Source organism: Bradyrhizobium valentinum (assembly GCF_001440405.1).
In the GTDB taxonomy this organism is placed as follows: Bacteria; Pseudomonadota; Alphaproteobacteria; order Rhizobiales; family Xanthobacteraceae; genus Bradyrhizobium; species Bradyrhizobium valentinum.
In genome coordinates, this window is record NZ_LLXX01000101.1 from 1 (window position 1) to 55,419 (window position 55,419).

Consider the following 55,419-nt stretch of genomic DNA (forward strand, 5'->3'; position numbering starts at 1 on the left):
CTCGGCGCGCCATACGGCCCCGCGGGACCTGGAATACAAAGAGACGGTTGGACTCAACAGCCCGGCGCAGCAACGAACACTAAGAGCCGAAACCTCAATCTCACGCCCTCCCAAAGAAATTCGATGCCGCCGCCAAATGTGGTTCCGCGGGACGCGCGCGGCTACCGTAGATAGGCTGATCTGTAGATAGTTCACCTTCATCCAGATGCCGCGAACAACCCTTCACTCCGAGAGATGTTCGCGTTTCATAACATTCAGAAGGTTTGCGAAGCGCGCGGCCAGATGCTGGGCTTTCGTTTTCGGAGTGAAACGGCCCCAGCAGGGGCTGATGGCTGGGCCGTCATTCCAATGCGCCAGGCAGGACTTGCAGATTGGCGCCAGCATCCAACGCGCCTAGCGACCTCCTGTTCCTATTCGCGCTTGCTCGAACAGTGGCCGGACATCGGTGCCGCGGTGGCCGCAAAGCTGACAGGTAAATTTACGCTCCAGGTCGGATAACCGAACGTCATCGCCCCAGCGATCAGCGTCGATCACTTCCGAATGCGCGCATTTGTAGTCGCCGCAGTAGACGATCAGCCGGCGAGGGCCGCCCGACATCGCATTTCCCCGAGCGTGATTTTTGCTGGCGCTGCATGGGAGCAATTTTACCAAGAATCCCCTCCGCGAGCGCCATTAGAAAACGGGCTTGGGGGCGATACAGCCGGGAGCCTCAGCTAGACGCTTATCGGGACTGCTAGGTCCCAAAGCAACGCCAGCCAGGTCAGACCGCCGACGAAAATGATGACCCAGTTATCGTTGCCGCGGCAAAACAACGCTCTACCCAATCCATAGCAATGCCCCTTGTGCCTCAGGGAAATCGTGACTCCTGATCGGATTTGCCGTCCGTCCGGTGGCCGACAGACGATGCGAGTTTTTCCCCGGTACGATTGATTGCGTTCCGAGACGGGACGCTCAAGGAGAGGGAGCGGTCCCGGGCGCACACCAGCTCCGCACCGGGGCCGTTCTTTGAGGCTCGAACTGAGCGACTAACCAGTCCCCATGCGTCCGCGGAAGAGGCCGCAACGATCAAGTCAAAATAGACCGGCGAAGCCGCCGCCTGCCTGATCCTGATCCAACGAAGCGGAGGGATTAATGCAAAAGGCGCCAATGAATTGGGAAATTGTGTTCTGGCTTCTATGCGGAGCCGGTGTGGTGTTGGCTATATGGCAATACGGCAGGATGGTCAGCAGCTACACAGATTGAAAATCCGCGCCTGGCGCGTGTCGTCCACTCACCGCGCGCCGAGCCGCTGCTTTCAGGGGCTGCCCACCCGGTCATTGGAAGAAGGGCTGGTGCTGAAACTGGGCCATAGGAACGGACTCCGGAGCAAGTCCTGCTGACATTCCCACTATGCCGCCGCCGGGGGCCTCGTCGCCGAATGGCCGGAACCATGATCATGTGGCGTTTTAGTTACGTCGCGAGCTGAACCTTTCTTGCTATGACGCGTCTTCTGAGCATGGATCAAGATCGGGAAAAACAAGCGATCGAGACCAAGCTAGCGCGCCTTCGGGAGTTAGCTCACGAGTTCACGTCTGGCCCGACTGACGAACACATCCGGGAGTTAGAAGTCGAGTCGAACTGGTTGCGCGCCTGAAGTCACTGGATTCCAATCCTCCATGGTAGGCTGATCGGCTTCCTAGCCGTACCCGAGCCGGCGATGGCCGGGAAGTGGCTCGCTGGCTTCTGACTACTCTCCAAGGCCCCGCTGGTTCATGCTGGCGGGGCTTTGCTTTCTCCAATATTGGGGATGATCGCTTTACGTCTGGCGCTCTTGGCGGCGCTGTCGTCGATGATCAGTTTCAAAGCTGAAGTTTCGTCGGCACAGGCAGCGATGCTTTTCCGATCGGCGTACACCATCCACTGATGGCCGATCTCTTTGACTGTATATTCTGTCATTGCGGGCCCATCCACTGTGAGACCCCAGCCAAACAGCGCTACTACGCCACACTGGCGTTACTGTTTTCTTAAAGTTCAGGCTGGACGGATCTCCCGCCGGTTCACGCTGGCGGGCCTGCCCATTGTCGGCGGCCGGACAGACGACGGGCCGATGGAAGCCTATTCTGAAACTTCCCCGGCAACGCTCCCAAGCCCCCCGCCGGGGGTCTCTGTGTCGGCGGCCCCGGTGCGTTGCGTATTGCCGGAGCCGCTAACCGGTCGGTTCAAAGCGGTATGCACATCATGGATTGCCGACTCCATCGGTGATATGGGCCGCAAGGGGGTGATGGCTGGGATGTTGCCGGGCACACGTTCCGAACGCGCAAAGCTTGCTGCCATCCATCGCGGACACAAGCCCCTTCAGACGTGCTGCTGCACCCGACTCCACATCCGCCCGCGGCCAAAGCTGGTTCGGCAAGAGCAAAAGCTGCAAAGAAGGCCCCAAAGCAAGCAAAGCGGATCATCATGGCGGCTCCTCGATGTCTTAAGTGCACGGATCAAATTGGCGCCGTGAATACCATGCTCTGGCGGGCCGCTTGCAAAACGGCCCCAGCCAGGTTTCTAGCGCAAGCCGGGGCCGCCACTTTCTCCCGGTTCGTCTCCACAGATCCCCCGGGAGCGATGGAATCGACTCTCGGCAAGGCTGCAGGTTCCTGAGGACAGGCCCGGCCCAGGGCTGGCGGGCCTCCGCGCTATGCTCACTATTGGGCAGACGCTGCCACCTTTTCCCGCTTCTATCGGTACGCCAGATGGGTACCCACTACTCCGTCTGGCAATTTGAAATGGGAATACTTTAGATGGCCTCGGCGCACCGCCGCGCGCTGGGGCCATTTTTATTCTGGATCGTTCACCTCGTACTCAAACGCCACGCCCTCCGGGTGGTTTTCCTCAAACCATTTTCCGCGGCGTCCTCGCTGGCAAAGACTTTGAGGTGATCGGGGTCGCCCGCGTCATGAATATGCTCGAACACTTGACGAAGGCCGCCCATATCGAACCACTGCCCGCAGCCGGGCATTTCCTGTGATGATCAACTTCGGTCTTGGCGATGCCGTCAGCGGCCTTACCCGGTTTCGTCATCCACGGCGCCTATAACCTCGTATTCAAACACGACGCCTTCAGGATCGTTCACCAGAAACCACTCATCGGCAAGGTCCGAGTTTGCAAACACCTTGAGATGGTCACGGTCTCCGACCTGCTTGCTGGTATCAACCTAAATCCAGACCGTTTTCATTGGTCTCTCTTTAGCTTCCGGCGCCCCCAATGATGCTTTTTCCCTGGCTCGGTAAACTCGCGGACATGGCCGCGGTTCAACGCCCGCATGACGCCGATCCGGGCCAACATCGTGGGGCCGTCGTTCTCTGCAACGAGGATTAGCGCCTCAATTGCAGCCTGCCATTCCGGCGCGGAGTGTTCGGCCCTCGACAGCTTCGTGATGTGGTCGGCGGCGTCCCTCAAAGTCACGAGGGATCGTCCACGCGGAAGCGGAATAGGATCGTCAAACGGGGTGGACCAGGGCAGTAAAATACTCAGGCAATAGGTTTCTGGCGTGCCAATGAGGACACCAAGTCCGAAATGGCACCAGCGCGGGGCTATGGGCGCCGGGGTCGCCATTTCAACCGCCGACACTCGGGCATGAGCCATTCGGCGGCAACTACCAAGTTATTCCCGTGAGTGAAGGTCCACCGTATTCTTACGGAGAGAATGTTCCGCATGCAGTGCAGACACTGGTGAGCATCAGAGTTTTAATGTTCTCGATTCAGCACGGCGGCAATACTCATTTCAGCAGGGGCGAAATACGCATTTCGGCGCGGTGAAAATACTCCCGAACTGCCCGGCACGTTTGCCGGGCTTTTCGTTTCGGAGTGAAACGGCCCCAGCGGGGGATGGCTGGGGCCGGCATTCCAATGCACCAGACGGCGGCGCCTGGCACTTAGTTTGAATGCGCTCAACCGTGAACCGTTCCAATCCTCGCTTGCTCGAACAGTGGGCGGACATCAGCGCCCGCCGGTTTGCCCGGTCGCATGCAAAGCGTGGGGTCCGGATGCGCCGCGCCTTGCGGCGCGTCAACGGCTACCTGAAAGCCATGATCGAGGCCATCGCCGACTCGAAGGTGCGCCGGATGCGGCACGATCTGGAGCTTCGCGGCATTCGTTTCGATCCGCCCGGCAATAACTGGGTGGTGCGTCACTCAGCTTCGATGGAGCGCCCTTCCATAGGTCATGCCGTCGGGCGGGCCGGCTGACGGGGGAGACGGCGGGCTGGCTGGCGCCGGTCACCGCCGCAAAGGCCCGCTTGAGACGATCATCGTCAAGCCGGGCCAGATGTTGTTGCAAGACCGCGGGGGCGCGTTCGTTCGGTTGCAGGATCGCTGCGCAAAGCTCCACGCTGGTGCGGCGAAAGAATTCGAGCTCGGTGCTGCCTTCCTGCCGCGGATAGAGCCTGTCGATTTCGCGGGCGATCCGGAGCACAGCCAGCCGGTCGGCATTGTCCAACGTCATCGCATAGCGCAGGACTGCCAGATGCCAGGCACGCAACGTGCCGGCAAACCACGCCATTCCATGAACCTCGAAACTCATCCGGGCCGTGCCTAGGATTGGACCACGGAATCTTCGTGAAGACGAGGTCCGTGCCAGCGCTCGACAGGACAGCCGATGTTCTCATCGCCGATCTCCGCGATCGCGCTTGCGACTTCCGATTTCGCATCGTCGGGCAGTTCGACGATGGGCAGGCGGGTGGCCGGGGAAATGAAGCCAAGCAGGAAAAGTGCGTATTTCAGGGCCGCCGGGCTTTCCTTCGTCAGGGCGGCCGTCAGCGGCACCAGCCGGTCGTGGAGGTATCGCGCGGTCTGCGGCCGCGCCAGCCGGCAATTTGAAAACACGGCCTGGCACAGTTCCGGCGCGACGTTCGAGACGATGGAAATGCAGCCGTCCCCGCCATTGGCGATGAAGGGCAGCGCCGTCGCGTCGTCTCCGGATAACAGCCGAAACCCGGCCGGTAGAAGCCGCCGCAAGCGCAATAGCCGCGGGATGTCGCCAGTTGCATCCTTCAACCCGATGAAGTGTCTCGAGTTGGCGAGCCGCAATAGCGTGTCGTCGGACAACTCGCGCAGGGTCCGGGATGGAACGTCGTGCAGGATGATCGGCAGCGCGGTCGAGATTGCAATCGCCCTGAAATGCGCCTGGATTCCCGCCTGCATCGGTTTGTTGTAGTAGGGCACCACCGAAAGCACCGCATCGGCGCCGGCTGCTTCGGCGCGCTGCGACAGCTCGATCGCCTGGCTGGTCGAATTGGATCCGGCGCCGGCGATGACGCGGACGCGGCCCCGCGCCACTTCGACGGCGGCGCGGATGATGCCTTCCTGTTCCGCGGGCGTCAGCGTCGAGGCTTCGCCGCTGGTTTCGCTGACCAGGATGGCGGTGACGCCGGCATCGATCTGGCGCTCGCAAAGCTTCGCAAGGGCTCCCAGATCCACGGCACCGTGTTCATCGAACGGTGTGGGAACATCGGGTATGTAGCCCGCCAGCCAGGTGGCGGGAGTTGAAACTGACGTCATGGGGATTTTACGCCGCCTTTTCCATCTGGCCAAAGCCGTGCCGGACGGCGGAAAGCACGAAGCCCTGCTGGCACCTGACACCGGCTTCGATCCGAAAGCCCATTTGCTCCAGTTTTCCCCGGATGCGCAGGCCGGCACCGATTTCCCGGGAATCGATCAGGACAGCGACGGTGGCGCTGGTGCCAAGGAATGGCGATAGTTCGACGAGAGCGGCTTCAATCGCCTGCAGGGAATTGTTTCCCGCTATCAGGCCGACCGGATGCTGTCCTTTCGGAATCCGGCAGGTCGCGGCGGTGGCTGCCCCCCGGGAGCCACGCCGCCGCAGCGCAAGATAGAATTCCATGCTGCCGCTGCCGGCAACGATGGCGCGATGCAGGCTTGTCAGGCGTGTGAGGCCAATCATGGTATCGACCACCTGCTCCCGGTTAGAAACGGAATAGGGCTGCAGCATCGTTCTCTTCCTTACAGTGATGTCCGTTCGGCTGGCTACGCGACGCGACCCGCGGGAATGGCGCCGGAGGACGCGGGCGCGCCGCCCATGTCGAGTTCGATGTCGCGCGCCAGTTCGATGATCGTTTCGGGATGATGACCGTTCTCGAACAGCGCGTATTTGAAGGCTTGCGCGCGGTTGACGAACAGGCCGCCATAAAGCCCGTTCTGTTCCTGGGCGACCCATTGGCCACGCTTATTCCTGCCGATAAACACGATTGCAGAGGGAGAGCTACACGATGGAGGTTCGACGAGCTTCACGTTGGTATTCCTTCCGGTGGTGAGCCGCGCGCAATCTCCGAAACCATGGCCGCATCCATCGCGATATTGTTGTTTTGCACGAACTTTGCGGATGGGTGTCGTTGGTCGGGAGACGGCTTGACTCATGTCGCCAATATCTTCCCGGCGGGATATGAATTCGAGAGCGGCGGGATGGCGTTCACATAGGAGCCGTATAGGATCTAGCGCCGGATGTTCCAAACCGGGACGGTTCAGATGAAACCGATAACCAGGCTGCACAAAGCTGAGTAGGCCATCATTTCATCCCATTGGTTGAGAACCGCGTCGAATGGCGGCTCGCGCCGCATCGCGCCGACGACGGCGCTGAGGATGGCGGCCATCCACAGCAATGCGACGAGGCTTCTGCGCTTCTGCCAAATCCGATGCTGCCGAACGCCGCGAAAGCCAGGAGAATGGCCATGCGCAGAAAAAAGCGAACCAGCACTGAATGCCATACTCGCACTCAAAGTATGGCCACGTCTCGGCGAGCATTTTCTGCTCCATCTTATCGACGTGAAGTAGTTTCATGGCTTTGTTTACGCTCCCCGATGTGTCTCTTTGCTCGCGGTGGCGATGACGTTATCGTCCTTTAACCTAGGCCCATTCTCGCGCCGAAAAGCAGTTGGCGTAACTCCAATCAATTTTCGAAACATACGGTTCAGTTGGGATACATCGCTAAACCCCACCGCGAGCGTCACGTCGGCAATCGACAGATCGCGCTTTGACAACATCTCTTTTGCGACGGTCGGACTCATGGTTCACGATCAATGAGGCTCGATATGGCGCTTGCTGCGAAATCACCGACAAAGCCGGACTTCAAGGTACCATCGCTTTGTGAGGCCTCGCCTGAATACGCCGCCTTGATAGCGCGCAGGGAAGGGTTGTTTGCTCAGAAGGCAACGACCGAAAAAGAAATCGCCGGGCTAATCAAGGCGCTGCGTACTGTGCCGCCCGCGGAGCGTCACTCAAAGGCGGTCGCGGAACTGGTCGGGGATCATATCTCGCAAAGTGAACCTCCGCGTCCTTCGCGAGAGCGGCTGAATGAACTTCAGCAACATCTTAATGCTATCGATAAAGCTACTCGCGTCGTCGACGTCCTAATCTCGCTCAGCGCGACATCGCCAACGCTGCCAACGAACTACACCCTCTTTCGTCGCATTGGTTCGATGAAAACCAATGGCTCGGCGCAATGGACATTGTTTGTTCAGAGCGGGGATGAATTCCTTTGGGCGGTCGCCGTGCAGGATTTGAGCACATCAGGCTCTGCTCTCTATGGGCCCACGTTATCAGTTCCTACAGGAGTGAGCGTCTGGGCGCTCCACAGCATCCTGATCAACAATGCAATCACTACCGACAGCGCCATCGTATATGCGCAGGTCGCGGAAAACGATCCAGGTGCTATCAACGCCTTCCAAAGAGCTGTGACGCAGCAAGTAACTGCCATATCTGTTAACGGCGGGTGGCTCCAGACAAGAACCGATACCAGCGCTACGATAAGAATTCGTGTCGGCCTGGCTGCCACAACCGTGATCGTGGGAACCAGGGGTTGGATCGATCGTCGCGGGCGTGACAACTAGCTGAGCCCCGCGCCCTGACTGGCAGCGGACGCGATGCGACGAATTAGTACGCGCGCCTGATCCAACAAAGCCGCCAAGCGGGGGCTCGATCGCCTGACGGCTTCGCCGGTGCGGGCCGGACAATTTGGGGGAAACTGTCCGGTGAGGATTATCGTAGGCAGTCTGATTGGCCTCGCAACTGAAGTCGCTCGTTAAGCTGAATGTTCGCGCTGCGGGTTAATTCTGGAACCGCGAGGCGCTCAAAATGGCGGTCAAAGCAAGAAAGCCGGATACCGGCCGCAAGCCGATCGGCCGGGCGTGACGCGAATCGCCGCTCGCTGAAATGGAAGCCGCCGGCAGGTGTTGGAAGTAGGGCGGCGGGAAGCGCTGCGTTACAACCCGTCGGGTCGATGTCTTTAGACATCGATCGCCGGTGTTTGCGGCAAATGATAAGGTGGGACTAAGCCGCTTCTGCCAGTGCCAACTCGTCGTCTTTGGCGCGCTTCTTGAGGCGGTCGCTGAGGTGGATTTCACCTTCTGCGATCGCGGAGTTTGCCTCTTTGAAAACGCCCGCGGTGATAGCGAGTTCTGCAGGTATCTTCTTGTTGATAGCCATCCAGGATGCGACTTCTGCCCAATCATAGAGGGGGGTGTCGGAGGTCACCCGGGCGACCGGAGCAGGGAAATCCTTACCGCGAGCGCCCTTCGCATAATTAGAGATTGCAGCGCGAGTCATTTCGGTTCGCGTCGCAATCTCTGTGAGGTTTACGAGAGGATCCGGCTCAATGCGGTCGACCTTTGCACCTGCGGCACAAACATTCTCGACCGCTGAAGCAATAGCCTCCTCGATTGAATCGGCCTCTCGGGCAAAGTCGATGATCGTATGGCCCTTCTGAAAAGCCACCAGAGCGTCATCACAACCCGCGTCATAAAATCGATCGCCGAAATCATCCGCAGTCGGGTCAACGCCGGATGCGATGATGCTGAATTCAAACGTTTTCATCCTTGACCTCCTTCTGCTTTATGAGGGCATCTGTCGACGGCCCTCATGATCTGCTTCGCATGGTTGCCGGCGTTGGCCGGCGTTCCATTCACCTGTTGAGCGCAACCATCCCGGTCGGCATGTGGACAAAACAATCGTCCCCAATGCCCCATCTTCCGGAAGGTCCACCCATCGGCCTCAGCGTACCTGACGGCGGCTTCAACCTCTTTCTTTGGGTGCGATGGCCTAGCCATCACGCATACAATGTATGTCACCGTTGACAGGTGTCAACAGAAATTTGAACTGATAGTTCCGACAGTAAATCATTCGTTAACAGCCTGTTTTTACTGGGAATTTCGGATGCGCTTCCCGGAATCAGCCTTTGCTGGCGTCGGTGCCCGATCCTCGACGATTAACGCGATTCCGCGCTCAATGTCGCGGTGATTGAACCACGACCCAATTCTAGTGATGGGAAGTGGGTCACGCTTTAGGCGCGCCCACGGCCCAGCCATCGGGCTACACCTTCGGCTGCCCTGTGGCGGGTGGCTTGTAGCCGCCCTCCAATTCCGGCTGAGCGTCAAACGGTGGGCAACATTGTTAAAACATCGGCTTTGCGGGCACACATTTTGCTGCCATCCATGCCAGCATCTTTACGCTTCCGCCGGCCGCGAGCCTCTTTCGTTCCTCGGGCTTCATAACGTTCATTGATAGGTTGCCGGAAATTCTGTCGATGGTGCCAAAAATGGAAGTTGTGCTGCTTTCGAATCCGAATGTGACCTGCGTATCGTTGATTTTGGTGATCGAGTAGGGATGGTAGAGAGGCGGCTTAAACGTTCCGGCATCAAAATCGATAATCGCGCTATCTCCGTCGATAGCCATTGAGTTGCTCTCAGGAAAACTAAGGCTGCCTTTGCATGCAAGTGTAATTGGGGCGGCCTCCGTGGGAGAAACCAAAGAGATCAAAATCCCTATTGCTGCTGCTGCTGCTGCTGGGGCTCTCATCGATCCCGAACCGTTCTAGGGCGTACACCTGTAGCGATAGGCGCGCGAGCCGGTCTCATCTGCCCACGACCACACCATCGAGCCGCTTGATCGATCCAGAACGATCGAGGTTGGAACTCCTAGTCTGATTGCCGCCATGCTCATTTTTGATCCAAGAAAATAGACTAGGATTTTATCGTCTGTCATTCCTTTGGCTGGACGATTGCGATAGCCAAAATAGACCTCGTTACTCGTTCCCATCGTCTGGGCAACACGCAGCTCGACAACTGGTAAATCAGTGTCGACGTGAAGCTGGTTCACATCCTTTTCGCGTTCCGGCCCGGGGCGCTCGCTTCCTTCGAATCGACATGCGAGAGTGAGTTTTTCCGCACCGGCGACCGACGATATGGTGATGGAAAGCACAAGCCCCAGAAGTGCAGCGGTCTTCATTCGTGCTCGCCTTTGGACGATCTTCAAGCTCCTGCGGGCCCCTGTGCGACCTGAACCACATGCCGCTCGTTCCCGACAGTGATTACTATCGTGTAGGTCTTCTGCCCGCCAGCTTGGTCCGTGGGTGGCGCAAGGTGCAGTTGGCCGCCGTACCACTCGCCGGGCATGAGGGTGTTGTCTTTGATGACAGCTTGCTCGAGCGCGGCCATGTTGCGCTGACCCGCCTCGATCGTCGTCGCTACCATCGCCTCGTTTTGCACAGCTGCGTTGTTCTGCGCAATCACGGCGGCGGTGGGGCTGTAGAACGTTCCGGTCCGGCCGCTGGGCGTCGTGTAGCTTCCGCGGCCCGCGTTTGCAGCGCTATATGAGTTCCCGGCGACGGCGAGGCCCGTCAGAATAGCCGCGGCTACCTGGCGGTTTTTCTCCTCCTGGAGCAGCATTTCATAGCTGACGACCTGCATGCTGTAGTCGGTGCCGGCGACGTGCTGGATCGCCTCGACTTGCGCGACCCGGAAATCTACGGGCTGGCGTCCAAGATTGTTGATGCCGACGACAAACACCGGCCGGCCGTTGGCCTGAAGCTGGCGAGCGGCCGGCTTGACCAGCACGAGTGAAGTCTTCTGCCGTGAAACGAGGGCGGGTTGCCCGTCGCGCATCAACGCCTGTTGCTGCGGATTTGAGGCCTTAAAAGAAACGGTTTCGCCGTTCGATACGCAGCCGCCCAGCGCAGCGCAAAGCGCCGCAATCGATAAAATACGCATTGATGAAATCTCCCCACTGCCACGCACATCCAAGCGCAACTACTAGGGGAGGGCAAGGTCAGATTCGCGCGACTCAAGAGCAATTCGCCCCGACTGTGGAAAGTCGGTGACAGCAGGCGCCACGGGCCTGCCGCGACAGCAGGGCCAAAATCGACCCAAGGCCGGTTGTTTTCTGGGGAGCGGTTGGAGATGATGGTTGGTCTTGAGGGAGCCGCCCAACTATGCCCGCCTATCTCGTTCGCCTGATCGACACTCGCGACCTTGTCGGATTCTATTTCGCTGCCGAGCCCGATGCTTTGGTCACGATTATCGATGAGTGCACAGAAGCTGCCGATTGCGAGTATGCCGAGCTGCCGGATGGTGGGATTAGTTGGGAAAGCCCGGCTATCTCGGTGCCAATCGGGATCGACAAAGAGGACCCGAATGATATCGAAGACACTCCCGAGGTGCCTTGGTCCGGCGCGTCGCTTTCTGAAAGCTGGTGGAGTGTGCTTTACGGCTACACCGATGATCAATGGACGCCGTTCTTTCCAGATCGCCCGATCGAACCCAGACCCCCGGCGCCACGACGACCGCTGGGCCCGGGGAGAGTTGTGAAGTTCAGGAGGCGGGGCCCCTAGGGAGGCCGAATGGTTCATCGGCTATGGCTAGCTCCCCTTGCCTTGAGGCCGAGGCTCTACAAGCCGCGGGCATTGGCTATGTCAGCGGCAGCACTCGTTGCACAATTGCGCCGAGGCAAACGAGCACCACGAGCAACTTGAGCAGATTTGCTAGTCGGCTGTCGGTGGCGAACTTGTCGATCGCCCAAAAGCAGATTGCGCCGACGACGACGATAATTAGAACCCCGATCAAAACTGAAATCATGTCGCCCTCGTTGTAGTGTTGAACGTCATTTCCTCTTCGCCTTCAGCCCCAGCTCTACAAGGCGGCTAGCAACTAGCTTCACTGCGGTCGATCGCGCCTAACATTTCGAAACTCCGAAGGACCTTTGATAAGGCGCCGCCGGCGTGTCGCCTTTTCCTCGTCGCTTGTGTTCGGCATCTGCTTGCCGATCACGTCGGTAGCCAATTCCACCGCACGTTCGGCGCCTTGCTTAGCGGTCGAAAGTACACGAGGTTTCTTGGACGAGGTGGATTTTGACAGACCGAGCTCGACCAGCCGGCGGATGGCTTCTGGGCGAGTAGCAATATCGTGCGCTTCCCGCCATTCGTCGATCGCGGACAGTTCAGGATCCTGCCAGCGCATACCGATCTGCGTGCCTCTGCCAGTGGTCGGCGGACGGCCGCGCTTCTTGTTCGGGGTACCCCTAATTGACTTGCTCATAAAAATGGGGTACCACAAAAGCAAGCCGAGGGGAAGTTGCAGCTTGCCCTCGGCTCTAACCCGAGCCAAAAAGGACAGCTATCCAAATGACCCAAGGCTGACCGCGTGCATAGCACGCCACCCATAAGCGCGCCCATAGGTCAGAGCGCCCCAGGCGCTTCACCATTGTGCCCAGCGTCCCTGATTCCAGCCAGCCGTCCAGACGCATTCCAGCCCGCCGGCGAGCGCACCGAACCGGATGCGCTTCCCACGGATTCGTTGACTGGGACTGGGTCAACTCTGAGCAGGAGGCTCCTCATGAACATGCTTGTTACGGCCGCTGGAGCGGTTGCCTCGTCCGTCGCACTTCCGTCGCCCTCACTGACGGCGTCACCATCCAAGAACCCGGATGCGATCGACGCCTCCGCACCAGCAGGAGAGCCTGAAGCCCGCGGCCTAAGTCTAGCCGAATTGCGCAGGGAGCCGTTGGTCCACGACTGGTCTTTTCCGGAATATCCGCCGGAGATCTTCGGAAAGCTACCGGAGGGATTCGTCCTCGAAGAACAGCAGATCGAAATGCTCTGCTTTTGGCATCGCAAGGCCCTTGAGGCGGTGGACCAGCTAGAGAACCCTTCGGACGAAGAGCTGAATGCCCGCTGCGGAATCAAGAACCGGATCTTTCAGGCCATCTTGTCGTCCCGCCCGTCATGACCCGGACAAGTAGCTGCTCAGCTTAGAGCGGTCGCCGCTGAAATCGAAAATCTCAGCACGCCGAGCCGACGCTATCGGCATTGCGCGAACTTGCAAGCGAACTATCGGAGCTGGACCACTTGAGCTTTGAAAGCGGTCAGCTCGGCCGATATCTCTCTGGGACCGCCGGTGAGGCCGAGCTTGCGACCGCCTTTGTGCTGCCCGAGCTTCGGCGTTTGGCGCAGGCTGTGAAAGACGGTCACGCCGCGATCCCGCATCGTCCTCACGACCCTGAACCAGCCGAGGCGATCGAGCAAGCGCCACTGATGACAGTCTTCATGTGGAAGTCCGCGAGATTTCGCGATCATGCAGGTGTGATAAGGATCGCGCGGCAGGCCACATGGGTTGAGCCAACCTTCGTCGCTGACGTCGAATACCGCGACATCACCTCGGAAGGTCTCCTGAGAGCTAGCTCGTTTAAGGGGCTGTTTCGGAAATAGGATTGAGAGAGGGGATTGGTGCGCAACCGAACGGATCGTCACTTGTGCGCAATTTCGTCTGCTTGAGCTGCCGTGTAAGATATTGCCATTGTGAGTAGGTGCACAGCCGCAGTCCCTAGCTGCTGCATCTCCTCATCAACCGTATAGGCGGTAGAGGCACGGCGGTATGCAATGGCTACCGTTGCGTACGCATCAGTGATCAATGCCGCTAATTGATCGTTGTCATCGATTGCTTGGGGCTCACGCACTCTAACGACCTTGAGGGCAGCTTCCGCGGCCGCTTCAGCGAGTTGCACATTTTCTAACGTCGGGTCAGAAACATCGGGCTGACACGCTGCAGCCGCTGCAGCGATCACTTCGTAATACTGTTGCTTTCGCGGGCCATCCGCAGACAGGTAACTTTTCAATAGGCGGCGGGCCCTTGCTTCAAGGTGCTTGCGATCCTCTCGGATCGTCTCTCGCTGCCTATCGGGCTTGAACCAACCAAACACCGTTGTCTCTTTGCACGGGTTTCGAGCCGTTCAGTAGACGATGACGCCGCTGCAAAGTTCCGCTACGGGCCACTCTCCATTTCAAAGTAGGCCACGAGAATTTCGGGAACAAGCGGCAATGTTCCGGAATTATGCTCTGCGTCTGGAGGAACTGGACACATGCAAGGCGGCCTCAGCGCGCTTTCCCGAGATGGCGCTGGGGCCGTTTTGACGCTCACGGTAAGCAGAAGAAATGAACAGGCCGCCAACTGACGCGGCCTTACTTCGTCTTGACCTTCTCAGAGACCGAGGTTCGGTCACCGCACTTGCATTAGAAATGTGGAAGGTTCGCCCGGTCGGCGGGTCCAGCATGCTCGAGGCGGAGCACAAAGATCAAAGGAAGCCCCGCCAAGAAGTTCAAGGGCGTGCGGCGTGAGAAGAAGGTCGGGAAAAAGAAGAAGGCACGAGCCGGCGGCCGGCGTTAAACCTGACGAACCGAAACGGCCCCGGCGGGGGGATGACCGAGGCCGCTGTCACGGGAATGTGCCGGGGGTGGACCGGCACGGGGAATAAATGCGCAAGTGCTAAGCTCGTTCCGCCTTCTTCCGACTCCAAATTCAACTGTTAGAGTCGGATACCAGACGGAACGCCGGATCCGTTTGCTGGCCTCGGCGTTCTCAGTGAACACAAAGGTCTAGGACTCCTAATTGAAGGACCCCTAATCGAGAGAGGTAGTCATGCAGCGCCGAGTCCGCTCCAAAGCTCACTCTTTTGAAGATCGAATCGCAGCCGAAAAAGCCAGAATAGAAGAGAAGCTGGCTGGCACTCCGCACGGGCCTGAGCATGAAGCGTCTGCTACGAAGGTCAGGCAATTAGACACAGCGAGCCGCATCGACGATTGGCTGCGGTCGCCTGGGCTGCAAGGTGAGAAAGGCGCACCCATGCACGCCTATCGAGCTTACATGATCGGCTGGAACGGCCATATAGTCCGTCGCGTGGACATTGAATGCGACGATGACGAAGCCGCCAAGCAGCGCGCCAAATTGCTCGTGGACGGTCACGACGTAGAACTATGGAACGGCGGGCGGAAGATCGCGGAGTTCAAGATGCCACAGTGAGGCGACTCCCGCCGTCGACTTTGCTCACGCGAACAACTCGGCACCTTTCGGCGTGAATGTTACGAAAGTGCCGGATTCGTGCATAAGCCAGCCGCGCTCGATCGCGAGTTTGACGCCTGCGCCGTACTCGGCAGGGCTGCCGCGATCACGGAAGAGAAACGGCTCGTTGATTTTTTTTCGATGTGGATGCGCCCTTGAATCGGCTCGACCGCAGGCGATTTCGACGATTCGGCGAGCGGCTTTTTCCGGGTCGGCATAGGGGCGAGCCGTGGCGTACTTCATGCGGCGGCCTTGTCTTCCTTGTCCACACCTCGCGCGACGATCCTGATCGCATCGTCGGGCAACGGCCGCTGCAGCGCCTTGGCCTCGTCCCATGGCGCCCGCATCCAAACGTCGCGCTCCTCGTCGCTCATCAGGATGACTGGCATAGCTTTGGGATGGATTGGTTCGACAACAGCGTTCGGTGACGTGGTGAGAAAGCCATAGACCAGATGCGGTCCGGGAATGGGCTTCGACCTAGTGCCGCGATCGCCCTTGAACTCGGTCCAAATGCCCGCAAAGCAGGTTAGCGGCCGATCATCATTGATCGCGAACCAGACGACGTCCTTCTTCTTGGTCTCCGGGTTCGGTTCCGGCGCATACTCAGCAAAGCTGTTGAACGGCACTAGGCAACGGCTTTCCGGCTTCAGCCAGCCTCGCCAGTGCGGTGACGAAGTATTGCGGATATTGGTCACTGGCGGCCCTCCTGTGCGGGGCGGTGGAGGCATGCCCCAGCGCATCATGACTAACTCGCGCTCGGTGCCCGCATTGCGAATGATCGGCGCCGGATAATCGGGAAACACGCCCGGCATCGGCGGCAGGTTGCCGACATAGCGGTTCATCACGCGGAAGAGCGCGCGGATGGCTTCTTGGTTTGTGGTGATGCTGTAGAGATTGCACATCGAAGCCTGCCGCGAAGGCTCGTTCTTGCGCTAATCTCTATTACTATGCAGGTCACTTAGCTTGCGCATGTAGTAGCCCTGCCTCTGGAGCGCGGAGCTGATCTCGTCGCTGACTTTGATGACCCTCTTTTTGCTTTTACGCCATTTTCCTAACGCCGCGATGGGCGGCATCGGATATCCCTTCTTCACAACGAGCAGATCACGTTTGGTGTTCAAATACACGTCCATCATATGCTTCTCTCCCAAAGCGACTGAACATACGTTTGTGAGCAAGAGCAATGGGCATCAAAAAACAACACCGAGCCAGTATTCTGCGCTCACGATTTACCACTGGCAAGTGCGCACGGCAGAGGCGCGCGGTTCAAAGACTATTCTAATACCTCGCACTCGAACACGACGCCTTCAGGATCGTCCTCGAACCACTTTTCTGCGGCATCAACATTGCCAATACTTTGACGTGATTTCGTCTCCGATCTGCTTGCTGATGTTGACGCAAACGAAAATAGTCATTGGTCCCTCTTCAGCTTGCGTCGGCTGCCGCCGAAGCTATCTGGTCAGGATCGCCAGCATGGCCTCACACGCCTTCTCGGCTTCGGCGTACGTCTTAAAGGGTGATCCGCCCACCCTGATCGCAGGCTTGTTAATATGGATAGGGCGCCATGAAGCTACAAAGCCGGGCTTGCCGTGAAATCCGGGCCCACCGCTACTCTCGTTGCTGATTACGAACGAAAAGCCGTGCTCGCTCGCGCTCCATATCTCCAGTTGCTCCGTCGCAGGACCTATGCGGCTGAACTGCAGGGCCATTTCACCCTCAATGGAGGTGGTAAGTTGGCCCTGACTCGACGCTTCTCCGCTTCCACGGTTCCAACCTTTCTCGCAGCTTTTTTCCCGGCGCTGCCGCGGCTGGCTTGACCAAGTGGGAGTGCCATGGAGACGATGTCATCTCTAGGGATCGTAGATTGCGCGTCCGGCGCCATACCGCTGTAATTGCCAGTCATGAGCACCAAGAAACGTGAGGTCATATGGAGCGGCCGGATCATGGGCGCGAAGATGCGCGCCGAAACGGCCCGCCAAAACGCAAGGAAGGCCACGCAAGAGGCGGATCGAGCCGAGGCAAGAAGCGTGGTCGGTCCGCATGGAAGGCTATGGCGGCCCGGCTCAGCCGTCCCCAACGATAGGTCAATGCCTGAACGGCGGTTACGGCTGGCTGGAGATCGAATGCTGCCGATGCAAAACACGGGCGAGCCTGCCGCTTGATGCTATCCGCAGGGCGCGCGATACGCCGATCTGGAAGCTAGAGCCGTCCTTCCGGTGCCGGTCCTGCGGCACGCGCCGTTACAAGCCACCTGTCCGCATGATCAAGTTGACTGAGCAGCGGGAGATTTCGCCCTATAAGTGGGTGCATCCTGATGAGGAACGATAGGGGTCAAATACGGACGGTGCCTAGATCACGGAAGTCATACGAGACTCCTCACTAGCTTCTCGATGTAGTCATTTACGGTATCGGCAAAGTCGCATTGAGAACTGGATGATCCGGCTGCGTCACGGTGAGCTTTCACTACCGACCGAACGCTTTCCAACGCATCCCTTTGAAGGGGCGCGGGCGTCACAGCCACCAGTTCGTTGATGGCATTCTCTGCCAGAGGGATACCGTTCGTCTTGGCCTCCGCGATTAGCGGCCGCAGAACGGAAGTGCATTTGTGTACGTTTTCCATCCGCCGAATATGCTCCCGGCCCGTCCCGTTTTCCAGCCCTCCAAGGCTGTCACCATCAAACTGACCCACTACCAGATCACTTCGGGCGATACCCCTTCGCACCCGTGTGCTTCGCACACCCGCCATAACGGGGCCGGTACGACGCCCGGCCCCGAAGCGAAGGCACCGGGACGGGTTCAACCGGCGCGGTTCTGATCCGCAAAAGAAAATGCCCCGCACTTGCGGGGCACTAGTCTCGCCTACTTCTTCATGGTGCCACCGGGCGATGCAGCGTCGCCCTTTTTTTCTGCCGCGCCCGCCGTGCCCGCGCCCTGCGTGCTCGCATCTTTTGCAGAGGGCATGGAGGTTCCGGTGGTTGCGCCGGTCCCGTCCTTCCGCATCGATCCGTCCTTGTCCATCTTGTCCTTAGCTGCAGTCGAACCTTCCTGAGTTGCCGATCCGCCGGTCTGGGCCGATGCACCGACGACGCCCAACGTCGAAACGGCGGCAATGCAAGTTGCAACGAGAAGAGCTTTAATCATTCTGAGCTCCTGCTAGGTTTCTCTCTCAATAGGAACGCACATGAGGGAACGGCGTTCCAAAAATCAAAAATTGGAATTACGCATATTTAAAAGCTAAACTGGTTGAAGCATCACGAACACGACACGATCCGCAAATCGAGATCGCTGACTTAGAATTGACGCAGAACCGGCGTTGACTTGTGGTGCCCTGCCGCACTGTCGTCGAGAACGCCATTTGAAAACGCCGCCACTCGATCCACGCATCGCTGACGTAGCGCCAGCCGGACCAGCCCTCACTGAATATGATGAGGAGCACATCATCACGTACATGCGCGTGCTTGATGCTGCTCAACAAGGCGCCGACTGGCGTGATGTCTCTCGGATCGTGCTGGGCATCGACCCAGACAACGAGGCCGACCGGGCGCGGATAGCGTTCGAAAGCCATCTCTCGCGTGCCAGATGGATGACCGAGCAAGGTTATCGCCATCTGTTGCGAGGTGGTGCCTGATCATCGCGGTGCCCCTCAAGTTTTCAGTGCGCTCTCGCTCCGTCGAACCATTCACTAACTAGAAACCATAGAAAATGATCTGAAGATCTTAACGAAACATTCGCCTGCCACGGCGCCGGCACGGGCCCCGACCTGCGACGGACAATTCAGAGGCCCAGCATTTTCTTCAATGTTGCCGATCCGATGTCGCCAATAATCTTGATTGCGACGTCATAGGTCGATTTCCCTACCTTCGACAGCATGGATTTGAGACGTTCCGCGGCGGCTGGGGTGGATGTCGTTTCATCCATTACGTTCTTAATAACTGCAGGCACTGTAGCCTTCTCGTCTTCACCCAGCGGCGCGTCCAGCAACAGCTTTATCAGCCTCTTCATCTCGGCCTCACGGTGAAGGCTCTGTTTCGTATCAGGCGGAGCGTCGTGAAACCTCATTACTGAGACAGCCAAGCGGAACAGCTCTGCGAATGCTTCGGGATCATGTGGCGGCGATTGCTTCACAGCTAAACATGCGCGTCGGAGAGCATCAATTTCGGCTCCGTAGGCAATGGGGTAATTTGGTGCAGAGTAGTAGTGCACAAATTTTCCTAGTTCGTCTGCGGCTCTTGTTGTCGCTTCAACAAAATCGAAGCATGCATCGCTAAGGGACATACTGTTGCCTCTGGGTCTGGCTCGGAAAACATACGCGAATAAAATTTGCTTGGCGGCTCTCGGCTTCGGAAATGGAATTCAGGTATCCAACATGTCCCAATCTTCACCGAGCACCCACCTAAGCGCTGACAGTTTGCCGTTGATCAGGCCCCAGTCAAAATCATCCCACGGCCCCAATTCTCCGGGGCCGTACTTAGTTTCCATCTTTCTAGCCGAGCGTTCGGCCCCTTCCCAAATGCTGCGATGTATTCGCAGTCCGAAGGGGTCCCTTCCGCGCTCCTCATGGTTCTCTATGAGCACCGCTTCGCCGCCCTGAAGTTTCTCGTTCCAGACCTGATGTCGATTGTACCAAACCTGATCAAGCAATTTGCTGACTGCTTCCGTTATTTCGATGAACCGGCGTGGAGGAAAATCCAACGTGTGTTCGACCATGATGTCTTGAAATTCGATAGGACGATAAGCGTTCAGCGCGTTCCCCAGCTTGGTGAAGTATCTCGACCTGCTCTTAGGAAAGAATTTAGCGATGTCCGGGTGCGGCTGCTGCTCGTTGACGCCGACGTTGCTGAAGTCCTTGATGTTGTGACTTACAAACGCATAGTGGCCAACTGCCCGCCGCTGAACCTCTCCATATGCTTCAATCAGGGTTGCATCGCCCATGCTGTTGCGCTGTCGATGAAATGGGGCCTTATTCTGCAACGCGCGTTCTGCCGCTGCGAGTTTCATGGAAGGCGTGATGCTCACGATCTCGGCTGAGCCAGAGATCAATCTCTCAATTCGTTCAACCGCCTTGGTTGCGGCATCACGATAGTTTACAGATTTCTGATCGATCTCTGTGAGCTGTCGGATAGCGACTTGTTTGTCGCCATCGTCGCCGTACCGGGCGAGCATTTCCTTGGCGCGCCGCAACGTACCTGCAATGCTTCGTCCGCTTTCCTCGATCACCCGCTCTTTGTTTCGGCTTAGTTCATCCACGACAATTTTCGGAACGACGAGGCTCACAAAATTCATGCGCACCAAGTCCTCTAGTGCGCTCAAAAGCGGCTCTTGGCTGTAGTCTTTCGCTAGATCCAGCCAAACGCAGGTGTCCACCACCAAAAAAACTGGCTTCCGCTGTCGTGCCATGTGTCCTCAGCCTGAGCAGATCGCGAGCATCTTTTGATAGAAAGAACATCGTTTGAGGCGAGGAAGTACCTCAAGTTGACGATTATCTGTGGATAGTCCGCTAGGTAAGCTGCGGCATTCATTCCGCCGCAAGGGCCACAAACGGACAACGATCAAGGGCATTCCGGTGCAGCGCTGAATTCACCGCTCACTATGATGCGTTGATGAAGGCAACGAGTGAAGATGCTGAGCCAATCGATCGTGACGCGCCGGGCTCCGTTGATGCCGTGATCAAGGCCTATCTCAGAGACGAGATGTTTACGGAGCATTTGGCCAAGGCGACGCAGGACATGCGCGCGGCGATCCTGAAGCGATTCCAGAACACCACAACACCGAACGGCCGCCGCTTCGGTGATAACCAGATTGCGACGCTGCAAGCCAAAGAGGGCAGGGAGCGGCTTGCGGACGAACTCGCCAAGCAATCGACGCCTGCCGCTCAGAAGAATTCGCAAAGCCGCGCTGACGATGCTGGCGCATGATGGTGCTACGGGTCCGGAACTGCTGGCCGTCAGCGGCCATAGCTCGTTGGCACAGGTTGAGCCCTACATTCAGGAAGCCAACCAAGCCCGATTGGCAGACGCGGCCATGGCGAAGAGCGCGGCGGGCCGGAAGAAGAAGCGGGCGAAAGTCACGAAACGTTCTCATCCGGTGACACTAACGTGATTGCCATGCAGTGACTAACTATATTGTTTTCACTGAAGAACTCGGCGGCGTTGGCGATCCCAGCGGATTCGAACCTGCAACCCGCGGAGTAGAAGTCCGCTACTCCTTACTTCGGAATTCGGACGCGGATGATCGAAGGGGTGCGCCGACTGCTAATCTAAGACAGATTCGATCGACGCATGCGCATCAATTTAAGTTTAATCTTATGGGGAGCCGGTACGGATGGTTGCAATGCTAGCGACCGTTAACAGACGAGTTCACAGCTAAGCCGAGTAGCTGGAGAGCGGCTATGAGATCGGCAAACATTGGATGGGAATGCGTCACGCGCGATGCTGACAATTTGTTCAGCGCATCAATGCTGGCGATGAGCTCCGCATTGAGCGCTTCCCGACGCAGCCGATCCATCTCTCCTGCTCCGATGCGCCGCGCGTCGCCGTACCAGATATCCCTCGTTCGCGTAAACGGTAAATCAAGACGGCAAGAAGCCCGTCGGATAGCTGCTTTGACGCCATCTCCGGCTGGGCGCGGTTCAGCGCATCGGCGCACAAGCGACTGAGCTTCGATGATGGAGGCAGCAGAAGAGCACTTATATAATCTTGGACCAGTCATGGTTCGATTAACTGCGTAACACGGCAGGTCACTGCGAGTACTTAAGTCCGTGTCGAAGCTACAGCTGGTCAGCTGTCGTCGTTTGACTCAGTCCGCGACGTCTTGTTATGCTCCTCGCGCATCGAAGCGAAGAGGTCCTCGGTCGTCATAGCAATCCAATCGCCCGAAGCAACCGGGCTCTCAGCAGCCTGTTGCGTCATGAAGCCGCAAAGCCGCCGATCTCGAATTGCGGCGAGTATCTTTTCCAGATATTCCGCAGCATCGACGGCTAGAAATGTTTCTTGGAGTTCTGTGAAATCGAAGGGCGGCGGATCCTCGGCATTGGGATTGGGCTTAGCTTGAAACTGTAAGGTTACCGACACCACCATAAAGTCATCCGGGTGAGGGCTCGACTTTTTGCTTTTCCTTGGCATTTCAAGGGATATCCACTCTTTATCGCATTGTAGTTTGCCTAGCATGCGGGTAGTTATTCCGCCGCTACGGGCGATGGTGCGTCACCGTCGATTCTGACGAAGGGCCGCGGGAAGCCGTACAGTCAACGAGGTTCGGCTTCCTTGGCGCTAAGCAATTGATACGAAAAGTATCGCATCCCGGGGGATAGGTGTCAATACTAAAAGTATCAGTTCGTCAAATAAAGGCGGCGAGGGCGCTGCTGGGCTGGGCGCAAGATGATCTTGCCGCTCGCTCCGGCCTCTCAGCGCCAACCATCAAGAGACTCGAAGCTGCCGACGGAGAGCTTGGCGGCCGTGCGGAAACCCGAGAAGCTGTTCTATCTGCCCTTCGAGAAGGCGGGATTGAATTCATACCTGAGAATGGTGGAGGGATCGGAGTTCGGCTCGCGAAGCGGCAACGTCGATCCAAATAACGTCTCTTCGCGATAGGGGCAGTCGTGGTGGGCCCGCCAATTCATCTAGGCGTCGGAGCTGTTCGGACATCCGCAGAACGTCATCCAAATCGACCTGGTCTTGACGGTTGTGGTGGCAGGACCCGAGATTAGCAGATCTCGGGCCGAAGCGCTCGCCGCCATGCCTGCTTTCCGTCTGCTCGGCGGTTGCCGCTGCGCCTCGCCATGCGGTGACTCGGCACCCAATCAAGAGTCGAGAAGCGTCGTCAACGGGATGACCACCGGCATGCGGAGCGAGAGCACCCCAAAGAGGGCCAAATGGTAACGAGTACCTAGCTTCTCACGTGACGGGCCCCGCTTTGCAGTGGTCCTCCGGCTTCTAAACCGGAGAGGAAGGGCGGAGCTATGAATCAATCTGAGAACAGGAGTAAGGAAAGTCCTCAATGAAGATCAAATCGAGCGGCTTCAAACAGCGGTTTTCCCAGCAACCGAAATGAGGAGAGATTGATGGTTAAGCTCCTAACTGCAGAAGACCTACGTGCTTTTTTCAGAGGATTCGCTGCTGCAATCGAATTGGATCAAATCCGCGTCGACACCTTGCCGGCGCACAGATTTCATCACGAGTATAGCGACAGCGTGTGGCGGAGCTGGCGTAATACTCATCTCAGGTACCTCAATCAGCTCCTATTGACCCTAGACATGATCCCGCCAGCTGAACTGGAAAAGCTGACGTGGATCGCAACTAACCACGAACCTGCATTCCTTGGTGAAGCAACACTGAACGTTTTCGCCGAGGCCGCAACCTCCAGTGCCGAGATGAACGATCTTGCAACGGCCAAGCTATTTTTCGACCGATTTATCGAAGTTGTCATGCGCAGCTCTAATCCCAAATTGGTTGATGGGGATGCCGCAGCGTTGATGATGCGGTGGCTGCCTGTCACCGATCCGCTCCGCATTGCCCAAGACCCCGAATGCGGCTACCGCATACCGTTAGGTTGTGTAAATTAGGTTCTGACCTCGTAATGTGCAGCATGGCGGAAGACTGCAATCGGTGCTTTCAGGTCTAGGCTCCGCGTGGTCTCTAGGCGGGTTGGCACGGCACCAAGGCTACATTTGGAAGAACGACGATGAGTCTTCATACCCGAGGGGCGCCGCGATCGGGTCCGGGTTGAAGGATCTCGAAAAGCGCGGAATGCAGATGGATATGATGGCGCTCAACCCGATCACAGGCACGCCTGATCAGTATATTCCGCAGAACGAGCAACGTCCTCGAGTAGGCCGTCCGTTTCATGGGCCACCGGCGAGCGCTTCGCTTGTATCTACTCGCCCGCGGATGGGGCGACGAGGAAACACTATGCGGGTAACGGAGTGACACCGGCGGACGAACTAGAGGGTGATCTGAGGCCTGATCGACAGCCCCGCTGCCCTTCGAGATTGAGGCCACTCACATCAAGGAGCGCTGCAGGCGCGGTCCGAAGATCTTGGCAGGGCGAATGACCAACGAACACGCTTTTCTGAAATCCTGCCGTTTCAGGTGCCAAATGGTGTTGACCCAATCGGCTGTCCAGCCTTCCGGAACCTCTGAAAGAACTAACGAATCGCCACCGCACCCGGAGATCTCGACCATGACCGACATCATGACGGACACTCTGAAATAGAGGTCGTCGTGGTCGTCAGTCATGGTCGGTTTTCTCCTTCTGGAAATGGCCGGGACCCGCCCGGCGCGGTTGTCAAAACGGTAACGGCTCCTCATCGGGGTCCATCGGGGGTGGCGTCCAGCCGCGCGGCCTTAGGCTCGGTGGCCGTGGAACGTCCGCGACCGCTTCGGTAATCCGGCTGAGCACCGGGATCGCCGTGGTGAGGTCTTCGAGGGCCGTCTCAAGCCGGATCAGTTCGCTGGCGTGGCGGCCGGCGACGTCCAGCATGTCGGCGATCGAGACCGGCCTGCCGTGCTCCGGCTTCAAGGTCGTCACCACGTCGTCGACCGCGGCGGCTATTGCCGCCGTGGGGAACCAGCGCCGCGTGCGCTCGTGCGTTTCGGTTGGACGCCGTGGCGAGTGGCCCAGCTTCGACGATAGCATCTGGACGTACGTGGGCGTCGCCGTGACGTTCCAGGCGTCGAGCATGGTGTAGACCAGCGCGCACCGAACTTCGATCGACGGTTCCGTCTCGATATCGGTGCGCACGACCTGACGCGCGGCTTCAACATCGGTCAGAGTCGGTAGGCGCTGGATGTAATACTCGGCCTTGTCGGCGTAGCGCCAAAGCTTCACCGGATCATCGTCGGCATCCCAGAGGGGCCGGAGGGTGCCGATGCGGTTCGTGCGAACGAGGTCCCTGAGCTCGTCGCCGTCCACCTGATCGAAGGCGGCCGAAAGGGAAGCTGCCACTCGATACGGCTCCATCGCGGCCATCAGGCCGCGGGGACCCGCAAGTTCGAGATTCGATGAATTAACGATCATCGGCAGATTACTCATAGTTTGCCTCCGAACGTGGCATTGCCCTGCGCTCGGTACCTCTCCAGCACGCCGGGATGGACGGGCTGCCGGCGAGCCGGAGCGAGCCGAGCCTTGATCGGGATCAGCTCGATCACCTCCGGCTGCTTTGGCATCACGATCTTGGTTTCGGGGAGTAGTTCTGCCTCCACGAGCTCGAGCATCACGATCGCCTCGTTCGGGACGGGCGGCCGTCGCGCTTGAGGCGCGCGGCGGACGTCGAGCGGAGCTGGAAGGAGGATGGGGGTCTGGGGCAGCGTCACGCTTAAATCCGTAACGCTACCTATATCTATTATGTCGCGTGACGGATTTTTCCGTGACGCGCGGCGACGTCGCTGGCGCTCGGCGTTTTGTTCCCGAATGCGAGCTGCCATCTCTTCCGGCGACAGTTCAAGCGCAGGGCGGCCGCGCTTGCGGCCGGTGCTCCGAGCCGCCCGGCACTTACGGGCTCGTGCAGCGCCCTTCGCTCGCTTCAGCTTGATCCGCTGCTCAAAATGCGGATCATCGTCGGCGCCGAAGAACCAGAGTTGAAGAGCTTCGCGGTCGCGCACGGTGATCTCGAGTACCATAGCGGATTGGTCGCTGGTCCAGCGCTTGTTTGATGCAGCGGCCGCGGCCACGATGTCGTCTAGCTCGGCATCGGTCAGCCGTGATGCCCAGCGCCGACACCATCTGCGGACGGAGCGCCTCGGGTTTGCCGGCCCGGCCAGCCAGGCGTGGTCGGCACCCCACTGAAGGATTCGCCGACCCCTCTCGTTGTCCGGGAGGACGTCCCATCGGCGATGGGCGAACCACATTTTGGCGTTGGAGAGTCGCCCGCGGGCGACGAGAACGTCGGTCTCGCTGCAACCACGACTGTTGCGCGGCGAGTCGGGTGCCTGTATATTCTGGAGCATCATGTTCACGGTTCCGTCGTGAATGTGTGTTGGTGGCGAGTCGGGTTGGCGCCCGGCTCAATGGATTAAGCAGCCCGCAGGATCGCAGCCTGCGGGCTTTTCCCTTTTAGGGCAGCCCGGTTTCCAAGTTTTCTATCTGTGCGACCTCTTCTGTGGTTTCACAAAGTTCGTCCACGCTTCCATCACGACGCGGCGGCGGTTGATCATGTCGGAGGTCCAATAGGACCGTTCGGCCTCATCGCCGACGCGATGGGCAAGACAGAACTCAAGCACCTCGCGCCGGAAGTTGTGTTCCGAGTCGTCCGCACCCCAGTTCCGGAAGCTGGTCCTCATCCCGTGCATGGTCGCAGCGAAGCCGGCACGCTTGATGCAGTTGGTGAGCGCGTTTGGGAAGAACGGTTGGTGCTCGACGGTGTGGTCAGACGGGAAGACGTACCGGCCGAGCCGCGGCATGGACTGGATAATCGCTATCGCCTGATCGGTCAGCGGCACGAGGTGATCTCTCGGCTTCTGCTCGCCGTCCTCCTTGATTTTCATTTTCTCGCCGGGGATCAGCCAGGTCTGCTTTTTGAAGTTGATCTCGGTCCACTCCATCAAGCGGATTTCCTGACTGCGCGTCACCGTCAGGATGCCGACTTCGACGCAGCGCGCGACGCGGCCGGGGTCGTCGTAGAGTGCAGCCATCAGGGACGGCGCCTTCGCGTAAGGCACCGATGCGTGGCCGCGCTTCTTGTTCAGCTTGCGAGCAGGGGGGAACATGAATTTGAGATTGCCCCGCCACGCCGCTGGATTGTCTCCGGACCGCAGCCTTTCGACCTTAGCTGCGTCGAGCAGCCGCTCGATGCGCCCGCGCGTGCGGTTCGCCGTGATCGGCTTTTCGTGCCAGATCTTCTTCAACGCCTCGATAATGTGGGGCGTGTCGATCTCGTGAAGTGTGAGCTTGTGCAGGTTGGGCACATCGCGCAGCGAGCGCTGCCAGGCCTTCTCCTCATCCGGGTGCTTGCCCGCGCACCAAGCCTTGTATTTGCTATTCCAGTAGTCCGCGAAAGTCGTTCCGGTGGTGTCATCGATCCTCTTCTTGTGGCGAGGATCGATGCCGTCTTTCTTGAGTGCAAGGCGGTAGGCGCGCGCCTGGTCGCGCGCCTCGCTCAGCGAGAGCTGACCCTCCTTGTCGCCGACCGCGGCGAACTCCATGAGGGCGCGCTTGCCGTCCTTGCCCATGAAGCGGAAAGCCCAGAATCTGGCACCGTTGTCTCGAACAATGACATAGAGGCCACCCCCATCTGCATGGGCGCCGGGTTGCAGAATCTTAATTTGGGAAGCGTTGAGCCTCACGATACCATCTCCCCCATGCGAGCCGGGTGAGTTCCCCGGGAGGACTGTGAGGTTATTGCCGTCACGGATCATTTCCAAGGCCCTAGGCCAAGTGTTTACCAGTTTTTTACCACTGTACGGCCGAGGACGGACGAGAGCATGCGATAGCTGACGATGAGATACGCATCTAATGTACTGAAAAGTAAGATGTTCTATGATAGTGGGCGATATCGGACGAAAGCGTGCGATAGGTCTCAGAGGGATACATGATCCGTGACGGCCTTCGGTAAGCTGATCCGCACCACGGCGTTCCGGCTGACGCTGGTCTATCTGTTTTTGTTCGCGCTGTTCGCCGCGTCGCTGCTCGGCTATTTCGCCTGGAATACGCGACGGATGATCAACGAGCAGATCACCGCGACGGTGAACGCCGAGACCGGCGAGATCGTCGACATCTATACGCGCCGCGGCTTGCGCATACTCGTCCCCACGATTGAGAACCGGGCGCTGCGGCCGGGCGCCAATCTCTATCTCGTCACCACGCCTGAGGGGAAAGCGATCGGCGGCAATGTCGGTGCGCTGGCGCCGGGCGTGATGGCCTCGACCGGCTGGTCGGAAACCCGCTATCGCCGGCTCGACGAGCAGGACACGGCGGAGCATCGCGCACTAGTGCGCGTCACCGAGCTCACCAACGGTTTCCGTCTTCTGGTCGGCCGCGACCTGGAGGAGCGGCGGCGTCTGTTCGGCATCGTCGCCAAAGCCGCGCAATGGTCGCTGCTTGTCGTCATCGTGCTCGGCATCTGCGGCGGCATCTTCGTGGCGCGGCGGGTGCTGCAGCGGATCGACGCCATGACCGGCACCACACGGCGCATCATGGCCGGCGACCTTTCCGGGCGCCTGCCGGTCGGGCGCAGCGGTGACGAGCTCGATCGCCTCGCGGAAAACCTCAACGCCATGCTGGAGCGCATCGAGACGCTGATGATGGGGCTGAAGGAAGTCTCCGACAACATCGCCCATGATTTGAAGACGCCGCTGACGCGCATGCGCAACCGAGCCGAGGAGGCGCTGGCGAGTTCCGGCAGCGAGGCCGAATACCGCGCGGCGCTGGAGCGGACCATCGAGGAATCCGATGGCCTGATCCGCACCTTCAACGCGCTCTTGATGATCGCGCGCGCCGAGTCCGGGCAGGCGCGCGGCAACATGGATGATTTCGACGCGGCCGACGTCGCCAAGGGCATCCACGAATTGTACGAGCCGTTGGCCGAAGACGACGGCATGACCCTGCGCGTCAGGACCGCGAACGCGCGGCTGCACGGCAACCGTGAGCTGATCAGCCAGGCGCTCGCCAACCTGGTCGAGAACGCCATCAAATACGGCAAGCCGTCGCCTGTGGTGCAGCCGCTGGATCCTGCCGCGGCTGCGCGCACCAGGGAGGTTCTGATCGAGGCGCGGCGCGAGGGCGACCGCGTGCTGCTCAGCGTCACCGATCACGGGCCCGGCATTCCCGAGGGGGATCGCAAGCACGCGGTGGAGCGGTTCGTACGGCTCGAGGCGAGCCGGACGCTGCCGGGTTCCGGCCTCGGCCTCAGCCTGGCCAACGCCGTTGCCACGCTCCATGGCGGCGAACTCAGGCTCGGCGATTCGCATCCCGGCCTGACCGCGACGCTGGTGATCCCGGCGCTATCCGCCGCGGGTGACAGGCTTGCGGCCCAAACGCCGGATGTGCCACAGAAGGTGGCATGAATGCCTCCGCCTTGGCCGCGCGGTTCGTGAGCGGGCCGCATCTCACCGCCAGTAGCAACGCCGAACAACGCCTGGGACACTGGCTCGCCGAACTGCAGCCGGAGCAGGCGGCTGAGATCGGCGCGTGGCTGGATCGGCCGCCGGTCCGGGCCATCCTGCTCGGCATCGTCGAGTTCTCGCCATACCTGTTCGACCTGATCCGCGCCGATGCCGCGCGGCTGCTCCGCCTGTTGGCATGCGACCCGGAACAGCATCTCGCCGCGCTGATCGAGAAAACCTCGCGTGACGTGCTCACAGCCGCCGGCGAGGCCGACGTCATGCATCTGCTTCGCCGCATGAAGTCGGAGGCCGCGTTGTTGATCGCGTTGTGCGACATCGGCGGGGTCTGGCCGGTGATGAGGGTAACGGCGGAGCTGACCGGTCTTGCAACCGTTTCCGTGCAGACGGCGCTGCGCTTCCTGCTCCGTCAGGAGGTCGCGCGCGGCCGCATGACCGCCTTCAATCACGACCGGCCGGAGGAGGGCTCTGGCCTGATCGTGCTCGCCATGGGCAAGATGGGTGCCGGCGAACTGAACTATTCCAGCGACATCGATCTGATCGTGTTTTTCGATCCCGCCGCGACGTCGCTGGCAGCAGACATCGAGCCGGCGCCGTTCTTCGTGCGCGTGACGCAGGCGCTTGCCCGTCTGCTGCAGCAGCGCTCCGGCGACGGCTACGTGTTCCGCGTCGATCTGCGCCTGCGGCCCGATCCCGCCTCGACGCAGGTCGCGATTTCGACCGAGGCGGCGCTGCATTATTACGAGCGGGAGGGGCGGACCTGGGAACGCGCCGCGATGATCAAGGCGCGCGTTTGCGCCGGCGATGCCAGGGCCGGCGAGGCGCTGATCGCAGAGCTTTCGCCGTTCGTCTGGCGCAAGCATCTGGACTTTGCCGCACTCGCCGACGTTCACGACATGAAGCGGCAGATGCAGACCTATCGCGGCCAGAGCGAGATTTCGGTCGAAGGTCACAACGTCAAGGTCGGCCGCGGCGGCATCCGCGAGATCGAGTTTTTCGCGCAGACGCAACAGCTCATTGCCGGCGGCCGCCATCCGGAATTGCGGGTGCGCCCCACGCTGCATGCGTTGCAGGTCTTGGCCACCAGTAACTGGATCACCTTTCAAGCCTGTGACGAATTGACTGATGCCTACGAGTTCCTGCGCCGCGTCGAGCACCGGCTGCAGATGATCTGCGACGAGCAGACCCATGCACTGCCCGAAGATGCCGAGGCCGTGGAGCGTTTTGCAAACTTCTTCGGCTATGAGAGCCGGGCCGCCTTTGCGAAAGATCTGCTCGGCCATCTCAACATCGTGCAGGGGCATTACGGCAAGCTGTTCGAGGGCGATCCGACCGGCACGGTGAAGCTACCGCAGCTCAACTACGCCGCAGGCCCTGAGGATGCGCGGCTGCTCGATCACCTGACGACGCTCGGTTTCAAGAAGCCGGTCGCGGTGGCCGGGACGTTGCAGCTCTGGATGCAGGGCAACTATCGCGCGCTCCGCAATGAAGCGACCAAGGCCGCCTTCATCGAATTCGTGCCCGGCCTGATCGACGGCCTCGCGCATGCCGAAGACCCCGACGACGCTGTGACCGCGTTCGATCGCTTTCTCGGCGCCTTGCAGCGCGGCGGCCGGCTGATTTCGCTGTTGAGTCAGAACCGCGACCTGGTCGCGCTGGTGGCCTTGATCCTCGGCGCAGCGCCGCGGCTCGGCGACATGCTGGCGCGCCAGCCGCAGATCATGGACGGCTTGATCGATCCCCGTTTCTTCGGCGCGATGCCGGACCAGAAGGAATTGTCGGCGCGGCTGGCGACGACACTGAAGGACGCGGATTCCTACGAAGACTTCCTCGATCGCCTGCGGCTGTTCGGCCAGGAGAGCCTGTTCCTGATCGGCACGCGCATCCTGTCCGGCACGGTTTCCGCCCAACAGGCCAGCGTTGCCTTTGCCGACGTCGCAGAGGGCATCGTGCACACCGTGCACGGTCTGGTCAGGGATCAGTTCGCCACCCAGTACGGCCGCATCAAGGGGCAGGAGACTGCGATCCTCGCGATGGGCCGGCTCGGCAGCCGCGAGATGACGGCGTCCTCCGACCTCGACCTGATCCTGCTGTATGATTTCGACCCGGACAATCCTGATTCAGATGGCGAGCGATCGCTGCATGGCGCGCAGTATTTTGCGCGGCTGACTCAGCGGCTGATTTCGGCGTTCACCACGCGGACCAATTACGGCGTGCTCTATGAAGTCGACATGCGGCTGCGTCCGTCGGGCCGCGCGGGACCGCTGGCGTCGCGGATCGATTCGTTTGCCGACTATCAGGAACGCGAGGCCTGGACCTGGGAGCACATGGCGCTGACCCGGGCGCGGGTGATTTCGGCTTCTCCGGCGTTCCGCCAGAAGATCGAAGCCATCATCCGCAGCGCGCTGACCCGGCCGCGCGACGCTTCCGGCACGGCGGGAGATGTCGCCGACATGCGCCGCGCGATTGCGCAGGAAAAAGGTGAGGACGACATCTGGGATCTCAAGCTCGCCGCCGGTGGGCTCGTCGATATCGATTTCATCGCGCAGTATCTGCAGCTCGTTCACGCCTCGGAAAAACCCGAAATCCTCAGCGTCTCCACGCTGCAGGTGCTCGACAACGCGGCGCGCCTCGGCGTGCTGCCGCAATCCGACGCCGAGATATTGCGCTCGGCGGCGCGGCTCTATCACGACCTGACGCAGATCCTCAGGCTTTGCGTCACCGGCAAGTTTAATCCGGAGACCTCGGGCGAGGACCTGTTGCGCGTGATGGCGCGCGCCGGCGACACGCCTGATTTCTCGACGCTGGAAGCGCGAGTACGTGAAACCCAGGCCGAGGTGAGACGGGTGTTCCAGGCGCTGGTGGGCTGAGGATACCGCCCCGCCCGTGGCAGCATCAGTCGAATCGCGCCGTTGCAGTCTTGCCGTCGGGCGCTGTGAGCTGAACCGCACCCTTGGGCCTGGCCGGTAGGGCCATTATCGCTGTTCCGCTCAGGTTGTTCTTTTCCGAAGGCGCGAGCGTGATGCGTTCGGCCTTTCCCCCAAGATTGAAAATGGCAACGCCTTTGAAACCCTTCGGGTCAACCGGCTTGTCGTTTTCGCCTATGAGGAAGATTTCAATCGTCTTGTCCTTTGCGACGAGTTCCACATGATATGGACCGGCTTCGGCGAGGCGTCCGCCATGGGATGCTTTCGGCTCGTGTGCGTAGGCTGGCAGGCCGGCCAGCAGGGCAATGCCAAGAGTGAGATATCTGAACTTCATGCGCGATCTCCTTTCAAGACGTGAGCGTTCAATAGGAATGTGAAGCGGCATGCTTCCCGAGAGACTCGTCGGACTGCCGTTGCATGAGCCGCATCAGCGGCTTTCTGCCGAACATGAGAAACAGCACGGGCGTAATCAGCGCATCGAGCAAGGTCGCGCTGACAAGCCCGCCAAAGATCGTCACCGCGACGGGATGCAGGATTTCCTTGCCGGGCTCGTCCGCCGCGACAAGCAGCGGCAGCAGCGCAAGCCCCGCGCACAGCGCGGTCATCAGCACCGGCGTCATGCGCTCGAGGCTTCCGCGGATCACAAGCTCCGGCCCGAACGGGAGTCCCTCCTGCAAAGCAAGGTTGATGTAGTGGCTTATCTTAAGAATGCCGTTGCGTGTCGCGATCCCCGCCAGCGTGATGAATCCAACCATGCTGGCGACAGATAGCGGCTGGTCGGCCAGCGCCAGCGCCGCGACCGAACCGACCAGCGCGAGCGGCACCCCGCCCATGATGATCAAGGCCAGCACGGTGGAGCGGTAGCGGCTGTAGAGGATCGCAAAGATCAGCGCGAGCGAAACGGCCGAGAGGATACCGATTTTGCGGCTGGCCTCCTCCTGGGCCTGGAATGTGCCTTCAAGGTTCGTGGTGACGCCCTGCGGCAGGCTCGCCGTCTGCAACTCGACGCGAATACGACGCACGATCTCGGCCATGTCGGTCTTGCCGTCCGAGTTGGCGAGTATGACGATGCGTCTGCGGCCGTTCTCTCTGAGAATTTGATTTGGCCCATCGGTCTCCTTCACGTCCGCGATCTGGCGCGCCGGTATCCACCCCGATGGGGTCTTGATCAACAGGTCGCCGAGCTTCTCTGTGGTGCGCAGCCGGTCGGGTAGCCGCATGACGACGTCGTAGCGCTTATAGCCATCAACCACGCGCGAGATGACGCGTCCGCTCGACAGGCGCGATAACTGCTCGGTCACGGCGCCCGGCTGCACGCCGTACAGAGCGGCCCGCGTGTAATCGACACGAATTTCGAGTTGCGGGATACGAACCTGCTTTTCGACCTGCAGGTCCTGGATGCCTTCGATCTTCGCAAGCCGCAGACGGAGTTCTTCCGCGCTGTTTCGTAGCGTGTCGAGGTCGTCGCCGAAAAGCTTCAGGGCGAGTTCGGCGCGGACACCCGAGAGCAGATGGTCGAGCCTGTGCGATATCGGCTGCCCGACATTGACCGAGAGCGGCAGCACCGAAAGCCGGGAGCGTATGTCCGCGACGATCTCGGGCTTCGACCGCTGCGAGGGCTTGAGATCGACTTCGAGATCGGATGAATGGACGCCTTCCGCGTGCTCGTCAAGTTCTGCGCGCCCTGTGCGCCTCCCGACGCTGATCACCTCCGGCACGTCGAGCAGAAGGCGTTCAGCGATCGACCCGACACGGGTCGATTCGGAAAGTGAAACGCCGGGGTTGAACGCAATATTGATTGTGAATGTGCCTTCGTTGAAGGCTGGAAGGAACGCACGCTTCAAGCTGAGTGCGCCGGCGCCGGAGCCCAGCACCGCCAGCGCCGTGACGCCGAGCAGCAATCCCCTGTGAGCGAAAGCAAACCCGAGCGCCGCATGGTTCGCAGACTTGAGCTTGCGGACGAGCCAGCTCTCCCGTTGCGCGAGGCGCTTCATCCCCGGCAGCAGGTAATAGGCCATCACGGGCGTGAGGGTGATCGACACCAGCAGGCTCGCGAGGATCGAGATGATGTAGGCGTGGCCGAGCGGCGCGAACAGCCGCCCCTCGATGCCCGAAAGCGCAAACAGCGGCACGAACACGAGGACGATGATCATTGTGGCGTAGACTATGCCCGATCGCACTTCGTTGGATGCCGAAACCACCACGTCGAACACGGAGCGGGGATTGCCTTGCTCTCGGTTCTCGCGCAGCCGGCGGAAGATGTTCTCGACATCGACAACGGCATCATCGACCAGTTCGCCGATGGCGATCGCAATGCCGCCCAGGGTCATGGTATTGATCGACAGGCCAAGCAGCTTGAAGATGATGGCCGTGGTCAGGATCGAGACCGGAATAGCCGTTAGCGAAATGGCCGTCGTGCGCCAGTTGAGAAGAAACGCGAACAGGATGACGGCTACGACAAGGGCGGCTTCGAGCAACACCCGCTCGACGTTCTGAATCGAGTTTTCGATGAAACTCGCCTGTCTGAATATGATTTCGTTGGCTTTTACGCCGGACGGCAGGCTGGGCTCCAGCTCCGCCAGCACCTGCGTGATCTGTTGCGTCAGCCGCACCGTATCGACATTGGGCTGCTTCTCGACCGAGACGACCACGGCAGGCTTGCTCATATAGCCCGCATCGCCGCGCTTGACCTTTGGCGCAAAGTCGACGTTCGCTACCTGCCGCAGCAGGATAGGGCGCCCTTCGGTGGTGGTAACGACGATGTTGCGCAGGTCTTCCAGGCTCGTGGTGCGCCCGATATTGCGGATCAGATATTCGCGGGCGTTCTGGTCGGTGAATCCGCCGCCGGTATTGGTGCCGAACTGCCGGAGCGCTAACTCGACCTGCTCATAGCTCACGCCGAGCGCGCGCAACGCGGAAGGCAGCGGCGCAATCCGGTACTGACGGACCTCGCCGCCGATCGGGATCACCTGCGCAACGCCGGGGATCGCGAGCAGCCGGGGCCTGATCGTGAAATCGGCGATCTCGCGCACCTCCATCGGCGATGCCGTCTTCGACGTCACCGCGATCAGGAGAATCTGACCCATGATCGAACTGATGGGGCCGATTTGCGGAGTGACATTCAGGGGGAGCTGGCCCTGCACTTGCGCGAGACGCTCCGCGACCAGTTGACGGTTACGGAAGATATCGGTTCCCCACTCGAACTCCACGTAGACGATCGAAAGCCCGATGCCCGAGACCGATCGTACCCGGCTGACGCCCGGCACGCCGTTCATCTGAGTCTCGATCGGGAAGCTGACGAGCTGTTCGACCTCCGGAGGGGCGTACCCTTCCGATTCCGTCATGATGGTAACGGTCGGACGGTTGAGGTCCGGGAACACATCGACGGGCAATTGCCGCGCGGTATAGGCACCCAGAAGAATAAGGACGCCCGCCATCGCAAGAACAAAAAGGCGATTGCGGAGCGAGGCGCTGACCAGGAATGTGAACATGCGCGTGCCTCCTCAGCGGACGTGATCGAGAAGGTCCGCGCCTTGCGACACGATCCGCTTGCCTGGTGAGAAACCGGACACAATCAGCACACGATCGCCGTCGAGAGGCTCCGTGCGCACGCTCCTTGCCATGAACCGCTCGGGGGCGACGTGCTCGTACACAAAATCCTGGCCGTTCGACCCGCGCACGACGCTGCCTCGCGGTACCGCAAGGCCTTCCTTCGTCTCGTCGGTGGTGACCAGCACGGTCAGGAACTGGCCGGCCCTCAGCCCCGCCGTTTCGCCCGTCACGGCAAAATGCACCGGCACCGACTGGCTGCGATCGGCGAAGCCGGTGCCCTGATAGACAAGGTCGTAATTCCTGCCCGTATATGTCGACGCGCGCGCGCCGCGGGACGGTTCGAGGCTCTCGAAGCTCAGCGCCTCGACCCACAGCCGCGAGGGATCGATGATGTTGAAGACGACAGAGCTCGGCTGGACGATTTGGCCTGCCACGGCTGTGCCTTCCGCGATGACGCCCGCAACCGGGGCGATCAGCGGTTCGGGTTCGCGCCGCGATTTTTCAATCGATGCGCGCCGCTCGCGAAGCCCTTCCAGCTCCAACCGTGTATCTTCGAGTTGGGTTCGGGATATGGCGCCCGATGGCGCGAGTTGCTCGTAACGCGCGAACCTGCGTTCCACAATCGAGATTTGCTGATCGAGCTCGCCCTGGCGCTGCCGCATGTCGGAAACATCGATCGCCTGAATGGGAGGCGTGACATAGCCCAGGATGTCGCCTTGTTTCACCCGTGTGCCGAGCCGGGGAAAACCCGCCGCCGGCGCGGAAAGCCGGCCGCCCACGGCTGACTGCACATACCCGCTGGCGTTGGGATCGGGAATGATTCTGCCTGGAAGTTCGGTGACCTTTCTGTGCTTTGCCTGTTCGGCGACCAGCGTCCGCAGCGCAAATATCCGCTGCACCGTCTTGGGCACGAACACCGCTCCATCCGGCAGGCGCTGGGCGCGTTCCCCTGAACCGACGCTGATCGCGACCTGCGCCTTGTCTTCCTCATGGCCGTGGCCTTCATGCGCATTCGTCCCGCGGACGCCCGCGAACGCGGCGAGGATGACGACAATGGCCGCCGCTCGTCGCCCGCGGAGCGCGAGGGCCGTTAGCAGCGCCCCCGCCAGCAGGCCGCCCAGCGCGAGAAGAACCGAATTCCTGCCGATGCGTTCACCATGAGCCGCGTCCCCTTGTACCTCGCTTTGCGCCGGCTCACGCGCAGTCTGAATCGTCATCGGCAAGATGTCGGTGGCGTCTCCCGCTGTAACGGTGAAAATGAGGTCGGTACGTCCGTTTTTTGCCAGCCACGGCGCCGGCAGCCGGTATGTGCCGTCGGTATTCTCGGTAGCCCTTACGGAGCCGCCCGGCGTTTCAACTTCAAGTACGGCGCCGGTCACCGGCTCGTTCGTGGCGAACCGGTCGAGATGGATCTCAAGGTGGTCTCCGCGGGCGACGGCAACGATTTCGAACGCGTCGGAATCGGCCTCGCCGCGTGGCAACGCGCCTGCCGAGACGGCAGGTTGTTCGCCGTGGTCATGACCCTCGTGGGCGGAAGCGGGAGCAATCGCAGCGCAAAGAGCTGCGATTGCCGCGAGAGCGCACAGGGCGCGCCCGAAATGGGAAAGCATACCAAAAATCCTTCAGTCTGAATGACCGTCAGTTGCGGGCCGTAGCGCCGGCCGCGCACATTCACTGATCGCTGCGTTCAGATGAAGTATTTGGGAGGGCGCCTGAGGGACTCAGGCGCGCGATCTGGCCTTATCTGGGACGGGACAAACGCAACACGCGTTGCCGATCGGGACAACGGGACAAGTTGCACGAAAGTCGGCAACCCGGCCGCACAGCAAGCGGCGCATGTGAACGTGCAGCAGGCGCCGACGCAATTGCGGTCCGAAGAGACGGGCGTCTCGGTTTGTCCCCGCTGAGCCTGTTGCAAGACTGCGGGCGTCGCCGACCGATCGGATTGATCAAAGGTAGCTTGACCATGGCCGCCGTGGACGTGAGCGGCAGCATGATGCTCATGGCCGGCATGGGCTTGGGCAACGGAAGGCGCGAGTGAAAGCACGATCAGGACGATCGCGGCTCCCAGAGCACACATAATTCGTTGCTTCAGCATGACCGTCCGATTGTAGCACAAGTGCTGCACTAGATATCGCCCGGGAACCGCGAATTCAAGACCGGAACGCGGCGGTGCCGGCATGGTTATCGCCGCGTTATTGCGGCAGATGCCCGCCCTCGCGCTTGCTCCTCGATCTCTCTTGCCAAAGGCCATCAAAGCCTTGTCTGGCCGTCTCGCCGATGATGTGTGTCCCGAGACCCCATCCCCCTTTTTGGCTTTCATGTCCCGGTGGCCGGGAGCTTCGGAACTCCGGCGGCCGCCCGGAATTATCGCGGGATCAGGAGGCTGGGATGCATACGCAGATCAACATCTTCGACAAGCCCATCGAGCGCATCAGGAAAACGTGCCAGCTCATGGGCCTCGATGCCGACTTCGACCGCAAGCTGCCGGAACTGGAAACCTATCTGGAAGAGCTCGTGGCCAACGGGGAAACCAGCGAGGAACGGCTGACCCTGAGCGGCCTGACCTTCGTCAAGCAGGGGCGATAGGGGATTGTGTGAAGGCGCGGCTACTACGGCGTCAGGAAATTTCATCCGGAAGCTTCCAGTCCGGATCCGGCGCGCAACGTTCTTCCCTGATTTCCTTGACGTGATAGTGGGCGGGCAGAACCTGTCCGCCTGCTTCGTCGGCAACGGGAATATCGGAAATCAGCCGGGAGTCGAGAGCTTGCTTCCAGACATCCGCCTCAGTCGGCAGGCCAGGGCCGATCTGCCTGTCGCGATTGAAAAGCGCGTAGGGCACGAACCCCTCCCACATTAAAACCCCGCCAGCTATCGCAATAACTGACGGGGCTTTTGAGCTGATATTTCTGGTTGGATTTCTCCTTCCTGATCTACCCGCTCACACCTGCAACGCGGGAGCAGCGATCTCGTTCCTGGCTTTCCGGCTCAGGGATGAAAAAATACGACAGAATCTATCGTGGACTCTACGTTCAGTCGGTACTGCCCGTCCGCCGGTAGCGAAAATCGCAATGGCCGGCGCCCTGCATGATGGTCTGCGTGCGGGTTAACTTGACGTCGGGCCCAAATCCTTCGGCCGTATCGAAATCCGCCGAGCACACCAACAGGAACCCGAGCTCCGGCTCGCCCAGCTCCTTGTAGAACTCGGCGTAGCGGCATCGCGTGACGTCGAAGGCGAAGACGTCCTGCGACTGGTCGATCACGTTGTAATGCAACGCATCGTCACGGGCATAGGTCGTGAACGCCGACGCGACAGCCTTGCCCAGATTCTTCTCGTTTTTTGTCCGCCAGAACTGTTCGCCGAAGGCGCGGTAGAGATCACGCAGGGCCTTTCGGACGATACCGTTGGCGCGCTCCTCTCCCAGTTCCGCCTGCAGAGCCTTGACGAGAGGGACCAGAACCTGGGCCTGGATCTTGACTTGTTGGATGACGGGAATGCCCACCGGCAGCCTCCACTCTTGTCTTGAGGTTAGAGAGATCGACGGGCTTCTGGGAGTCCGCCCCAATCGCGTGGAACTATTGCCATTTTTTCCTGCTCTGACGTCGCCTTCTTCAACTCTGGAGCCGGTGGGCTATGCGCAAACTACTATTCGGAATCGCAGTCGCAATGCCAATTGCTTTTGTGTCCCCCGCGGCCACGGCGATGCCCGTAGGCCATGCGATGATCCACGCTTCTCTGGTCAAGGCCGATCTGATTGAGGTAAAGGGCGGGCACGGCCGCGGGCACGGTTGGGGCCGCGGCCATGGCTATCGTCCGTTTGGCTGGAGCCGGGGCCGGAAGGTCGGCTGGCGGGGGGGTGGCTGCCCGCCCGGTCACTGGAAGAAGGGCTGGTGCTGAAACCGGACGGCCAGCCACTTCCCTCAGGGCGACTTCCCTCTAAGGCGACTACAAGGCCCGTGCCGCGTTGCCCTTGAACAGGATTGGGCCGGTCGGTCGTCCGATGGGTGAGCCGCCTTCAGGCTCCAGCGTGATCTCGAACAGTTGGTCTTGCACGGTTTCCGGCAGCGACTCCAGGTCGAGTTGCAGCGTGCGCGACTGACCGGTGACGCCGATCGATTTCGGGCCGATCGCGCGATCCCACAAGGTCCAAACCTGCAGCGTGCGGCCGGCAGGAACCTCGATCGGCCGCAACGGTATCAGCTCGACCCGGCCGTTCGAAAACGCGTTGACGATGGCGCCGGCCTCTTTCGTCGTGTCGTTCACCAGCACGGCGACGTAAATCGGCTTGCGCTGGGCGAGCGCGATCATGTCATGACGGAGCTGGCGCGACGTCGCCAACGCGCCGATCATGATCGTCGCAAAAAACAGCGCGGCGACGGCGCCGCCGATACCGAGGCCGCGCCAGAACCGGATGTTGTCCCACAGTGTGGCGCCACGCAGCGCGGCGCGTGCGGAGGGCAGGGCGTCGATCGGCGCGATTTTGGTTGCATCCGCGATGCGCTGCCAAAGCGCCGGGCTCGGTGGGGTTTCCTCGGCCGAAAGATCGAGGTCCGCAAGCCGTTCCCGCCACGTGCCGACAGCCTGAGCAAACGATTGGTCAGTTGCGATGCGCCGTTCGGCGGCGGCGTGCTCCGCACCGTCCAGGAGGCCCATCACGTAATCGGCGGCCATGGCGTTATCGGCATCGTGCGGGTTCATCCCATGCACTCCTGCAGCGCAAAGAGGCTGCGCCGTACCCAGCTTTTGACCGTGCCGAGCGGAACCTTGAGCCGTCCCGCCAATTCGCCGTGGCTCATGCCGTGAACATAGGCCAGCACCACAACGTCGCGGCGGGGACGGTCGATCTGCTCGAGGCACCGGCGCAGCGCGCTGGTCTCCGGCATCCGCGACAGGGTGGCCTCGCAGTCGACATCCTGGACGCTTTCATCTGATGCTTCATAGCGGTGCTCATCGCGATGAATGCTGAGCGCGCGGTTGCGCACTACCGCATAGAGCCAGCCGCGGGCGCTGCCGCGGCGCGGATCGAAGCCGGCCGCGCCGCGCCAGATTCGGATAAAGGCGTCGTGCACCGCCTCTTCCGCAAGGTCCTGCCGAAACAGGATGCGGCGCGCGATGCCGACCATGCGCGGCGCCTCGCTGTCGTAGATCACGCGCAATGCGGTGCGGTCGCCGGCCGCGCAGCGCGCCAGGGCCGCGGCAAGCTGCGCCTCGCGCTCCTGATCGAACAGGGCGGGAGCCTGCAGGTTGGCGGTGATGGTGCCATTTCCAGTCATGTCTATGCCCTTGCATAGTTGTTCTACCTTGAGATGCGGCATTTGGATGCATGTGCCGAAAATTATTTTCAGTGTGCTGCATCCGTTTCGCCGCGCCGCCGGTACCCGCTGTGTTGGTCCCGAGAGGATCATAGCAACACAGGGAGCTCACCGATGAACTATCGTTCCATTTTCGCCGCCTCGGCCGCGCTATTACTGTCATCCGCAGCCGCCAACGCCGCGCAGGTCGCAGCCCTGGTCGGCGGCGACACAATTGCGATGGTCGATACCGCGCAGAAGAAGGCGACCGGGTCCGTCAAGGTCACCGGCATTTCCGGTGCGCTGGTCGGCATCGACGTACGTCCGGCCGACGGCATGCTCTATGGATTGGTCGACGATGGCACCATTGTGACCATCGCGTTGGACGGCAAGGCCACGACGAAATCGAAGCTCGACACCATGCTTGCCAAGGGCGTGGCTGCGACGATGGATTTCAATCCGGTGGCGGACCGCTTGCGTGTGATGGGCGCGGACGGGATGAACCTGCGGGCGAATGTCGATGACGGCAAGGTGACCAAGGACGGCGACCACAAGTTTGCCGACAGCGACATGCACAAGGGCGAAAAGCCGAACATCGTCGCCGGCGCCTATACCAATTCGGTGAAGGGCGCAAAAGAGACGGCGTTGTTCAATATCGACGGCACCATCGGCGGATTGATCAAGCAGGCGCCACCGAATGACGGCGTGCTCGGTGCGATCGGCAAACTCGGGATCAAGGCGGATACCGTCGCGTTTGACATCTGGTCCGACGGCGCCGGCAAGAACGAAGCCTGGCTGATGGCGGGCGGCACGCTCTACAGCATCGACCTCGCTACCGCAAAGGCGACCGAGGCTGCAAAGATCACCGGCGTCAGCGGCACGGTCAAGGACATCGCCATCATGGGAATGTAGCCGACCGCTGCAATCCTTGACGCCTGGGTTCTGCCGGTTGCTTGCGCGGCCGGCAGAACCTTGCAGTGAATTCCGGCTCGGCCCGGTGCCTACGCCTGCTTCAGCGTCTCGAGCGCGTCGCGGACATTGGGGTCGAGCCCGCTACCGCCGGCGTCCAGATGCGCAAAGATCGCCTTGCGCATCCGCGGGTCCCAGAACTTCTTGATGTGCTCGGCGATCCCGGGCACCGCCTTGTCGTGGCCCTGGCTCTGAAAGAATTTTCCGATTTGATTGGCCATGTAGATCAGCCGATCAGGCGACATGGGTAGCCTCCGCAACGCCAGTATATTGTGTAACCGCAATCCGCTGTGGATGCGTGAAGATCTCAAATCCGTCCGCGCGCGCGATGGCGGCGAGCGTGATGCCGGCGGCATCCGCCGTGCGAACCGCCAGCGCGGTCGGCGCCGATACCGCCACCATCAGCGGTGCGCCGATCGCGGCTGTCCTCTGCACCATCTCGACCGAGACCCGGCTGGTCAGCAATACGATGCCCTCGCTGGGGGAAACGCTCTCCAGCGCCAGCGCGCCGGCGAGCTTGTCGAGGGCGTTGTGGCGGCCGACATCCTCGCGCAACGCCACGAGGCCATGCGCCGGCGTCCAAAAGGCTGCCGCATGCACCGCGCGGGTCTGGATGTTGATCTGCTGCAACACGGTAATGCTCGCCATTGCGGCCATAATCTCTCGGGGCGAGAACACGCGCCCCTCTGCCACCACGGCGGCCGGGCGCACGGCTTCGGCAATGGACTCGATGCCGCAGATGCCGCAGCCGGTGGGGCCCGCGATATGCCGCCGTCGCTCGTTGACGCGCTCGGCTTGTGGCGATGCCAGCCACATTCGCAGTTCGATGCCGTCATCGAGTTCCACGACATCGAGCGAGACGATCTCCTCGGGCGATCGGACGATGCCCTCGCTGAGGCTGAATCCAACCGCAAAATCCTGCAGGTTCTGCGGCGTGCCCATCATGACGGCGTAGGTGCCGCCATTATAGGTGAGCGCAATGGCGCTCTCTTCGGGGATCAGCCGTGTGCCTTCACCAAGATGACCGTCGCGCCAGATCTGCCGATCGGCGGTAGCGACCGCATCGGGCATGACTTACTCCGCAGCTTCCGCCGGCGCGATGCGGCGAGAGTGGCGGGCCTGCTCGTCATAGGCCTTCTGCCAATCGGAAGGTCCGTTCGACGGCGAAATCTGCACCGCCGTGACCTTGTATTCCGGACAATTGGTGGCCCAGTCCGAAAAGTCCGTCGTGATGACGTTGGCCTGCGTGTCCGGGTGGTGGAACGTGGTGTAGACCACGCCCGGTGCCACGCGATCGGTGATCTCGGCGCGCAGGGTGGTTTCGCCGGCGCGGCTTGCCAGCCGCACCCAGTCGCCGTCGCGCACGCCGCGCTGCTCGGCGTCATGCGGATGGATTTCCAGCCGATCCTCGGAATGCCAGATGACGTTTTCGGTGCGGCGGGTCTGTGCGCCGACATTGTACTGGCTGAGGATGCGCCCCGTCGTCAGCAGCAGCGGGAACCTCGGACCGGTGCGTTCGTCGGTCGGGATATATTCGGTGATGACGAACTTGCCCTTGCCGCGCACGAAGCCGTTGATGTGCATCACCGGCGTGCCTTCCGGCGCCTTCTCGTTGCAGGGCCACTGCACCGAGCCCAGCTCGTCCAGCCTGGCATAGGAGACGCCGGCAAAAGTCGGCGTCAGCGCGGCGATCTCGTCCATGATTTGCGACGGGTGATGGTATTGCATGTCATAGCCCATCGCCTTGGCGAGGCCGATGGTGACCTCCCAGTCGGCGAGCCCGTTGCGCGGTGTCATCACCTTGCGCACGCGCTGGATGCGCCGTTCAGCATTGGTGAAGGTGCCGTCCTTCTCCAGGAAGGTCGATCCCGGCAGGAAGACGTGGGCATAGTTTGCGGTCTCGTTGAGGAAGAGGTCATGCACGATGACGCATTCCATCGACGACAGCGCCGCCACCACATGCTTGGTGTTGGGATCGGACTGCAGGATGTCTTCGCCCTGCACGTAGATGCCCATGAAGGTGCCTTCGATCGCGGCGTCGAACATGTTGGGAATGCGCAGGCCCGGTTCCGGATTGAGCTTGACGTTCCACATCGCCTCGAACTGGTCGCGCACGGCGTCGCCCGAGATATGGCGATAGCCCGGCAGTTCATGCGGGAATGAGCCCATGTCGCAGGAGCCCTGGACGTTGTTCTGGCCGCGCAGCGGGTTCACGCCGACGCCGGGCCGGCCGATATTGCCGGTCGCCATCGCGAGGTTGGCGATCGCAATCACGGTGGTCGAGCCCTGGCTGTGCTCGGTGACGCCAAGGCCGTAATAGATCGCGCCATTGCCGCCGGTGGCGAACAGCCGGGCGGCTTCGCGCAACACCTTCGGATCGACGCCGGTCATGATCGCGGTCGCTTCCGGGCTGTTCTTCGGCAGCGCCACGAAGGCGGCCCATTCCTCGAACTCGCTCCAGTCGCAGCGCTCGCGCACGAAGGCTTCATCGACCAGGCCCTCGGTGACGATCACATGTCCCAGCGCCGTGAGCACGGCGACGTTGGTGCCGGGCATCAACGGCAGATGCAACGCCTTGAGGTGAGGGGCTTCCACCATCTCGGTGCGCCTGGGATCGATCACGATCAGCTTGGCGCCCTGGCGCAGCCGCTTCTTCAGGCGCGAAGCGAACACCGGATGGGCGGAGGCCGGGTTGGCGCCGATCACCATGACGACGTCGGTATGCTCGACGGAATCGAAATCCTGTGTGCCGGCCGAGGTGCCGAACGTCGTCGACAGGCCGTAGCCGGTCGGCGAATGGCAGACCCGCGCGCAGGTATCGACATTGTTGTTGCCGAAGCCGCCGCGGATCAGCTTTTGCACCAGATAGGTTTCCTCGTTGGTGCAGCGGGAAGAGGTGATGCCGCCGACGGCGTCGCGGCCATGTTTCTGCTGGATGGCCTTGAATTTCGCGGCGGCGAAGTTGAACGCTTCGTCCCACGACACCTCGCGCCAGGGATCGGCGATATCTTCGCGGATCATCGGCTTGAGAATGCGCTCCTTGTGGGTGGTGTAGCCCCAGGCGAAGCGTCCCTTGACGCAGGAATGGCCGCGATTGGCCTTGCCGTCCTTATAGGGGACCATGCGCACGACTTCCTCACCGCGCATTTCCGCCTTGAAGGCACAGCCGACGCCGCAATAGGCGCAGGTGGTGACGACAGAATGCTCCGGCTGGCCGATCTCGATGACGGATTTTTCCGTCAGCGTCGCGGTCGGGCAGGCCTGCACGCAGGCGCCGCAGGACACGCATTCGGAGCCGAGGAAGCTCTCGCTCATGCCGGGCGAGACGCGGCTGTCGAAGCCGCGGCCGGCGATCGTCAGCGCGAAGGTGCCTTGCACTTCTTCGCAGGCGCGGACGCAGCGCGAGCAGACGATGCATTTCGAGGGATCATAGGTGAAGTAGGGGTTGGATTCGTCCTTCGGCATCCAATTTTCATTGGTGCAGCCGTCCGACTTGGCGAACACATGGTTCTCGCCCTCATAGCCGTAGCGCACGTCGCGCAGGCCGACCGCGCCCGCCATGTCCTGCAATTCGCAATCGCCATTGGCCGCGCAGGTCAGGCAGTCCAGCGGATGGTCGGAGATGTAGAGCTCCATCACGCCCTTGCGCAGCTTCTTCAGCCGCTCGGTCTGGGTATGCACGACGAGGCCGTTCATGGCCGGCGTAGTGCAGGACGCCGGCGTTCCGGCGCGGCCCTCGATCTCGATCAGGCACAGACGGCAGGAGCCGAACGCGTCGACCATGTCGGTGGCGCAGAGTTTCGGGATCTGCGTGCCGGCTTCCATCGCCGCGCGCATGATCGAGGTGCCCTCGGGCACGGTGACACTGTTGCCGTCGATGGTGAGCGTCACCATTGTTTCGGATTTGGCGCGCGGTGTTCCGAAGTCGATTTCCTGGATCAGCGACATGGCGTTTCTCCTATTCCGCGGCCTGTAGCGCGGCCGGTGCCGGGCCAAAATCTTCCCGGAAGTGTTTCAATGCGCTCAGCACGGGGTAGGGCGTGAAGCCGCCGAGTGCGCAGAGCGAGCCGAATTTCATGGTGTTGCAGAGGTCTTCGACCACGGCGAGGTTTTCGGAAGTACGCTCACCCCGGATAATCTTGTCGATCGTCTCGACGCCGCGGGTCGAGCCAATCCGGCACGGCGTGCACTTGCCGCAGGATTCGACCGCACAGAACTCCATCGCAAAGCGGGCCTGTTTTGCCATGTCGACGCTGTCATCGAATACCACAATGCCGCCATGGCCGATCAGCCCGTCACGCGTGGCAAAGGCCTCATAGTCGAACGGCGTGTCGAACAGCGCGCGCGGGAAGTATGCGCCGAGCGGCCCGCCGACCTGCACCGCGCGAACGGGGCGGCCGGTAAGCGTGCCGCCGCCGATATCGTCGACGAGTTCGCCGAGCGTGATGCCGAAAGCGGTCTCGAACAGGCCGCCATGCCGGATGTTACCGGCGAGCTGGATCGGCATGGTGCCACGGGAGCGGCCCATCCCGAAATCGGCATAGGCTTTGGCGCCACCGGCGAGGATGAAGGGGATCGCGGCGAACGACAGCACATTGTTGATCACGGTGGGTCGGCCGAACAGTCCCTTATGCGCCGGCAGCGGCGGCTTGGCGCGAACGATGCCGCGGCGGCCCTCGAGGCTTTCCAGGAGCGAGGTTTCCTCGCCGCAGACATAGGCGCCGGCACCGACCCGGACTTCGAGATCGAAACTGTGGCTGGAGCCTATGGTACACTCGCCGAGATAACCGGTGCGACGGGCAGCCGTGATGGCGGCGTTCATCGCCGCAGCCGCATGCGGATATTCCGAGCGGATGTAGATGTAGCCCTTGGTGGCACCGACGGCGACGCCCGCGATCGTCATGCCCTCGATCACGACGAAGGGATCTCCTTCCATGATCATACGGTCGGCAAATGTGCCGCTATCGCCTTCGTCGGCATTGCAGACGATGTATTTGCGGTCGGCGCTGGCCTGCGCCACCGTCTTCCACTTGATGCCGGTCGGGAAGCCGGCGCCGCCACGCCCACGCAAGCCGGAGGTGGTCACCTCAGTGAGGATCTCGTCCGGCGTCAGCGTCAGTGCGCGCTCAAGCCCCTTGTAGCCGTCATGGTCGCGATAATCTTTGACCGAGCGGGGATCGATCACGCCGCAACGTGCGAACGTCAGGCGGGTCTGCCGCTTCAACCAGGAAATCTCGTCAGTGACGCCGAGCCGCAACGGGTGCGGGCTGCCAGTGGTCATGGCATCGAACACCGTCGGCGTATCTGCCGTTGTCACGGGTCCGAACGCGACACGCCCTTGGGAGGTAGCGACTTCGACCATCGGCTCGAGCCAATAGAGCCCGCGCGATCCCGTTCTGACGATCTCGACGGCGACGCCCGATTTGATCGCTGCCTGTTCCAGCGCGATTGCTACTTCATCGGCGCCGACGGCGATCGCGCCGGCATCGCGGGAAACGAAAATGCGCATCGTCATCGTTGCGCCTCCGCGACCAGCGCATCGAGGCGCGATTCATCCAGCCGTCCGACGACACGGCCGTCGAGCATGGCCGACGGCGCGGTGGCGCACAGCCCGAGGCAATAGATCGGCTCCAGCGTGACGCGGGTATCGGCCGTGGTGTTTCCGAGCGCGATGCCGAGCTTGGCTTCCGCGCGCGCGGCAAGTGCATCGCCGCCGGCGGCCTGGCACGCTTCCGCGCGACACAGTTTCAGCACGTGGCGGCCGGCGGGTTCGCTGCGGAAATCATGATAGAACGTGAACACGCCGTGCACCTCGGCGCGCGACAGGTTGAGCGCGGATGCGATCATCGGAATGGCGGGCTCCGGAACGTAACCGAACGCCTCCTGCATCGCGTGCAGGATGACCAGCGTCGCGCCTTCGAGCTTGTCGTGTTCGGCGATGATCTCGGCGCCGCGCGCTTCATTCCAGGGTTCGTATGCCGATGTCATTTCCGCGTTCTCATCAGAGGTTGTGTGCTCCGATGAGTAGGGAAATCGCGCGGGATATCAATAAAGCTGTCTCATGTTGCGATTTCAAAACGCAATCAAGACAAGGGCATAGGCAATGCCTATGGGTGCGATGGCAGGCGGATTGAGGTTAACGCCCGATTATCGTCACAGTCCGGCAGCGGAACACGCTCGTCAGGTCTGCCGTGACGAGCGCGTCTTGGATGTCTAGTCGTTGGTTTCAGAAAATGCCTGGCACCAGCATCGACACCTTTTCGCGATAGCGCCGATATTCACTGCCGAACATCGCCACCAGATCGCGCTCTTCGAGATAGATGCCGACGAAGATATAGGCCGTCGTCACCGCAGCGAACAAGAGGTGGCCCAGCGTCATCGTCGGCGTGCACCAGAAGGCGATGATGAAGCCGAGATAAATTGGATGCCGGATCAGGCGATAGAGGCCCGGCGTCTTGAACTTCATGGGTTCGACCATGCGGCCGGCAAAATGCGCGGCCACTTGAGTCAATCCGAACAACTCGAAATGGCTGATCAGGAACGTGCTGTAGAGCACGATGAGCCAGCCCGCAAAGCCGCCCGCGGTCGCGATGCCGGCGACAACGGGATTGTCGATGTGCCAGACCACCGCAGGCATCGGCTGCCACTGCCAGAACAACAGGATCAGCGTCAGGCTCGCCAGCAGCACATAGGTAGAGCGTTCGATCGCCGGTGAAGCGAAGCGCGCGAACAATCGCTTGAAGCCCTGCCGCGCCATGCCGCTGTGCTGCACGGCAAAGATCGACATCAGCACCAGGTTGATCAGCAAGGCCGTCGTCAGCGAGGACGCCGGACCGGTATTGATGTTTTTGGGTACCATGTATTGCGAGACGAAGCCGACTGCGTAGAGGAACGTGCCGAGGAAGATCAGATAGGCGAGCCCGCCGTAGCAGAGCGTGAGCAATCTCGTCGTGAAAGAGACGGCCTTCGCAGGACTGTTTGGTCCGGTGTGCATGGTAATCGACATTTCGATCTCCTTGCGTTTGAAATGGTGATGTCTGGCAATGGTCTTGTTCAGGGCTATCCGGGGCGGCGTCGCTTGCGTAGTTGCGCTGCTTTTTCGACGACGTCATCGATCGGGCCGCGGTAGATGCGCGTCTGATCGAGTTCGTAGCCCTCAAGCCGATGCAACGCGAACAGCGTGACTTGCCGCTCGTGATAGGCGGTGGTCGCGGCAGCCCAGCGGTTGAAAAATCGTCTCAGGCGCGCGACCAGGAGGAGGGCGCTTCTCCACATCGCTGGCGTTGTCGCTGACGGGATTGCGGTGATGATAGTCATGGGTCAACCCTCCGGCGGGAGCGCCGGGCTCGCTTCATGGAAGGAGCGAGGCGCGGGCAAGCGGCGTTGGCCGCGTGCCGTTGCGGCATCAGGCCTTCTGGCGAAACATCGGAATTGGTGGGATCAAGCAGGCCGATCATCAGTCATCTCCGGTTGAACGAGAGTTGACCCGTCTGTAAATTGAGATGCCCGCTCAAGCTTGGCGGAGTTCTTCAGAAGACCTTGGTTTTCCCTCCTGAAGCGGTTGTTTTTGCTCGATTTGTTTCATTGATCCGTCTGGTGTTTGCGAGGCACGGATCGCATTAACCTCGACCGGGGTGGTAATGCAGTACCGATTTGCCGAATTTGAGTTAGATCTCAGCCAGCAAGAGCTGCGTCGGCTTGGCAAGTCCGTCCATATCGAGCCTCAAGTGTTCGATCTCATTGTTCATCTGGTGCGGAACCATGACCGCATCGTCAGCAAGGATGAGCTGATCGAGACGGTCTGGAATGGCCGGATCATCTCGGAAGCTGCGCTCTCCAGCCGCATCAACGGCGCCCGCCGTGCGCTTGGCGACAACGGAACCGACCAGCTCTTTATTCGGACGCTGCACAAGCGCGGCTTCCGTTTCGTCGGCGACGTTCAGGCCGTCAGCGCGCCGGAAGCCGGCATGGAAGCGGCCCCGCTGGTTCCCAAGGATAGTGCTGCGCCGGCCGACGCTCCCGTCCACCTCTCGGTCTCTGCCGAAGTATCCCGCCTCGATGACGTCGTCTCGGAATCCGTGAAGGCCGAGGCCAATACGCGACCGTCGATCGCGGTGCTGCCGTTCGGGAATATGTCCGGCGATCCGGAGAACGACTATTTCAGCTATGGCCTGACCGAGGACATCATTCGCCTCCTTGCGCGCAACCGGTGGCTTTCGGTGATCTCGCGGCACTCGACCGTCGCATTCCAGGGTCGGGTGGTCGATGCCCGCGAGGTCGGTGAGCTGCTAGGCGTCCGGTATGTGATGGTCGGCAGCGTTCGCAAGAGCCGCGATACCGTGCGGATCACGGCAGAGCTCGTCCGCGCGGCGGACGGCAAACAGTTGTGGGCAGACAAATACGACCTGCAGCTCGAGTATATCTTCGATATCCAGGAGGAGATGGCTCGCCAGATCGCCGCAACGATCGAGCCAGAGCTGTCGAAGGTCGAGCAGCAGCTTGCTGCCCGCAAGGCGCCGGAAAGCCTGGACGCCTGGGATTGCTACCAGCGCGGCCTGTGGAACCTATGGCGCTTCACCACGCCGGGATTCGACTCGGCCGAAACCTATTTTCAGCGTGCGATCGACGCTGATCCGAATTTCGCGCGGGGCCATGGCGCGCTCAGCTACGTCAATCTGCAGCGCGCCTTTATCGACGAGCCGAAAGATCGCCCGGCGCGACTGGAGACGGCGTTGCGCCAGGGGCATCATGCGGTGGCGCTCGACGAGCTCGATTGTTTTTGCCATTGCGCCCTCGGACGCGCTTTGTGCCTGACCCATCAGAACGACGAAGCGCTGGCAGCGCTCGACGTGTCGCTGGAGCTCAATCCGAGTTTTGCGCAAGCCTACTTCGCGCAAGGGTTCAATATGCTGTGGTATGGACGGGAGATCGAGGCGGAAACGCTGCTCGATCGGGCGACCATGCTGAGCCCCCGCGACAGCCACATTTCTGCTTTCCACCATGTCCGCGCCTGGGCGCACTTCTCGCTCAGCGAGTATGACATAGCAGTCGAGTTCGCCCGACGGGCAACCCGGCAGCCCAATGCCACCTATCAGGCCTTTGCGACGCTTGTGGCTTCGCTCGGCTTGCTCGGCGACCCGACGCAGGCGAAAGTGGTGGCCGCCGAGCTTCTGCAACGCAAGCCGAACTACAGCACCGGGACAGCACGGCAGGAGTTCTTCTTCTGCAACGATGCCGGCTTTATCGACCGGTTCGTCGAAGGGTTGCGCGTGGCAGGCATACCGAAAGCCGGCTGACTTGCAGCCTCACGCGTCGCGATGATCGCGTTGCCGATCGCCGCGCCGATGATATCGGTCGTAATGTCCATGCGTGAGGCCTCCAAAGCCGTCGCCTGCAAGGCCAAAAATCAAGATTATCTGCAGACTATCTGAACGCCGGCTCTAAGCGCGGAAAGCCGGCCCGGGCCATATTGCCAGCATGAAACGACGAGATTTCATTGCATTGATCGGTGCTGCGCTGGCCTATCCGGCCGCTGCGCTCGCGCAGGAATCGGCGCGGGTCTATCGCATCTTCTGGCTCTCCACGCAGTCCCAGCCGGATCCATTCCTGGATGGATTCCGGGAGGGATTGCGCGCGCGGGGCTATGTCGAGGGCAAGAATGTCGTCCTTGAATTGCACTATGCGATCGGCAACCCGCAAGCGCTGCGCGAGGTGGCATCCGAGCTCAGGCGCGGCAAGGTCGATCTGGCCGTCTCGAGCGGCCCGGCGACGCGCGCGATGACCGCGGTCGAGGAGGTGCCGGTGCTGTTCGCCCTGAGCGGCGACCCCGTGGAACTGGGCCTTGTCAAAAGCGTCGGGCAGCCCGGCGGTAACTTCACCGGCTCGACCTTCCTGTCGCTGGAACTGGCGGGAAAGCGGGTTGAGCTCCTGAAGGAAGTCCTCCCGAACCTGCGCAAGCTTGCGGTTCTGTCGAACGCCAATCATCCGGGCGAGCAATCGGAGTGGCGCGCGACCAAGGAGGCCGCTGAGAAGCTGAGTATTGTGCCGCATTATGTTCCCTTCTCGGGCGCAGACGAGCTGGACAACGCGCTTGGATTGGCAGGAGAGGCGCATGCAGATGCGTTGCTCGTCTTTCCGGACGTCCTCACCATGGTGCACCGAGGCAAGATTGCTGACTTCGCCATCGCGCATCGGCTGCCATCGATGTTTGGCTGGAGCGAATATTGCGATGCCGGCGGGCTTTTGAGCTATGGCGCGAACCAGCGGGCGACCTATTTCTCGCTTGCGATCTATGCCGACCGGATACTGCGTGGCGAAAGGCCAGCCAATCTTCCCGTCGTTCAGCCAACCAAATTCGAGCTGGTCGTGAATCTCAGGACGGCCGAATTGCTCGGCATCGACCTGGACAAATCCTCCGTTCTTTTCCGCGCCAATCGGGTGATCGAATGATCCCGGCGCATCTCACATCGGTTTAAAACTCTTTCCATTGGATTTTCTTTCGGTGATCCGTCCGCGCCGCTCCCTGTTCATGAAGTACTTCGTCACACTGTTTGTCGCAGTGGTGACGCCTCTCATGCTTGGTTCCGCAACCGAGGCCTGGTTCGCGTTTCGTGACAATCGCCTCTACCTCAATGAGATTCTTCAGGTCGAGGCCCGCTCCGCGGCCGACCGGATTCAGGCCTTCACCGATGGTATTCGCGATCAGCTCGGTTGGGTCGTGCAGTTTCCCTGGACCCAGGGCGAGGACGACCGGCGCAGGATCGACGGGCTGCGTCTGCTGCAGCAGGTGCCGGCGATCGTTTCGCTCTCGATGGTCGACCCGACCGGAACCGAACGCGTTTTTGTATCCCGCGTCAGCATGAACAGGACCGGGCGAGGCGCCGATATGTCGGCCGATCCCGCGGTTGTCGGCGCGCGCGCCAACCGGGTCTGGTATGGCCCGGTGCACTATCGGCGCGATTCCGAGCCGTATATGCGGATCGCGGTCGCGGGAAACCGCGCGGCCGCCGGGATTGTTGTGGCCGACATCAACCTGAAACTGATCTGGGATATCATCGCAGCAATCAAGATCGGCGACACCGGCCACGCCCTTGTCGTCGACGGCTCCGGACGTCTGATTGCCCATCCGGACATCAGCCTGGTCCTGCGCAGCGGAGCAGGGGCAGGTGACTTCAACCGGCTGAAGTCCGTCGTCAGCGAAGCGAACGGATCGGCGGTCTCGACGACCGGTGAGGACGGCGAGCCGGTGGTCGCGCTCGCGGTGCGTGCCGCCAACGTGGATTGGACGGTGATCGCCGAACAGCCCGTGCTGGAGGCGTTCGAATCGATCCGCGCCGCGCTGTGGCGTTCCCTGATACTCATCGCCATCGGCATCGTTTTCGCGTTTGTGCTCGCTTACTGGCGCGCGTCCCGGATGTGGGGACCGATCAGGCAGCTCGAAGATGGCGTTGAGCGGATCGGGATGGGACAGTTCGACCATCGCATTACGATCCAAAGCCGCGACGAACTTGAGCAATTGGCGATCCGCTTCAACCAGATGGCGGAGGAGCTCGGGGCCTCGCAGCAGAAGTCCGAGCGCATCAATCGCCTGAAGCAATTCCTTCCCCCGCAGGTGGCTGAACTGGTTGAGCACTCCGATCAGCGGCTGCTGGATGCACAGCGGCGGGAGGTAGTCGCGATTTTCGGTGATCTGCGCGGTTTCACCGCGTTTACCGCGCGTGCCGAGCCCGATGCCATTCTGGCCGTGCTGAGGCAGTACTATGAAGCCATCGGCATCGTCACGGCCCGCCATGAGGCGACCTTGATTCGCTTCGCCGGCGATGGCGTGATGGTCCTCCTCAATGCGCCGGTCACGTGCGAGAGCCCGGCCCACCGCGGCATTCGGCTTGCGATCGACATGCAGGCTGCGGTGCAATCCCTTGCCAATTCCTGGAACGCTATGGGCTGCGCCATTGGTTTCGGCGTGGGTATCGCGATGGGACCTGCGACCGTTGGCACGCTCGGCTGGCAGGGCCGCCTCGACTACACGGCGATCGGAAACGTCGTCAATCTGGCATCTCGGCTTTGCGATTTGGCGAAGGACGCGCAGATACTGGTGGACCCGGCTGTCACCGGGCATGTCAAGGACAGCATCGCCCTTGCGTCCATCGGCGAGCGATCCATCAAAGGCTATGACCATGCCTTGGAGATTTTCGCCGTAGGTCGCATCTACGCGCCGATATCGCCTATGCTGGTGGACAGCGCTAGCGGGCGCTCGTGCCTGACGCATCATGGCGCTGACGAGCAGACAGGCAGGAATGCTGTGGGCAGAGCGGTCCAGATCACTCCCGAACCCGACAGCACTGCAAGCAGCAGTGTTATCCGCCGGAACCACGCGCTCGTCTGACCCGATGGAGGCGGAACACGATCTCCGGGCCGGAGAGTGCGGACGGTAAGGATGACAAGGCACATCAAGGCCGCTGCGGTGAAGAGAAAAACGATCCAGCTCATCGTGTCGCCATGGCTGCGCGGCGGCCCCGCGCATATCAGCGCTTCGGCAGCGTAGACGGCGCCGAGATGCGCAAACCAGATCGCGGGGGCGATGAACAGGCGCAACAAATCGCCTAGCGGCCGGATTCCCTCGAAAGCAGCGCTCATCCTGCAAGCCTCGGAAACCCATGAACGAGCAACAAGCCGAGCAGGCTCTGTCCAATGGTGTAGTGATATAGCAGGCTGAAATTGTCGAAGATCACGCGCCGTTCGAGGCCGAGCCGGCCACCGAGGCTCCGTCCAATCACAAACCCCGCCATGACCAGAATCGGCAGGGCCATTTGCCCTTGGAGGAACGCCGCCGTAAACACCAGTGCGCCATGGATGTCCGTTGCCGGCCGCTGGCCTGCTTGCGACTGTGCAGACACCTCGGCTATCAGAGCTGCGAGAAGCATGGCGGCGGCAAGCCCTGTCAACAGTTCGAAGGCGTGGCCGCTCCGTGACCGGCGGGGCAGGACGCGTCCGGCCACGACGAGGATGGCGCTGCCGGAAACAAGGAGAAAGGCCGACAAGACCGCCGAAGCGACCGGCGCAAGCGTTTCCGGTTTCGGCCAGAATTGCGGTGAGACCGTCCAAAGATAAAGATAGGAGAATACATAGGCGAGGTAGAGCGAGCCTGTGACCAGCAGCAGCACGATCATTGCCCACCACGAATGCGACAGCGAACCGGATGCGTAAGTCGTGAGCTTGATGCCTCCTCCGATATCGACTGGTTCGAGTGGTTTCGGATCGCTGTCCCACATCCAGACGACGAGCATCGCTACAGCGAGGACGCCGGATATCAGCGCCGGCGTGACGGCCTTGACCGTGAGCAGCATAAAAAAAGCCGCGGTGAAGATTGCCGCTAGAAATGGCGTCCAACCGGGGCCGGGCAGGCGAAGCAGGTATTGCGGCGCCGCCTCGATAGGCGAGGTGACGAGGGTTTCGCGCCGGCCGGTGATCGAACCGGGCAGGTA

General features: G+C 60.8%; 58 protein-coding genes and 1 pseudogene (1 of these 59 only partly in view). 19 read left to right on the plus strand and 40 right to left on the minus strand.

Annotated features, from left to right (window positions below; genetic code table 11):
* Window positions 1-1,749 precede the first annotated feature (1,749 nt).
* Window positions 1,750-1,935, minus strand: a complete 186-nt coding sequence (locus CP49_RS15020) for a hypothetical protein (RefSeq protein WP_057851005.1) — start codon at window positions 1,933-1,935, stop codon at window positions 1,750-1,752.
* Between the two features lie 1,990 nt (window positions 1,936-3,925).
* Between CP49_RS15020 and CP49_RS15030 the strand changes: the two genes are divergently transcribed.
* A complete protein-coding gene (locus CP49_RS15030) occupies window positions 3,926-4,216 on the plus strand; it encodes a hypothetical protein (RefSeq protein ID WP_156438428.1) in 291 nt (96 codons plus the stop codon).
* Window positions 4,194-4,565: a hypothetical protein gene (locus CP49_RS15035; RefSeq protein WP_057851007.1), complete on the plus strand. Its 372-nt coding sequence runs from the start codon at window positions 4,194-4,196 to the stop codon at window positions 4,563-4,565. Before CP49_RS15030 ends, CP49_RS15035 begins: the two co-directional genes overlap by 23 nt.
* Here CP49_RS15035 and dapA read toward each other — a convergent pair.
* The 5 genes from dapA to CP49_RS42795 all read right to left on the minus strand — a co-directional run bounded on the left by dapA (window position 4,562) and on the right by CP49_RS42795 (window position 7,050).
* Complete coding sequence (gene dapA / locus CP49_RS15040) at window positions 4,562-5,527, minus strand: 4-hydroxy-tetrahydrodipicolinate synthase (RefSeq protein ID WP_057851008.1); 966 nt, start codon at window positions 5,525-5,527, stop codon at window positions 4,562-4,564. The two genes, CP49_RS15035 and dapA, sit on opposite strands and share 4 nt — an antisense overlap.
* Before the next feature lie 7 nt (window positions 5,528-5,534).
* Window positions 5,535-5,978, minus strand: a complete 444-nt coding sequence (locus CP49_RS15045) for a hypothetical protein (protein ID WP_057851009.1) — start codon at window positions 5,976-5,978, stop codon at window positions 5,535-5,537.
* Between the two features lie 35 nt (window positions 5,979-6,013).
* Entirely contained in the window at window positions 6,014-6,277 is a 264-nt protein-coding gene (locus CP49_RS15050; RefSeq protein ID WP_057851010.1) for a hypothetical protein, read from the minus strand.
* Window positions 6,278-6,507: 230 nt separating this feature from the next.
* The gene (locus CP49_RS15055; protein WP_338060356.1) at window positions 6,508-6,750 is read right to left on the minus strand and encodes a hypothetical protein; all 243 of its coding nucleotides are present in this window, start codon (window positions 6,748-6,750) and stop codon (window positions 6,508-6,510) included.
* A gap of 81 nt (window positions 6,751-6,831) precedes the next feature.
* Complete coding sequence (locus tag CP49_RS42795) at window positions 6,832-7,050, minus strand: helix-turn-helix domain-containing protein (RefSeq protein WP_082646030.1); 219 nt, start codon at window positions 7,048-7,050, stop codon at window positions 6,832-6,834.
* A 24-nt stretch (window positions 7,051-7,074) separates the two neighbouring features.
* Between CP49_RS42795 and CP49_RS15060 the strand changes: the two genes are divergently transcribed.
* Window positions 7,075-7,872 carry a hypothetical protein gene (locus tag CP49_RS15060; RefSeq protein WP_156438429.1) on the plus strand — a complete coding sequence of 266 codons (798 nt, stop codon included), beginning with the start codon at window positions 7,075-7,077 and terminating at the stop codon, window positions 7,870-7,872.
* 439 nt (window positions 7,873-8,311) lie between these two features.
* Here CP49_RS15060 and CP49_RS15065 read toward each other — a convergent pair whose 3' ends face one another.
* The 4 genes from CP49_RS15065 to CP49_RS15080 all read right to left on the minus strand — a co-directional run bounded on the left by CP49_RS15065 (window position 8,312) and on the right by CP49_RS15080 (window position 11,025).
* Complete coding sequence (locus CP49_RS15065; protein ID WP_057851012.1) at window positions 8,312-8,854, minus strand: hypothetical protein; 543 nt, start codon at window positions 8,852-8,854, stop codon at window positions 8,312-8,314.
* A gap of 576 nt (window positions 8,855-9,430) precedes the next feature.
* Window positions 9,431-9,712, minus strand: coding sequence for a hypothetical protein (locus tag CP49_RS15070; protein WP_057851013.1), 282 nt, complete (start codon window positions 9,710-9,712; stop codon window positions 9,431-9,433).
* Between the two features lie 138 nt (window positions 9,713-9,850).
* Entirely contained in the window at window positions 9,851-10,264 is a 414-nt protein-coding gene (locus CP49_RS15075; protein WP_057851014.1) for a hypothetical protein, read from the minus strand.
* Between the two features lie 23 nt (window positions 10,265-10,287).
* Window positions 10,288-11,025 carry a hypothetical protein gene (locus CP49_RS15080; RefSeq protein ID WP_057851015.1) on the minus strand — a complete coding sequence of 246 codons (738 nt, stop codon included), beginning with the start codon at window positions 11,023-11,025 and terminating at the stop codon, window positions 10,288-10,290.
* 221 nt (window positions 11,026-11,246) lie between these two features.
* Between CP49_RS15080 and CP49_RS15085 the strand changes: the two genes are divergently transcribed.
* On the plus strand, window positions 11,247-11,645 hold the full coding sequence (locus tag CP49_RS15085) for a hypothetical protein (protein ID WP_057851016.1): 399 nt from the start codon (window positions 11,247-11,249) through the stop codon (window positions 11,643-11,645).
* A gap of 76 nt (window positions 11,646-11,721) precedes the next feature.
* Here the strand turns inward: CP49_RS15085 and CP49_RS44640 are convergent, their stop codons facing one another.
* Both CP49_RS44640 and CP49_RS15090 read right to left on the minus strand, forming a co-directional pair.
* Window positions 11,722-11,889, minus strand: a complete 168-nt coding sequence (locus tag CP49_RS44640) for a hypothetical protein (protein WP_156438431.1) — start codon at window positions 11,887-11,889, stop codon at window positions 11,722-11,724.
* A 78-nt stretch (window positions 11,890-11,967) separates the two neighbouring features.
* Window positions 11,968-12,270, minus strand: a complete 303-nt coding sequence (locus tag CP49_RS15090; RefSeq protein WP_057851017.1) for a hypothetical protein — start codon at window positions 12,268-12,270, stop codon at window positions 11,968-11,970.
* Between the two features lie 375 nt (window positions 12,271-12,645).
* Here CP49_RS15090 and CP49_RS44645 point away from each other — a divergent pair, with 375 nt between their 5' ends.
* Window positions 12,646-13,038, plus strand: coding sequence for a hypothetical protein (locus CP49_RS44645; protein WP_156438435.1), 393 nt, complete (start codon window positions 12,646-12,648; stop codon window positions 13,036-13,038).
* A gap of 80 nt (window positions 13,039-13,118) precedes the next feature.
* Window positions 13,119-13,517 (plus strand): ATP dependent DNA ligase, encoded by a 399-nt coding sequence (locus tag CP49_RS49605; protein WP_057851019.1) that lies wholly within the window; start codon window positions 13,119-13,121, stop codon window positions 13,515-13,517.
* Between the two features lie 38 nt (window positions 13,518-13,555).
* Here the strand turns inward: CP49_RS49605 and CP49_RS15105 are convergent, their stop codons facing one another.
* Window positions 13,556-14,008, minus strand: coding sequence for a hypothetical protein (locus tag CP49_RS15105; RefSeq protein ID WP_057851020.1), 453 nt, complete (start codon window positions 14,006-14,008; stop codon window positions 13,556-13,558).
* Between the two features lie 716 nt (window positions 14,009-14,724).
* On the opposite strand from CP49_RS15105, the gene CP49_RS46010 reads away from it, so the two are divergent.
* Window positions 14,725-15,105, plus strand: a complete 381-nt coding sequence (locus tag CP49_RS46010; RefSeq protein WP_063791696.1) for a hypothetical protein — start codon at window positions 14,725-14,727, stop codon at window positions 15,103-15,105.
* Between the two features lie 24 nt (window positions 15,106-15,129).
* Here CP49_RS46010 and CP49_RS15115 read toward each other — a convergent pair whose 3' ends face one another.
* The 3 genes from CP49_RS15115 to CP49_RS15125 are packed head-to-tail and all read right to left on the minus strand — an operon-like array spanning window position 15,130 to window position 16,277.
* On the minus strand, window positions 15,130-15,387 hold the full coding sequence (locus CP49_RS15115; protein ID WP_057851021.1) for a hypothetical protein: 258 nt from the start codon (window positions 15,385-15,387) through the stop codon (window positions 15,130-15,132).
* Window positions 15,384-16,046, minus strand: coding sequence for an SOS response-associated peptidase (locus CP49_RS15120; RefSeq protein ID WP_057851022.1), 663 nt, complete (start codon window positions 16,044-16,046; stop codon window positions 15,384-15,386). The genes CP49_RS15115 and CP49_RS15120 overlap by 4 nt, the downstream gene beginning before the upstream one ends.
* A gap of 30 nt (window positions 16,047-16,076) precedes the next feature.
* Window positions 16,077-16,277 (minus strand): hypothetical protein, encoded by a 201-nt coding sequence (locus CP49_RS15125; protein ID WP_057851023.1) that lies wholly within the window; start codon window positions 16,275-16,277, stop codon window positions 16,077-16,079.
* Between the two features lie 765 nt (window positions 16,278-17,042).
* On the opposite strand from CP49_RS15125, the pseudogene CP49_RS47340 reads away from it, so the two are divergent.
* A pseudogene (locus tag CP49_RS47340) lies at window positions 17,043-17,469 on the plus strand (hypothetical protein).
* 531 nt (window positions 17,470-18,000) lie between these two features.
* Here the strand turns inward: CP49_RS47340 and CP49_RS15140 are convergent.
* Window positions 18,001-18,282, minus strand: coding sequence for a hypothetical protein (locus tag CP49_RS15140; protein WP_057851026.1), 282 nt, complete (start codon window positions 18,280-18,282; stop codon window positions 18,001-18,003).
* Window positions 18,283-18,496: 214 nt separating this feature from the next.
* Here CP49_RS15140 and CP49_RS15145 point away from each other — a divergent pair, with 214 nt between their 5' ends.
* Complete coding sequence (locus CP49_RS15145; protein ID WP_057851027.1) at window positions 18,497-18,769, plus strand: DNA -binding domain-containing protein; 273 nt, start codon at window positions 18,497-18,499, stop codon at window positions 18,767-18,769.
* 146 nt (window positions 18,770-18,915) lie between these two features.
* On the opposite strand, the gene CP49_RS15150 is transcribed toward CP49_RS15145, so the two are convergent.
* A complete protein-coding gene (locus tag CP49_RS15150; protein ID WP_156438437.1) occupies window positions 18,916-19,416 on the minus strand; it encodes a DUF2321 domain-containing protein in 501 nt (166 codons plus the stop codon).
* 78 nt (window positions 19,417-19,494) lie between these two features.
* Entirely contained in the window at window positions 19,495-20,538 is a 1,044-nt protein-coding gene (locus CP49_RS15155; protein WP_057851029.1) for a PIN domain-containing protein, read from the minus strand.
* A 203-nt stretch (window positions 20,539-20,741) separates the two neighbouring features.
* Here CP49_RS15155 and CP49_RS15160 point away from each other — a divergent pair, with 203 nt between their 5' ends.
* Complete coding sequence (locus tag CP49_RS15160) at window positions 20,742-21,056, plus strand: hypothetical protein (RefSeq protein ID WP_057851030.1); 315 nt, start codon at window positions 20,742-20,744, stop codon at window positions 21,054-21,056.
* Window positions 21,057-21,474: 418 nt separating this feature from the next.
* Here CP49_RS15160 and CP49_RS44655 read toward each other — a convergent pair whose 3' ends face one another.
* Together CP49_RS44655 and CP49_RS15170 are read right to left on the minus strand one after the other, a co-directional pair.
* A complete protein-coding gene (locus CP49_RS44655) occupies window positions 21,475-21,645 on the minus strand; it encodes a hypothetical protein (RefSeq protein WP_156438439.1) in 171 nt (56 codons plus the stop codon).
* A 272-nt stretch (window positions 21,646-21,917) separates the two neighbouring features.
* On the minus strand, window positions 21,918-22,262 hold the full coding sequence (locus tag CP49_RS15170) for a hypothetical protein (RefSeq protein WP_057851032.1): 345 nt from the start codon (window positions 22,260-22,262) through the stop codon (window positions 21,918-21,920).
* Window positions 22,263-22,450: 188 nt separating this feature from the next.
* Here CP49_RS15170 and CP49_RS42815 point away from each other — a divergent pair, with 188 nt between their 5' ends.
* A complete protein-coding gene (locus CP49_RS42815) occupies window positions 22,451-22,714 on the plus strand; it encodes a helix-turn-helix domain-containing protein (RefSeq protein WP_082646032.1) in 264 nt (87 codons plus the stop codon).
* Window positions 22,715-23,200: 486 nt separating this feature from the next.
* Window positions 23,201-23,701 (plus strand): hypothetical protein, encoded by a 501-nt coding sequence (locus CP49_RS15175; RefSeq protein WP_057851033.1) that lies wholly within the window; start codon window positions 23,201-23,203, stop codon window positions 23,699-23,701.
* Between the two features lie 436 nt (window positions 23,702-24,137).
* On the opposite strand, the gene CP49_RS15180 is transcribed toward CP49_RS15175, so the two are convergent.
* From CP49_RS15180 to CP49_RS15195, 4 genes are all read right to left on the minus strand, one after another.
* The gene (locus CP49_RS15180; RefSeq protein ID WP_057851034.1) at window positions 24,138-24,374 is read right to left on the minus strand and encodes a hypothetical protein; all 237 of its coding nucleotides are present in this window, start codon (window positions 24,372-24,374) and stop codon (window positions 24,138-24,140) included.
* A 49-nt stretch (window positions 24,375-24,423) separates the two neighbouring features.
* Window positions 24,424-25,170 carry a hypothetical protein gene (locus tag CP49_RS15185; RefSeq protein WP_057851035.1) on the minus strand — a complete coding sequence of 249 codons (747 nt, stop codon included), beginning with the start codon at window positions 25,168-25,170 and terminating at the stop codon, window positions 24,424-24,426.
* Window positions 25,167-25,808, minus strand: a complete 642-nt coding sequence (locus tag CP49_RS15190) for a hypothetical protein (protein WP_156438443.1) — start codon at window positions 25,806-25,808, stop codon at window positions 25,167-25,169. The genes CP49_RS15185 and CP49_RS15190 overlap by 4 nt, the downstream gene beginning before the upstream one ends.
* A 408-nt stretch (window positions 25,809-26,216) precedes the next feature.
* Window positions 26,217-27,491, minus strand: coding sequence for a tyrosine-type recombinase/integrase (locus CP49_RS15195; protein WP_082646033.1), 1,275 nt, complete (start codon window positions 27,489-27,491; stop codon window positions 26,217-26,219).
* Between the two features lie 180 nt (window positions 27,492-27,671).
* Between CP49_RS15195 and CP49_RS15200 the strand changes: the two genes are divergently transcribed.
* Complete coding sequence (locus CP49_RS15200) at window positions 27,672-29,138, plus strand: sensor histidine kinase (RefSeq protein ID WP_057851038.1); 1,467 nt, start codon at window positions 27,672-27,674, stop codon at window positions 29,136-29,138.
* Window positions 29,135-32,065, plus strand: a complete 2,931-nt coding sequence (locus tag CP49_RS15205; protein WP_057851039.1) for a bifunctional [glutamine synthetase] adenylyltransferase/[glutamine synthetase]-adenylyl-L-tyrosine phosphorylase — start codon at window positions 29,135-29,137, stop codon at window positions 32,063-32,065. Before CP49_RS15200 ends, CP49_RS15205 begins: the two co-directional genes overlap by 4 nt.
* 25 nt (window positions 32,066-32,090) lie before the next feature.
* Here the strand turns inward: CP49_RS15205 and CP49_RS15210 are convergent, their stop codons facing one another.
* From CP49_RS15210 to CP49_RS15220, 3 genes are read right to left on the minus strand one after another with little or no spacing between them, the layout of a single operon-like run.
* Window positions 32,091-32,507, minus strand: a complete 417-nt coding sequence (locus CP49_RS15210; protein WP_338060357.1) for a hypothetical protein — start codon at window positions 32,505-32,507, stop codon at window positions 32,091-32,093.
* Complete coding sequence (locus CP49_RS15215; RefSeq protein ID WP_057851041.1) at window positions 32,485-35,613, minus strand: efflux RND transporter permease subunit; 3,129 nt, start codon at window positions 35,611-35,613, stop codon at window positions 32,485-32,487. Before CP49_RS15215 ends, CP49_RS15210 begins: the two co-directional genes overlap by 23 nt.
* A 12-nt stretch (window positions 35,614-35,625) precedes the next feature.
* Window positions 35,626-37,284, minus strand: a complete 1,659-nt coding sequence (locus CP49_RS15220; protein ID WP_057851042.1) for an efflux RND transporter periplasmic adaptor subunit — start codon at window positions 37,282-37,284, stop codon at window positions 35,626-35,628.
* 781 nt (window positions 37,285-38,065) lie between these two features.
* On the opposite strand from CP49_RS15220, the gene CP49_RS15225 reads away from it, so the two are divergent.
* Window positions 38,066-38,263, plus strand: coding sequence for a hypothetical protein (locus tag CP49_RS15225; RefSeq protein ID WP_057851043.1), 198 nt, complete (start codon window positions 38,066-38,068; stop codon window positions 38,261-38,263).
* Between the two features lie 31 nt (window positions 38,264-38,294).
* On the opposite strand, the gene CP49_RS15230 is transcribed toward CP49_RS15225, so the two are convergent.
* From CP49_RS15230 to CP49_RS15245, 4 genes are all read right to left on the minus strand, one after another.
* Window positions 38,295-38,516, minus strand: coding sequence for a hypothetical protein (locus CP49_RS15230; RefSeq protein WP_245310696.1), 222 nt, complete (start codon window positions 38,514-38,516; stop codon window positions 38,295-38,297).
* A gap of 190 nt (window positions 38,517-38,706) precedes the next feature.
* Window positions 38,707-39,171, minus strand: a complete 465-nt coding sequence (locus CP49_RS15235; protein WP_420807615.1) for an L-2-amino-thiazoline-4-carboxylic acid hydrolase — start codon at window positions 39,169-39,171, stop codon at window positions 38,707-38,709.
* Window positions 39,172-39,620: 449 nt separating this feature from the next.
* Window positions 39,621-40,373, minus strand: a complete 753-nt coding sequence (locus tag CP49_RS15240) for an anti-sigma factor (RefSeq protein ID WP_057851046.1) — start codon at window positions 40,371-40,373, stop codon at window positions 39,621-39,623.
* A complete protein-coding gene (locus CP49_RS15245) occupies window positions 40,370-40,948 on the minus strand; it encodes a sigma-70 family RNA polymerase sigma factor (protein WP_082646044.1) in 579 nt (192 codons plus the stop codon). The genes CP49_RS15240 and CP49_RS15245 overlap by 4 nt, the downstream gene beginning before the upstream one ends.
* Window positions 40,949-41,101: 153 nt before the next feature.
* On the opposite strand from CP49_RS15245, the gene CP49_RS15250 reads away from it, so the two are divergent.
* Window positions 41,102-41,878, plus strand: a complete 777-nt coding sequence (locus CP49_RS15250; RefSeq protein ID WP_057851047.1) for a DUF4394 domain-containing protein — start codon at window positions 41,102-41,104, stop codon at window positions 41,876-41,878.
* Window positions 41,879-41,967: 89 nt separating this feature from the next.
* Here the strand turns inward: CP49_RS15250 and CP49_RS15255 are convergent, their stop codons facing one another.
* From CP49_RS15255 to CP49_RS15285, 7 genes are all read right to left on the minus strand, one after another.
* Window positions 41,968-42,180, minus strand: coding sequence for a formate dehydrogenase subunit delta (locus CP49_RS15255; RefSeq protein WP_057851048.1), 213 nt, complete (start codon window positions 42,178-42,180; stop codon window positions 41,968-41,970).
* A complete protein-coding gene (gene fdhD / locus CP49_RS15260) occupies window positions 42,170-43,006 on the minus strand; it encodes a formate dehydrogenase accessory sulfurtransferase FdhD (protein ID WP_057851049.1) in 837 nt (278 codons plus the stop codon). Before fdhD ends, CP49_RS15255 begins: the two co-directional genes overlap by 11 nt.
* A 3-nt stretch (window positions 43,007-43,009) precedes the next feature.
* Window positions 43,010-45,883 carry a formate dehydrogenase subunit alpha gene (fdhF, locus tag CP49_RS15265; protein ID WP_057851050.1) on the minus strand — a complete coding sequence of 958 codons (2,874 nt, stop codon included), beginning with the start codon at window positions 45,881-45,883 and terminating at the stop codon, window positions 43,010-43,012.
* Between the two features lie 10 nt (window positions 45,884-45,893).
* Window positions 45,894-47,450 carry a formate dehydrogenase beta subunit gene (locus tag CP49_RS15270; RefSeq protein WP_057851051.1) on the minus strand — a complete coding sequence of 519 codons (1,557 nt, stop codon included), beginning with the start codon at window positions 47,448-47,450 and terminating at the stop codon, window positions 45,894-45,896.
* Window positions 47,447-47,923 (minus strand): formate dehydrogenase subunit gamma, encoded by a 477-nt coding sequence (locus CP49_RS15275; RefSeq protein WP_057851052.1) that lies wholly within the window; start codon window positions 47,921-47,923, stop codon window positions 47,447-47,449. The genes CP49_RS15270 and CP49_RS15275 overlap by 4 nt, the downstream gene beginning before the upstream one ends.
* A 238-nt stretch (window positions 47,924-48,161) precedes the next feature.
* Window positions 48,162-48,941, minus strand: a complete 780-nt coding sequence (gene mddA, locus CP49_RS15280) for a methanethiol S-methyltransferase (protein WP_156438445.1) — start codon at window positions 48,939-48,941, stop codon at window positions 48,162-48,164.
* A 53-nt stretch (window positions 48,942-48,994) separates the two neighbouring features.
* The gene (locus CP49_RS15285; protein ID WP_156438447.1) at window positions 48,995-49,252 is read right to left on the minus strand and encodes a hypothetical protein; all 258 of its coding nucleotides are present in this window, start codon (window positions 49,250-49,252) and stop codon (window positions 48,995-48,997) included.
* Between the two features lie 323 nt (window positions 49,253-49,575).
* On the opposite strand from CP49_RS15285, the gene CP49_RS15290 reads away from it, so the two are divergent.
* From CP49_RS15290 to CP49_RS15300, 3 genes are all read left to right on the plus strand, one after another.
* Complete coding sequence (locus CP49_RS15290; RefSeq protein WP_057851054.1) at window positions 49,576-51,231, plus strand: winged helix-turn-helix domain-containing protein; 1,656 nt, start codon at window positions 49,576-49,578, stop codon at window positions 51,229-51,231.
* 181 nt (window positions 51,232-51,412) lie between these two features.
* The gene (locus tag CP49_RS15295; protein WP_057851055.1) at window positions 51,413-52,384 is read left to right on the plus strand and encodes an ABC transporter substrate-binding protein; all 972 of its coding nucleotides are present in this window, start codon (window positions 51,413-51,415) and stop codon (window positions 52,382-52,384) included.
* Window positions 52,385-52,508: 124 nt separating this feature from the next.
* A complete protein-coding gene (locus tag CP49_RS15300; protein ID WP_245310705.1) occupies window positions 52,509-54,320 on the plus strand; it encodes an adenylate/guanylate cyclase domain-containing protein in 1,812 nt (603 codons plus the stop codon).
* 247 nt (window positions 54,321-54,567) lie between these two features.
* On the opposite strand, the gene ctaD is transcribed toward CP49_RS15300, so the two are convergent.
* Window positions 54,568-55,419, minus strand: the 3' portion of a protein-coding gene (ctaD, locus tag CP49_RS15305; RefSeq protein ID WP_057851056.1) for a cytochrome c oxidase subunit I. It continues 1,680 nt past the right edge of the window; the window shows 852 of its 2,532 coding nt (coding positions 1,681-2,532); the start codon falls outside the window, past its right edge; it ends in the stop codon at window positions 54,568-54,570.

Excerpts from the sequence above, each read along its gene's own strand:
- CP49_RS15020 (WP_057851005.1), bottom strand. The coding sequence starts at position 1,935 with ATGACAGAATATACAGTCAAAGAGATCGGCCATCAGTGGATGGTGTAC.
- CP49_RS15035 (WP_057851007.1), top strand. The coding sequence starts at position 4,194 with ATGCCGTCGGGCGGGCCGGCTGACGGGGGAGACGGCGGGCTGGCTGGC.
- dapA (WP_057851008.1), bottom strand. The coding sequence starts at position 5,527 with ATGACGTCAGTTTCAACTCCCGCCACCTGGCTGGCGGGCTACATACCC.
- CP49_RS15045 (WP_057851009.1), bottom strand. The coding sequence starts at position 5,978 with ATGCTGCAGCCCTATTCCGTTTCTAACCGGGAGCAGGTGGTCGATACC.
- CP49_RS15055 (WP_338060356.1), bottom strand. The coding sequence starts at position 6,750 with ATGGCATTCAGTGCTGGTTCGCTTTTTTCTGCGCATGGCCATTCTCCT.
- CP49_RS42795 (WP_082646030.1), bottom strand. The coding sequence starts at position 7,050 with ATGAGTCCGACCGTCGCAAAAGAGATGTTGTCAAAGCGCGATCTGTCG.
- CP49_RS15060 (WP_156438429.1), top strand. The coding sequence starts at position 7,075 with ATGGCGCTTGCTGCGAAATCACCGACAAAGCCGGACTTCAAGGTACCA.
- CP49_RS15065 (WP_057851012.1), bottom strand. The coding sequence starts at position 8,854 with ATGAAAACGTTTGAATTCAGCATCATCGCATCCGGCGTTGACCCGACT.
- CP49_RS15070 (WP_057851013.1), bottom strand. The coding sequence starts at position 9,712 with ATGGCTATCGACGGAGATAGCGCGATTATCGATTTTGATGCCGGAACG.
- CP49_RS15075 (WP_057851014.1), bottom strand. The coding sequence starts at position 10,264 with ATGAAGACCGCTGCACTTCTGGGGCTTGTGCTTTCCATCACCATATCG.
- CP49_RS15080 (WP_057851015.1), bottom strand. The coding sequence starts at position 11,025 with ATGCGTATTTTATCGATTGCGGCGCTTTGCGCTGCGCTGGGCGGCTGC.
- CP49_RS15085 (WP_057851016.1), top strand. The coding sequence starts at position 11,247 with ATGCCCGCCTATCTCGTTCGCCTGATCGACACTCGCGACCTTGTCGGA.
- CP49_RS44640 (WP_156438431.1), bottom strand. The coding sequence starts at position 11,889 with ATGATTTCAGTTTTGATCGGGGTTCTAATTATCGTCGTCGTCGGCGCA.
- CP49_RS15090 (WP_057851017.1), bottom strand. The coding sequence starts at position 12,270 with ATGCGCTGGCAGGATCCTGAACTGTCCGCGATCGACGAATGGCGGGAA.
- CP49_RS44645 (WP_156438435.1), top strand. The coding sequence starts at position 12,646 with ATGAACATGCTTGTTACGGCCGCTGGAGCGGTTGCCTCGTCCGTCGCA.
- CP49_RS46010 (WP_063791696.1), top strand. The coding sequence starts at position 14,725 with ATGCAGCGCCGAGTCCGCTCCAAAGCTCACTCTTTTGAAGATCGAATC.
- CP49_RS15115 (WP_057851021.1), bottom strand. The coding sequence starts at position 15,387 with ATGAAGTACGCCACGGCTCGCCCCTATGCCGACCCGGAAAAAGCCGCT.
- CP49_RS15120 (WP_057851022.1), bottom strand. The coding sequence starts at position 16,046 with ATGTGCAATCTCTACAGCATCACCACAAACCAAGAAGCCATCCGCGCG.
- CP49_RS15125 (WP_057851023.1), bottom strand. The coding sequence starts at position 16,277 with ATGATGGACGTGTATTTGAACACCAAACGTGATCTGCTCGTTGTGAAG.
- CP49_RS15140 (WP_057851026.1), bottom strand. The coding sequence starts at position 18,282 with ATGATTAAAGCTCTTCTCGTTGCAACTTGCATTGCCGCCGTTTCGACG.
- CP49_RS15150 (WP_156438437.1), bottom strand. The coding sequence starts at position 19,416 with ATGTCCCTTAGCGATGCATGCTTCGATTTTGTTGAAGCGACAACAAGA.
- CP49_RS15155 (WP_057851029.1), bottom strand. The coding sequence starts at position 20,538 with ATGGCACGACAGCGGAAGCCAGTTTTTTTGGTGGTGGACACCTGCGTT.
- CP49_RS15160 (WP_057851030.1), top strand. The coding sequence starts at position 20,742 with ATGAAGGCAACGAGTGAAGATGCTGAGCCAATCGATCGTGACGCGCCG.
- CP49_RS44655 (WP_156438439.1), bottom strand. The coding sequence starts at position 21,645 with ATGGATCGGCTGCGTCGGGAAGCGCTCAATGCGGAGCTCATCGCCAGC.
- CP49_RS15170 (WP_057851032.1), bottom strand. The coding sequence starts at position 22,262 with ATGCCAAGGAAAAGCAAAAAGTCGAGCCCTCACCCGGATGACTTTATG.
- CP49_RS15175 (WP_057851033.1), top strand. The coding sequence starts at position 23,201 with ATGGTTAAGCTCCTAACTGCAGAAGACCTACGTGCTTTTTTCAGAGGA.
- CP49_RS15180 (WP_057851034.1), bottom strand. The coding sequence starts at position 24,374 with ATGACTGACGACCACGACGACCTCTATTTCAGAGTGTCCGTCATGATG.
- CP49_RS15185 (WP_057851035.1), bottom strand. The coding sequence starts at position 25,170 with ATGAGTAATCTGCCGATGATCGTTAATTCATCGAATCTCGAACTTGCG.
- CP49_RS15195 (WP_082646033.1), bottom strand. The coding sequence starts at position 27,491 with ATGATCCGTGACGGCAATAACCTCACAGTCCTCCCGGGGAACTCACCC.
- CP49_RS15205 (WP_057851039.1), top strand. The coding sequence starts at position 29,135 with ATGAATGCCTCCGCCTTGGCCGCGCGGTTCGTGAGCGGGCCGCATCTC.
- CP49_RS15210 (WP_338060357.1), bottom strand. The coding sequence starts at position 32,507 with ATGCCGCTTCACATTCCTATTGAACGCTCACGTCTTGAAAGGAGATCG.
- CP49_RS15215 (WP_057851041.1), bottom strand. The coding sequence starts at position 35,613 with ATGTTCACATTCCTGGTCAGCGCCTCGCTCCGCAATCGCCTTTTTGTT.
- CP49_RS15220 (WP_057851042.1), bottom strand. The coding sequence starts at position 37,284 with ATGCTTTCCCATTTCGGGCGCGCCCTGTGCGCTCTCGCGGCAATCGCA.
- CP49_RS15225 (WP_057851043.1), top strand. The coding sequence starts at position 38,066 with ATGCATACGCAGATCAACATCTTCGACAAGCCCATCGAGCGCATCAGG.
- CP49_RS15240 (WP_057851046.1), bottom strand. The coding sequence starts at position 40,373 with ATGAACCCGCACGATGCCGATAACGCCATGGCCGCCGATTACGTGATG.
- CP49_RS15245 (WP_082646044.1), bottom strand. The coding sequence starts at position 40,948 with ATGACTGGAAATGGCACCATCACCGCCAACCTGCAGGCTCCCGCCCTG.
- CP49_RS15250 (WP_057851047.1), top strand. The coding sequence starts at position 41,102 with ATGAACTATCGTTCCATTTTCGCCGCCTCGGCCGCGCTATTACTGTCA.
- CP49_RS15255 (WP_057851048.1), bottom strand. The coding sequence starts at position 42,180 with ATGTCGCCTGATCGGCTGATCTACATGGCCAATCAAATCGGAAAATTC.
- fdhD (WP_057851049.1), bottom strand. The coding sequence starts at position 43,006 with ATGCCCGATGCGGTCGCTACCGCCGATCGGCAGATCTGGCGCGACGGT.
- fdhF (WP_057851050.1), bottom strand. The coding sequence starts at position 45,883 with ATGTCGCTGATCCAGGAAATCGACTTCGGAACACCGCGCGCCAAATCC.
- CP49_RS15270 (WP_057851051.1), bottom strand. The coding sequence starts at position 47,450 with ATGACGATGCGCATTTTCGTTTCCCGCGATGCCGGCGCGATCGCCGTC.
- CP49_RS15275 (WP_057851052.1), bottom strand. The coding sequence starts at position 47,923 with ATGACATCGGCATACGAACCCTGGAATGAAGCGCGCGGCGCCGAGATC.
- mddA (WP_156438445.1), bottom strand. The coding sequence starts at position 48,941 with ATGTCGATTACCATGCACACCGGACCAAACAGTCCTGCGAAGGCCGTC.
- CP49_RS15285 (WP_156438447.1), bottom strand. The coding sequence starts at position 49,252 with ATGACTATCATCACCGCAATCCCGTCAGCGACAACGCCAGCGATGTGG.
- CP49_RS15290 (WP_057851054.1), top strand. The coding sequence starts at position 49,576 with ATGCAGTACCGATTTGCCGAATTTGAGTTAGATCTCAGCCAGCAAGAG.
- CP49_RS15295 (WP_057851055.1), top strand. The coding sequence starts at position 51,413 with ATGAAACGACGAGATTTCATTGCATTGATCGGTGCTGCGCTGGCCTAT.
- CP49_RS15300 (WP_245310705.1), top strand. The coding sequence starts at position 52,509 with ATGCTTGGTTCCGCAACCGAGGCCTGGTTCGCGTTTCGTGACAATCGC.